Origin of the sequence: Streptomyces abyssalis (genome assembly GCF_001751365.1) — a bacterium.
In the GTDB taxonomy this organism is placed as follows: Bacteria; Actinomycetota; Actinomycetes; order Streptomycetales; family Streptomycetaceae; genus Streptomyces; species Streptomyces abyssalis.
In genome coordinates, this window is sequence record NZ_LJGT01000041.1 from 729 (window position 1) to 57939 (window position 57211).

A 57211-nucleotide genomic window follows, 5' to 3' on the forward strand; every position below is an offset into this window, starting at 1 on the left:
GGGGCTTCCTCATGTGACCGTACAGTTGCCCGTATGGGCAGCTATGACGTGGTCGTCTTCGACAACGACGGCGTGCTGGTGGACAGCGAGCCGATCTCCAACCGCGTACTCGCCGAATATCTGACGGAGTTGGGGCATCCGACGACATTCGAGGAGTCGGTCCGGGACTACATGGGCGCGGCCGTCCACCGCATTCACGACCTGGTGCACCAGCGTTCGGGACGTCGGTTGCCCGATGACTTCGACGAGACTTTCCACGGGCGGGTGTTCACCGCATTCGGCAGCGAGTTGAAGGCCGTCGACGGCGTGCACGAGGTGCTCTCCAAACTGGACGCGGACGGGGTGCCGTACTGCGTGGCCTCGTCCGGCAGCCACGAGCGGATCAGAGTGGCCCTGCGGACGACGGGTCTCTACGAGCGCTTCGGCGAGGGGCGCATCTTCAGCGCGCAGGACGTCGGACGGGGCAAGCCCGCACCGGACCTCTTTCTGTTCGCCGCGGAGAAGATGGGTGTGAGGCCCGAGCGCTGCGCCGTCGTCGAGGACAGTCCGCTCGGAGTGCAGGCCGCTCTCGCCGCAGGCATGGACGTCTACGCGTACACGGCCATGACGCCCCTCGACCGGCTCGGCGGAGCCGGTGCCTGCTTCTCGCGAATGGAAGAGCTGTCGGCCTTGATCGCGTAGCCGGCCGAGTGGCCTCGCCGATCGCCGCCGGTACGGGGCCGGTACGGTGGCGGGATGAGTGGCGGCGCACAGTTGATGTGGGACGAGGCAGTCACCGGCTACGACTTCGGTCCAGGACACCCGATGGATCCGGTGCGGCTGGCGCTGACGATGCGGCTGGTCGAGGCACTGGGGCTCGACGCCCACAAGGATCTGAAGGTGGCCGCGGCGAAGGCGGCCGGGGATTCGACGCTGCGGCTCGTACACAGACAGGACTACATCGACGCGGTGCGCCGGGTCTCCGGCGATCCGGATTCGGCGACGGGTGAGTTCGGGCTCGGCACGCCTGACGATCCCGCCTTCGCCGGCATGCACGAGGCCTCGGCGCTGATCGCCGGGCAGTCGGTGGCGGCTGCGGACGCGGTGTGGCGCGGCGACGTGAAGCACGGGATCAACTTCGCCGGCGGCCTGCACCATGCGATGCACGCGTCGGCGTCTGGATTCTGCATCTACAACGACGCGGCGCTGGCCGTCGCCCGGCTCCTGGAGCAGGGGGCCGAGCGGGTCGCGTACGTCGATGTGGACGTGCACCACGGGGACGGGGTTCAGGACGCGTTCTGGAACGACCCGCGGGTGCTGACGATTTCGCTGCACGAGCACCCGCGGATGCTGTTCCCCGGTACGGGCTGGGCGGAGGAGACCGGCGGCCCGGACGCGGAGGGCACAGCGGTCAACGTGGCCCTGCCCGCCGGCACCGGGGACGAGGGCTGGCTGCGGGCGCTGCACGGTGTGGTGCCCGAACTCCTCGGCGAATTCCGGCCGCAGGCGCTCGTCACCCAGCACGGCGCCGACACCCACTTCGAGGATCCTCTGGCGCACCTGGCCGTGAGCGTGGACGCACAACGTGCCGCGGCCGAAGCGCTCCACGGCTGGGCGCACGAGTACGCGGACGGGCGCTGGGTGGCGCTCGGCGGCGGGGGATATGCGGTGTTCGACGTCGTACCGCGGACGTGGACGCATCTCGTCGCGATCGCCGCGGGCGCGCCCGTGCCGCCCGAAACGGAAGTCCCCGATGCCTGGCGGCAGATGGTGTACGCGCGTACGGGAAGTCCGGTGGCGCCGCAGCGGATGACCGACGGACGCGAACCGGTGTGCCGTGTGTGGTCGGAGACGGGGTACGACCCCGCCGACTCACTGGACCGTGCGGTGCACGCGACCAGGAAAGCCGTCTTCCCGGCGCACGGGCTGATGCCGTAGCCGGCCGGCGCCGCCGTGCCCTGCCCCCTGCGCTCGTACAAGGATTCGTCAGGTGGTCGCGGGCGCTGAGAGACACCGGTGCGGTGCTCAGCCGCGAGCATGGGCGGTGTGCTGAGCGGCGGCGGCAGCGGCAGAACGGAACGGAGCGGCCGGACGGGCGGAGGGCCCGCCGGTGCGGGTGCGCTGCGCGCGCATCTGCTCGCTTCCCGGCTGGCCGGAACGACCGCGACCAGCCGGGAGAAGAGCCTCCGGCGTTACCGGCTCTTCGCGGCCCGCGACCCGCGCGCCCTGATCGGCCTCGAACCCGAACACGACTGGCCCGTACCGGCGTTGCTCGCACTCATGGCTGAAACCTGCGGGGTGTCGGGCGACCCGGCTACCGTCTCGGGCCACGACACCATCGACCCCGAGCGGACGATCGCGGCGCTCGACGCTTTCGCCGGGCGGCTGCGAAGCGCGGCTGAGCGGCGGGTTCCCGTGTTGCTGGGGACGGGTCACCCGGGGCGGCTGCTGGGCTTCTACGCCTCATTGGCCTCAGCTCTCTCGGCGGCGGGGTGCACTCTCCTCACATCAGCAGAGGGGCGACCTGTCGACATAACGACCAGGTTCGGCGTACGCACTCTCGTGCTCGGCTACGCACGCGGGGTTGCACTGATACATGAGCCCGGCGTGCGGCCGGCAGCCGGTGCGCCGGGTGTGCACACGCATTCGCCGCTGCCGCTGCGGACGGTGCTCGCCGCGGCGATGGCGGACGGCGGGCCGCTGCCGGACCTCGTCATCGGAGACCACGGATGGGTCTGCGCAGCAGGTCAGTTGGGTATTGAGGCAATCGGGCCCGCAGATACGGATGATCCGGCGCCGTTCGTGGGTCAGGCGGAGGGGAGGGTGTCGGTCGCGGTGCCCGTCGATGACGCTGCGCGGTCCGACAGCTACCGTCCGCTGGCGCACTATGTACTCAATCGAGCGTGTCTGTCACAGTAGGAGACCGATCGCTACTCCTCTTCCCCACTTGCATCACCCGCCCCTAATCTGGGGAGGAGCGCGCATGCGAGCGGGAGTCGCCGGAAGGGGAAGCCGGTGACCGACATGTGCGGAAGGTTCAGGTGTGACATGGCTGCTGGCAAGGGACCTCTCAACGAGGTCAACTTTCTGACCGTGGCGGAAGTCGCCTCGGTGATGCGAGTGTCCAAGATGACCGTGTACCGGCTGGTGCACAGCGGTCATCTGCCGGCGATCCGGGTGGGCAGGTCCTTCCGGGTCCCAGAGCAAGCCGTCCATGAATACCTCCAGGAATCGTATGTGGGGGTGGAGACGGCCTGACGGCATCGCGCGACGACCCTCGGATTACGAGCCGCGCACGGTGACGGGTAGGCTGAACCTCCATGTAGGTCGTGTGGGCTCGGACGCCCCGCGCCGAGTGAAGACAGTTCTCTCCGTGTCTGCGGGGAAGATTTGTGAGCGAGGGTTGTCGTGGGCTCAGTAATCAAGAAGCGGCGTAAGCGGATGGCCAAGAAGAAGCACCGCAAGCTCCTCAAGCGCACGCGAGTTCAGCGCCGTAACAAGAAGTGAGCGAGCGCCGAGTACGTAAGTGACCGCCGTTCTGCTGCCCGCACCACGTGTGCGGCGTGGCAGGACGGCGGTTTCGTTCGGTACGGACGTTCGCGTTTCGCGGGCGCGTGTGCGGACAGGCGAGAACCGGAATCCGCGGAAACGTAACCTGCGGGACCCGCGGAACCTCGCTTCGTGCGGCACAGTTCGCAAGTGGGCGTCAGGGGAGGGATCTTGGGCAGGGTCGTACTCGTCACCGGCGTGGCCCGGCAGCTCGGTGGCCGTTTCGTGCGCCGTGTCCAGCGAGAACCCGACGTGGACCGGGTGGTCGGCGTCGACGTCGTGGAACCGGAGCACCACTTGGGCGGTGCCGAGTTCGTACCGGCGGACATCCGGCAGCCGGACATCGCCGGGGTGCTGGCCCACCACGGTGTCGACACCGTCGTCCACATGGATGTGCACGGATCGCAGCCGGCGGTGCCGGGGACCGGCAACCGCAGTTCGGTCAAGGAGAACAACGTCATAGGCACGATGCAGCTGCTCGGCGCCTGCCAGAAGGCGCCGAGCGTGCGGCGGCTGGTGGTGAAGTCGACGACCAGCGTCTACGGCGGGGCACCCCGCGATCCGGCGGTCTTCGACGAGTCCACCCCCGCCAAGTCGATGCCCAGCGGCGGCTTCGCCAAGGACGCGGTCGAGGTCGAAGGGTATGTACGGGCCTTCGCCCGGCGCCGCCCCGATGTGTCCGTCACGGTGCTGCGGTTCGCGCACGTGCTCGGGACGTGCGTGGACTCGCCACTCGCGGCCTACTTCGCCCTGCCGGTGCTGCCGACTGTGCTCGGCTACGATCCGCGGCTCCAGTTCGTGCACGAGGACGACGCCGTCGAGGTGCTGCGTCAGGCGGCCCGCGAGCCGCGCCGGGGGACGCTCAGCGCGGGCACGTTCAACATCGCCGGAGACGGCACCCTGCTGCTGTCCCAGTGCGCGCGCCGGCTCGGACGGCCGACGGTGCCGATGCTGCTGCCGGCCATCCGCTGGGGCAGGTCGCTGCTGCAGTCCGTCGGCGCCACGGACTTCTCCCCCGAGCAGGTGCGGCTGCTGACACACGGGCGCGTGGTGCGTACGACACAGATGCGTGAAGTCCTCGGATTCGAACCGCGGTTCACGACGGGCGAGACGCTGGCCGCCTTCGCCCGCAGCCGCGGTAAGGGGCTGCTGCCGCCGGAGACCCTGGCCCGTACGGTCGACAGACTGGCCACGATGGTGATCCCACCGCGCGAGGACGGACGGCAGGACGAGGACCAGGATCAGGACCAGGAGGCCGGGCGCCGTGGCTGATGCGAAAGTCATCCCGTTCGGGTCCCCCGACGACGGACACGAGAGGCGCGGCGCGCACGAGCGGCGCGAGAGGCCCGGGGAGCGCCATCTGCGGGCCGGGCCCGCGGGCGGAGACCACGGTGACGAGCGGGCCCACGGTGGTGACCGTATCGACGGCGACTCCACGCCGGACGGGGAGTGGGAACGCAAGACCGCGCAGGCGCTGGCGTTCCTCAGGAGGCGGGTCACCGGCGAGTACGAGGTCGACGACTTCGGCTACGACCGTGAGCTGACCGACCAGGTGCTGATGTCGCTGCTGCGGCCGCTGTACGAGAAGTACTTCCGGGTCGAGGTGCGGGGCGTCGAGAACATTCCCGACGAGGGCTCGGCACTGATCGTGTCCAACCACTCGGGCACCCTGCCGCTCGACGGCCTGATGATGCAGGTGGCCGTTCACGATCACCATCCGGCCGGCCGGCATCTGCGGCTGCTCGCGGCGGATCTCGTGTTCATGCTGCCGATGGTCAACGCGCTTGCCCGCAAGGCCGGCCACACGCTTGCCTGTTCTGAGGACGCCGAGGCACTGCTGGCACGGGGCGAGGCCGTGGGCGTCATGCCCGAGGGGTTCAAAGGGCTGGGGAAGCCGTTCTCGGACCGCTACAAGCTGCAGCGGTTCGGACGCGGCGGTTTCGTGTCGACCGCGCTGCGGGCGGGGGCACCGATCGTGCCGTGCTCGATCGTCGGCGCCGAGGAGATCTACCCGATGGTGGGCAACGCCAAGACGCTCGCCCGGCTGCTGGGATTCCCGTACTTCCCGGTGACGCCGACGTTCCCATGGCTGGGACCGCTCGGCGCGATACCTCTCCCCACGAAGTGGACCATCCAGTTCGGCGAGCCGATTCCGACGGACGGCTATCCGGCGGGATCCGCCGACGACCCGATGCTGATGTTCAACCTCACGGACCAGATACGGGAGACCATCCAGCACACGCTCTACAAGCTGCTGGTGCGGCGGCGGTCGGTGTTCTTCTAGAGCGCGTTCCCGGTGCGGACCTGGTGCCTCCGCGATGCGGACGGCGGGCGGCGGCCCTCCCGTTCGGGGAGGGCGCCGCCCGCCGTCAGGTGCTCCTGCGGCTCCGGCTACCTGTCGTCCGAGAGCCTCTTCAGCCCGGGCAGCACATCCGGGACGATGGGCGGCAGCGTGACATCCGACTCCGGCTTCGAATGGCCGCTCCCGCCCGAGCCGGGCAGTGACGGATTCCCGTGCGGATCACCGGACGGGTCCAGAAGACCGCCGCCGCCGATGAGTTCGCCGGCGTGGGAATCCGAGTCGGACGGAGAAGGCTCACCGGACCGGTCGTCCTCCCGGCCGTCGGCCTCCGCGGAATCCGAGGAGTGCGAAGGGCGGGGCGACTTGCTGCCCTGCCCGTGGCGGCCCTCTCCGCCACGCTCATGTCCTCGTGGCGATTCCTTGCCCGAGTCGGCGATCAGGCCGGCGATCGGGGTGATGTCGCTGTCCATGGCGTCGAAGACCGAGCTCACTTCTTCGCGTACGTCGAAGAGCTCCGGGGGGAGGTTCCGCTGCAGCTTCGCCCAGCTCTCGCGGTGTTCCGAACGGAAGGAGGACAGCGAACGCATCGGGGCGATGCTGCCGTCCCTCTTGTACGCGGTGCTCAGCAGGTGGTGGCCCTCGCCGGCGTCGTTGCGCATCCCGGCGAGCGCCCTGCGCACCTTGCCGACCGACTCGTGGTCGAGTTCGGCGCCTCCTCGCGTCTGCTCCATCAGACGGCGCGCCTCCTGGAGGCGTGTGGCGGCGCGGGCCAGATGCAGCCGGCCGCGGTCCGTCTCGTCGTCCGCGAAGTCCAGACGCAGGTCCTCCATGCCTCGCTTGAGGCCGTAGAGAGAGTCGCCCGGGAGCGCCTCGCTGCTCGCCGAGGCGACGCCGCCGAGTGCGGAGGCCGCGACTCCGACGCCGAGCCCGCTCGCCGCGATCCCTTTGCCCAGGCGCGAGTTGGGCCGGAGTCTGCTCAACGGCCTGACGGCGGGGGCCCGGTGGGCGCCCTTGGCCTTGGCCCCGCGCCCGTCCCGCTGCGCCGGAACCTGGCGGGCACGGGCCTCCGGCGAGGCGAACTCCGCCTCCATGGCGGCGATCAGCTGCGCCCGCTGCACGATCTTGACGTCGGGCGCCACCGCGGGTCTTGGCACTGAGCGGAGTCTCTCCGCAAGACCGAGCAGCAGCGCGGGTTCGGTGTCCCCTTCTTCCTGGGACGGGCTCTCCGCCGGGGCGGCGGCGGCTGCGCCGGGCCCGCCTCCCGCGGTCGCGCACGGGCTTACGGGGGTGGGCGGAGCGGCGCCGGAGCGCCCGTCCTCCGCCGTCCGGTCGGCCGCCGCGGCCTCGTCGAGCTCGTGCTCATCAAGGGCCTGGGCGAAGGCGGCAGCCCGCTTGCTCGCGGTTGCGGACCCGATCACGGGCGGCACCTCCTCTCGTCAGCACGGTCCACTCCCCACCACGGATGGAAGGCTGTGCGGCAAGACGCTCATGTTCACTCGAAAGTGTGAGCGAACCCTTGCGCGCCACGGTGCGGGGAGACTGCACCCCCACAACGAGCGGCCGGGCACTCGGGTTACGGACTCACGATGATGTGACCGGGTGCATACGCAAAGTCACCCTCTGGCATGGATCAGAGCGGGGCGAAACCGGCGAAAACGCCCCAACGCGCTTGAGAAGAGGGTGACTTCAGCGTGCGTCCTGCGGCAGCAGCCGGGCCAGCGTACGGACGGCCCTGTACTGCAGCGTCTTGATGGCGCCCTCGTTCTTCCCCATGGCGCGGGCGGTCTCGGCGACGGAGAGGCCCTGCAGGAAGCGGAGCGTGACGCACTCCTGCTGCTGGGGATTGAGCCGGCGTACGGCTTCGAGCAGTGCGGCGTTGGAGAGCGACTCCAGGACGGACTCCTCCGGGCTGCGCTCGACCTCGTTGGCGTCGAGCATCTCCCCGGTGGTCACTTCGAGGCGGAAGCGGCTGGACTTGAAGTGGTCGGCCACCAGGTTGCGCGCGATGGTGACCAGCCAGGCGCCGAAGTCACGGCCCTGCCAGGTGAAGGTGCCGATACGCCGGAGTGCCCGCAGGAACGTCTCACTTGTGAGGTCCTCGGCCGTCGCCTTGCTGCCGACGCGGTAGTAGATGTACCGGTACACCGTGTCGCTGTACTGGTCGTAGAGCCGCCCGAACGCATCGGTCTCCCCGGCCTGCGCCCGCTCCACGAGATCCATCATCCGGCGGCTGTCGGTGTCCGACGCGGCGGGGCGGGCACGTCGGGCGGTGGACGTGCCCGAGCTTCCGGATGCCGAACTGCGGGTCCGCCTGCCGACGTTGCCCGAGGCGGTGGGGGTGGCGGCGGGGGCAGGCGCCGCCGCAGCGGCGCCGACTGCGGCGGCGGCGCTGGTCGCGGCGCGGTGCGCCATGGCGTAGCAGGGGCGGGCGGGGACGGGCACGGCTGATGCGAGGGCGGGGGCGTACGCGCGGGGGACAAGAGCGCGCAGTCGGCCGAGTGCCGCAACGACCGTGCTGCGCAGCGTAGCCAGGCCCGAGGCGTCAACCCCGACGTGTGGGTACACGGGACTCCCAGAGGCAGAGCTTCCATCACGTGCAGTACGGGACCGTTCGACCCGGAAGGGACGTGTGGGTACCGATTGCGTCTGAGGAGAATAACGCTTCGTATAGACGACGCTACGCGTAGTTGCTGAAATCGCCGATTCAGTCTGATCTGTTACGCATTGGCGCCGCCTATTGCATCGACTGTGACCGGTTCAACGACCGTTTGCTGGTCACAACTTGTCGTTCGAGTTACGACTTGTGCACGGAGGTCCGAAGCGTCACTGGCGGGGGCGACGGTGCGGCAGGTGGCGGAAACCCGGTGTCCAACTGCCGCGCGGCATGCGTCGTTACGGCGTGTCGAGGCGTGCCGTCCGAGTTGAGGGCCTATCGGCGGCGGCGCTGCAGAGCCACGGCGGCGGCTGCTCCGCCCGCCACGGCGCCGACGCCCGCGGCCGCCGGAATCCCGACCTTCGCGGCCTTCCGGCCGGTGCGGTAGTCGCGCAGGCGCCAGCCCATTTCGCGCGCGTGGTCGCGAAGCCTGCTGTCAGGATTGATCGCATACGGATATCCGACGAGCGAGAGCATCGGGATGTCGTTCGCCGAGTCGCTGTACGCGGCGCACCGCTCCAGCTCCAGGTCCTCCGCGGCGGCGAGCGCCCGTACGGCCTCGGCCTTGGCGGGCCCGTGCAGCGGCTCGCCCACGAGCCTCCCCGTATAGACGCCGTCGACGGATTCCGCGACGGTGCCGAGCGCGCCGGTGAGGCCGAGCCGCTGGGCGATGATCGTGGCCGTCTCCACGGGGGCGGCCGTCACGAGCCAGACCTTCTGGCCCGCGTCGAGATGGGCCTGCGCGAGGGCGCGGGTGCCGGGCCAGATACGGCCGGCCATGTACTCGTCGTAGATCTCTTCGCCGATGGCGGTCAGTTCGGAGACGCGGTGCCCCTGGACGATCGAGAGGGCGCTGGAGCGCACGTCCGCCATGTGCCCGGCGTTCTCGTTGCCCGCCATCCTGAACCAGGCCTGCTGCCAGGCGAAACGGGCGAGTTCGCGCTTCTGGAAGAAGTCGCGCTTGTACAGGCCGCGGCCGAAGTGGAAAAGGGCGGCGCCCTGCATGACCGTGTTGTCGAGGTCGAAGAAGGCGGCGGCGCGGGTGTCGCCCGAGACGGGGAACTCGAAGTCCTCTTCCTCGTACTCGTGCGCCGGCTCGAAGACGCCCTGCTGCAGCTCCTCCGCCTGCCGCTGCTCCAGTTCCTGCTTGCGTGCCGCGTCGGCGGACGCCTCACCCGCGAGCACGCTGCGTGCGGTGGCGGCGCGCCCGCGGGTCGCGATCCAGGACCAGGCGCTGCGGGGAGTGGGACGGGAGGGCATGACAACGAGGATAGCCACTTCGCGACGCATGCCTGTTACGCCCGGATGTCCAACTGTGGGCCGTACGGGACACATTCGGCACCGGACGGTTGCCTGCGGGCGACGGCCGCGGACGCGGTCCGGGCCCGACCCGGATACCCGGGTGAGCGGCGCCGTATCCGGCGGGCCCCGCGCCGGATGTGAAGCCCTGCCGAGGGTGACGTGTGGCGCCGGGGAAGCGGGAGAATGGCCGGCATGAGGACTGTCACCCTGATCGGGAAGCCCGGATGCCATCTGTGCGACATCGCACGGGACGTGATCGTTCGGGTGTGCGCCGAGACCGGAGCTGCCTGGGAGGAGAAGAGCATCAACGAGGACCAGGAGCTGTACCGGAAGTACTGGGAGCAGATCCCGGTTGTACTGGTGGACGGTGCGCAGCACGATTTCTGGCGGGTGGATCCCCAGCGGCTGCGCAAGGCTCTGGAGGGCTGACCGGCCCCGCGGGAAGCCCGGGCGGGGCCTCCCGGAGGCCCGGTCGCCTTGCCGGGTGCGGCAGTTGGGGCGTGCCGGGGAGGCGCCGGTCGCGGCCGGCGTGACGTGAGGAGTGACGTGTGTCGCGGCTGTTGCATGTGGCACCGGTCACGTTGACCGGACAAATCGGACTCCATCTTTGTGCACGCGTTCACAAAGGCATAGCCTTGTGGCGATGGAGCGTTCATGACGCGCGGCTCGCGCGGAAGCGCTCACCGCTTCGCGCAACCGGCAGGAGCACCGTGGCAACTGGCCGAAATCACCGACCGGCGACGACCCGGAGCCGAGGGATCCCCGAGGCCACCGTCGCCCGGCTACCGCTGTATCTGCGGGCCCTGACGGCGCTCTCCGAGCGTTCCGTGCCCACGGTCTCCTCCGAGGAACTGGCCGCTGCCGCAGGGGTGAATTCGGCCAAGCTGCGCAAGGACTTCTCCTACCTCGGCTCCTACGGCACCCGCGGCGTCGGCTACGACGTCGAATACCTCGTCTACCAGATCTCCCGCGAGCTCGGTCTGACGCAGGACTGGCCCGTCGTCATCGTCGGTATCGGCAATCTCGGCGCCGCCCTCGCCAACTACGGCGGGTTCGCGTCCCGCGGATTCCGCGTGGCCGCCCTGATAGACGCCGACCCGTCCCTGACCGGGAAGCCCGTCGCCGGCATCGACGTGCAGCACACGGACCAGCTCGAGCAGATCATCGACGAGTCCGGCGTCTCCATCGGAGTCATCGCGACCCCCGCCGGGTCCGCGCAGCAGGTGTGCGACAGGCTCGTCGCCGCCGGTATCACCTCGATCCTCAACTTCGCCCCGACCGTGCTGTCCGTCCCCGAAGGTGTGGACGTACGGAAGGTGGACCTCTCCATCGAGCTGCAGATCCTCGCCTTCCACGAGCAGCGCAAGGCGGGCGAGGAAGCCCTCGGGGAGGACGAGACCGCGCCCCCGGCGGCCCCGCCCGCCGCCGCGGTCACCAAGCGCACCGAGCCGGGATCTGACGGGGACCGCCCCGCCGTGATGCCCGCATGAGTCTGCTGGTCGTCGGCATGAGCCACCGCAGCGCGCCGGTGAGCGTCCTGGAGCGTGCCGTGCTCGCGCCGCAGGTGCGCGGCAAGCTGCTGCAGGACGCCGTGAGCGCCGAGCCCGCGGCGGAGGCGGCGGTGCTCTCCACCTGCAACCGCATCGAGCTGTACGCGGACGTGGACAAGTTCCACGCCGGTGTGGGCGAACTCTCGACGCTGCTCGCACAGCACAGCGGCGTCGGCCTCGACGAGCTGACCCCGCACTTGTACGTGCACTACGAGGACCGGGCCGTGCACCACCTGTTCTCGGTGGCCTGCGGCCTGGACTCGATGGTCGTCGGCGAGGGGCAGATCCTCGGCCAGATCAAGGACGCGCTCGCGGTCGCCCAGGAGCAGCACACGGCCGGGCGGCTGCTGAACGATCTCTTCCAGCAGGCGCTGCGCACCGGGAAGAGGGCACACAGCGAAACGGCCATCGACAAGGCCGGACAGTCGCTGGTCACCTTCGGTCTTCAGCAGCTCGCGCGCCCCGCGCCCGTGGAGGACTGGGTGCGCGGCAAGCGTGCGCTGGTCATCGGAGCGGGATCGATGTCGTCCCTGGCCGCCACCACGCTCGCGCGGGCAGGCGTCGCCGAACTGGTGATCGCCAACAGGACCCTGGACCGCGCCGAGCGGCTGGCTTCGGGGCTGGCTCCCGGGCTCGCCGCGGGTGCGGCACCCGCGGCCGCGCTGAGCGCCGGGCACGGGCCGCGTGCGCACGCGCTGCCGATCGACGGGCTCGCGGCGGAGCTGCCCCGCGCCGACATCGTCGTCTCCTGCACGGGCGCCACCGGGCTCGTACTCACCGACGAGGCCGTACGCGAGGCGCTTGAGCGCAGGGCCGAAGGAGCCGCCGGGCCCGACGAGGGGATGGCGCTTCTCGACCTGGCCATGCCCAGGGACATCGACGCCGCCGTGCACGGCACGGAGCGGGTCCGCCTCGTCGACATCGAGTCGCTGGCGGAGGTGGCCGCGGACGCGCCGCTCGCCGCGGACGTGGACGCGGTACGGAGCATCGTCAGCGAAGAGGTCTCCGCCTTCGGCGCCGCGCAGCGCGCCGCGACGATCACCCCGACCGTGGTGGCCCTGCGCACGATGGCCGCCGACGTCGTGGCCGCCGAGATGGCCCGGCTGGAGGGCCGCCTCCAGGGCCTCGACGACAAGCAGCGCGCGGAGATCACGCAGACCGTGCGCCGCGTCGTGGAGAAGCTGCTGCACGCTCCGACCGTACGAGTGAAGGAGCTGGCGGGTGAGCCGGGCGGCGCCGGATACGCGGACGCCCTGCGTGAACTCTTCGACCTCGACCCGCAGACGGTCGCCGCCGTCAGCAGCCCGGTGCCCACGGGCGTGCCGGAACCCACCGGGTCCCCGGAGCGCCTCGGCACCGGCCGGGGGAGCGAGCAGACCGATGAAGCAGGTGTCCCGCGCCCGAAGGCGGCCGGGCGCGACGAGGTGAGCACATGAGCAACAACCCAGCAGGCGCCCTCCGGTTGGGCACCCGGCGCAGCAAGCTCGCCATGGCCCAGTCGGGGCTCGTGGCGGAGCAGGTGCGCCGCGTGACCGGCCGGCCGGTGGAGCTGGTCGAGATCACGACGTACGGCGACACCAGCAAGGAACAGCTCGCGCAGATCGGCGGCACCGGCGTATTCGTCACGGCGCTCCGGGACGCCCTGCTGGAAGGCCGGATCGACTTCGCCGTCCACTCGCTGAAGGACCTGCCGACCGCCCAGCCCGACCAGCTGAGGCTGGCCGCCGTGCCCCGCCGGGCCGATCCCCGTGACGCGCTGATCGCCCGCGACGGCCTCCGCTTCGAGGAGCTCGCGGCGAGCGTGCGGACCACCGGCAGGCCCGCCCGCATCGGTACGGGCTCGCCCCGCCGCATGTCGCAGCTCGCGGCGTGGGCACGCAGCCTCGGTACCGAGGTGGACACCGTGCCGATCCGCGGGAATATCGACACGCGCATCGGGTATGTGCGCTCAGGCGAACTCGACGCCGTGGTGCTCGCAGCAGCCGGGATGGAACGCACCGGACGCCTCGACGAGGTAACCGAACTGATCGGTCCCGACGCCGTGCTGCCGGCCCCCGGCCAGGGGGCCCTCGCCGTCGAGTGCGCGTCGGCCGACGCACACCTGGCCACCCAGCTCGCCGAGCTCGACGACCCGCACACGCGGGCCGCCGTGACCGCCGAGCGAACCCTGCTCGCCGCCTTGGAGGCCGGCTGCAGCGCACCTGTGGGAGCGCTCGCCGACCTGCTTGGCGACGGGCAGGTTGTCACCGAAATGCGCCTGCGCGGCGTCGTCGGAACCATCGACGGCGAGACGCTGGTGCAGCTGTCCACCACCGGTCCCGTACCGGCGTCCGCGGAGGGCACAGCGATCCCGGAGAACATGGGACGTGAGCTCGCCGACGAGATGCTCGCCAAGGGCGCGGCCGGTCTGATGGGGGAGCGAGCACTTTGAGCCCCACCACTGCCCACAATTCGACAACTCGGCACCTCTACGGTGCACACGGACACGTCACCTTCCTCGGTGCCGGGCCCGGAGACCCGGGTCTGCTGACGCTGCGCGCCGTCGAGGCGCTGTCGCAGGCCGACGTGCTTGTGGCCGACCCGCAGGTGCACGACGTCGTCCGCAGTCACGCGCGGGCAGGGGTGGACACGCCGCTTCGGGTGGAAGACGGGGCGAGGCAGGACACGAAAGCTGACGGCCCATCAGCGGTCGCGCCCAACGGTGCAGCAGATATTGCCATGGCGGCCGCACGGTCGGGCAAGCGGGTCGTGCGAGCGGTGACGGGCGATCCCGGCCTGGACGCGGACGCGGCGCGCGAGATGCTGGCGTGCGCGGGCGAGGGCATCCCGTTCGAGGTCGTGCCGGGTATCGCGACCGGCGTGGGAGTTCCCGCGTACGCCGGTATTCCGCTGCGCGACGCGGAGGGCACCGACGTCCGCTTCATCGACGCGCGTACAGCCGACGACAGATGCTGGACGGAGGTCGGTGCGAGCGACGCGACCGTCGTCGTCTCCACGTCGCTGGACTCCGTCGTGTCCGTCGCGGGCGAACTCGTAGCGGGCGGCCGCAAGCCCGAGACCCCGCTCACGGTCACGGCCGCGGGCACCACCACACGGCAGCGCACCTGGAGTGCCACGCTCGGCACGATCGGCCAAGTGCTCAAGTCCGCGAAGGTGCTGCCGTCCCCGGAGGGCGGGCAGCCGGTGATAGCCGTGGTCGGGGAGCGCAGCGGCGCCGCGGAACGCCACCGCCTCGCGTGGTTCGAGTCCAAGCCGCTCTTCGGCTGGCAGGTGCTGGTGCCGCGTACGAAGGAGCAGGCCGAGTCGCTCTCCGACCAGCTGCGCAGCTACGGCGCGGTGCCCGCGGAGGTGCCCACCATCGCCGTCGAACCGCCGCGTACGCCGCAGCAGATGGAGCGCGCGGTCAAGGGCCTGGTCACCGGGCGGTACGAGTGGATCGCCTTCACCTCGGTCAACGCCGTGAAGGCGGTGCGCGAGAAGTTCGAGGAGTACGGACTGGACGCGCGCGCCTTCGCGGGCATCAAGGTCGCGGCGGTGGGCGAGCAGACGGGGAAGGCGCTGATCGAGTTCGGCGTGAAGCCCGACCTGATGCCCAGCGGTGAGCAGTCTGCCGCCGGGCTGCTGGACGACTGGCCGCCCTACGACCCGGTATTCGACCCCATCGACCGCGTCTTCCTTCCCCGGGCCGACATCGCCACCGAGACGCTGGTGGCGGGGCTCATCGAGCTGGGCTGGGAGGTCGACGACGTGACCGCGTACCGGACCGTGCGCGCGTCGCCGCCGCCGGCCGAGACGCGGGAGGCGATCAAGGGCGGCGGATTCGACGCGGTGCTGTTCACCTCGTCGTCCACGGTGCGGAATCTCGTCGGCATCGCCGGCAAGCCGCACAACGTCACCGTCATCGCCTGTATCGGCCCGGCCACGGCGAAGACGGCGGAGGAGCACGGGCTGCGGGTCGACGTCATGTCGCCGGAGCCCTCGGTGCACAAGCTCGCCGAGGCGCTGGCGGACTTCGGTGCGGAGCGCCGCGCGGAGGCCGTCGCCGCGGGCGACGTGGTGAAGCGGCCGAGCGAGAAGCGGCCGGCCAGGAGGAGGGCACGGTCGTCGTGAGCGCGCATGGTTCCGGTGGTGTCGGTGCCGGTGGTGTCGGTGCCGGCGGCGTTCCGGGCGGCTTCCCCGCCGTACGGCCGCGCCGGCTCCGTACGACTCCGGCCATGCGCCGGATGGTCGCCGAGCACCGGCTGCACCCTGCCGAGCTGATCCTTCCCGTCTTCGTACGCGACGGCATCAGCGAGCCGGTGCCCGTCTCGTCCATGCCGGGCGTCGTGCAGCACACGCGCGAGACGCTGAAGAAGGCGGCAACCGAGGCCGTACGGGCCGGCGTCGGCGGCATCATGATCTTCGGCGTGCCCCGCGAGGAGGACAAGGACGCGGTCGGCACCGCCGGCACCGACCCCGAGGGCATCCTGCAGGTCGCGCTGCGGGACGTACGTGCCGAGGTCGGCGACGACATCGTGATCATGTCGGACCTGTGCCTGGACGAGACGACGGACCACGGCCACTGCGGCGTCCTGGACGCCCACGGCCGGGTCGACAACGACGCCACGCTGGAGCGGTACGCCGAGATGGCCCGCGTCCAGGCCGAAGCCGGCTCACATGTGCTGGGCCCGAGCGGCATGATGGACGGCCAGGTCGGGCATGTGCGCCGCGCGCTCGACGAGGCGGGTCACCACGACGTGTCCCTCTTCGCCTACACCGCCAAGTACGCCTCGGCCTTCTACGGGCCGTTCCGCGAGGCCGTCGGCTCCTCGCTCAAGGGCGACCGCAACACCTACCAGCAGAACCCGCCGAACGCCCGCGAGGCGCTGCGCGAGCTCTCCCTCGACACCGCAGAGGGCGCCGACATGGTGATGGTCAAGCCGGGGCTGCCGTACCTGGACGTGCTGCGTGACTTCGCCGAGCGGGCCGAAGTCCCCGTCGGTGTCTACCAGATCTCGGGTGAGTACGCGATGGTCGAGGCGGCGGCGCAGAACGGCTGGATCGACCGGGACCGGGCGATCATGGAGACCCTGACGAGCTTCAAGCGCGCAGGCGCGAACCTGATCCTCACCTACTGGGCGACGGAGGCCGCGGGCAAGCTCTGAGGACGGCCCGTCCAGGCGTCGGTGCTGCCGGGCCGGCCTCTGTCGTCGAGGACGACGTGTCAGTCGTGGTCCCTGTCAGGGGAAGACGCCGCTGTAGGCGTTGAGCGCGGGCTGGCCGCCGAGATGGGCGAACAGGACGTTCGAGTCGGCGGGGATGTCCCGTTCCCGTACGAGGTCAATGAGCCCGGCCATCGACTTGCCCTCGTACACCGGGTCGAGGATCACGCCTTCCAGACGGCCCGTCAGCCGGACGGCGTCCAGCGTGGACTGCACCGGGATGCCGTAGACGTCCCCCGCCCACCCTTCCAGCACGGTGATCTCGTCGCCGCGCAGTTCCCGGTCCAGGCCGATGCGGCCCGCGGTGTCACGGGCGATCTTCTCCACCTGCGCCCGGGTCTCGTCGATCTTCGCGGAGGCGTCGACGCCCAGGACGCGGCGGGGACGGTCCTGGCCCGCGAAGCCGGCGATCATGCCCGCATGGGTGCTGCCGGTGACGCTGCACACGACGACCGTGTCGAAGAAGACGCCCAGTTCGCGTTCCTGCCGCCGCACCTCGTGCGCCCACGCGGCGAAGCCCAGACCGCCCAGAGGGTGGTCCGAGGCGCCGGCGGGGATCGCGTACGGCGTGCCTCCCGCGGCCCTCACGTCCTCGAGCGCCTGGTGCCAGCTGTCCTTGAAGCCGATGCCGAATCCGGCGTCCACCAGGCGCACGTCGGCGCCCATGATGCGGGACAGCAGGATGTTGCCGACCTTGTCGGCCACCGGGTCGGGCCAGTCCACCCAGCTCTCCTGGACCAGCACGGCCTTCAGGCCCGCACGGGCGGCAGCGGCGGCCACCTGACGGGTGTGGTTGGACTGGACTCCGCCGATGCTCACCAGGGTGTCGGCGCCCTGGGCGAGGGCGTCCGGAAGCAGGTACTCCAGCTTGCGGGTCTTGTTCCCGCCGAAGGCGAGCCCGCTGTTGCAGTCCTCCCGCTTGGCCCAGATCCGGGCCCCGCCGAGACGGTCGCTGAGCCGGTCCAGCGGATGGACGGGGCTGGGCCCGAACAGCAGGGGATAACGCTCGAACGATTCGAGGGACATGGGGTGGCTCTCCTTCGCGGGACCGGGGGGTGACCGGGGGTGGTCACCAAGGGAGGAGCGGGGGCATGAGCGGGGGCATGGGAGGGGTCATCCGTCGGTGCCGTCGCCGTCGTCGTCCGGCAGGGCGGTGTCGAGCACGGCGGCCAGCGTCTGCCAGTTGGCACGGGCGGCGGCAGCGGCGCCGTCGACGTCGCCGGCCTCGCAGAGCTCGATGATGCGGTTGTGCTGTGCGACCGAACTCCGCCCGCTCAGCGACGAGAAGCGCACCCGTTCCAGGCGCCGCAGCACCGGCGTGAACTGCTCCAGCACGGAGCGCACTGCGGGATTGGCGCACGCGGTGACCGCGACGCCGTGGAAGTCGTCGTCCGCGCGGACCGCGGCGTCGACGTCGCCGCGTCGCAGGGAGTCGGCGAAGCGCGCGTTGGCGTCCCGCATGGCACCGAGTTCGGCCGCGGACAGGTTGGGCAGCGCCTCGCGGACGGCGAGTTCGTGCATGGCGGCCGTCACGGACTGGGCGGCACGTGCGGCACGTACGTCCAGCGGGCTGACCATGGTGTAGCGGCCGGGCTTCGTCCGCACCAGCCCTGCCTGTTCCAGACGGGCCATGGCCTCCCGCACCGGGGTACGGCTGACGCCCAGCCACGCCACCAGCTCCGCGTCGCTCAGCCGTTCACCCGGTGCGAGCGTTCCGTCGACGATCGCGTCGCGGATCGCCCGGTAGGCGTTCTCCCTCAGCAGGGATCTGGAGACGAGTCCCCGGCTCTGTGGAATCGGCATGCAATATATTGCACGTCGCATGATGCCGAACGTCAAGAGTCCGCCGTCATGAAGCCGTGTAGCCGGAGCGCGGCTGCCGCACCGGGCGTCACCCGCACGATTACGGGGACGAGGCCGCCCGCCCGGCGGTCCCGTCCCCGTCCCCGTACAGCGTCGTCAGGAGAGTCTCAGGGGGTTCAGAGGCTCAGGGCTTCCTTCCGATGCCGGCGTAGAAGAAGGCGTCCTCGTCGGTGATGCCGGACTCACCGTCGGGGCGCCAGCGGTGCGTGGTGGTCAGGCCCGGCTCGATGAGTTCCGTGCCCTCGAAGAAGCGCATGATCTCGGACTTGGTGCGTATCTGCGCCGGTGTGCCGCTCTGCCGGTAGACCTCGACCGCCTTCTGCGCGGCGGGGTTGAAGTCCGGGGTGGCGTGCGAGAGCACCAGGAAGCTGCCCGGGGCCAGCCGGTCGACCATCGAATGCACGATCTGCAGCGGGCCGTCCTCGTCCGGGAGGAAGTGCGTGACCGCGAGCATCGACAGCGCCACGGGCTTGTCCAGGTCGACGGTCGAGCGGAGCTCGGCGTCCTCCAGGACGGCGTCGTGCCGCAGGTCCGCGTGTACGTAGGCGGTGCGGCCCTGCGGGCTGCTGAGCGTCAGGGCGTCGGTGTACTCCAGCACGGTCGGGTCGTTGTCCGCGTAGACCACGCGTGCTTCCGGGGCCACCTCCTGGGCGACCTGGTGGAGGTTGGGCTCGGTGGGGATGCCGGTGCCGATGTCGACGAACTGCCGCACCCCGTACTCGGAGGCGAGGGTGCGCGTGGCGCGGTGCATGAAGTCCCGGTTGGCGCGGGCACCCGTCACGATGAAGGGGAAGACCTCCTTCACCTTCTCGGCCGCCTCCTGGTCGACGGGATACCAGTCCTTGCCGCCGAGGTAGTAGTCGTACATCCGGGCCGAGTGGGCCCTGCTGGTGTCTATCTGCGCGGGCCGTTCGCCGGAACCGGTCATCGCTGTGCTTCCTCTTCTGCCGCTGCCTGTACGGGGGCGGGCGGTGCCGGGCAATCACGTTCCGTGCCTGGCCGGTTCGTCAACAGCCCTTTTTCGCAGCCGAGTTGAAAGTATCAGAGCGATGGTTGCGTATTGAAGATCCCTGACCGGCAGACCTGCGGCGCAGAGCCGGGAGGTCTGCCGGCCGGGGTGCCGGTACCCGGGCGGTCAGCCGGTCAGAAGATGCCCTGGCCCGGGGCGAGGATGCCCGCCGGGTCGTATCGCCGGCGGGCCGCCGCCAGGGCAGGCCAGGCGCGCCCGAAGTGGTCCCGCCAGTCCTGCCGCCGGAAGGGGATGGAGCCCACCGGATACTGCTTGCCGCCCGCGTCCCGCACCGTCTCGTAGGCCGCGCGGTTGGCGGCGAGCAGCCGCCGGACGGTCGCGGGGTCGTCCGGCGGGCCGGTGCGCAGCACGGCGAGCAGGTACGGAACCGGGTCGTCCGGCATCCGCAGAAGCGGCGTGCGCAGCAGCTCCCGGCGCATGGGGTAGAGCAGTACGACGCCGCTGCTGCCGACGTCCTCCGGCTTGAGACCGCCGAGGATGCCGGACGCCAGGGACTCCACGGAGGCCGACGGCAGAAGCAGGTTCAGCCAGGGGTGCGGGTCGTCCCAGAGGCCTTGCTCCTTCTGTTCGGCGACGGAGGGGGCGAGCCGGTCCAGGAACGCGTAGTAGTCGAGAGTGTCCGCGGTCATGCCCGCGCTCTCGAAGCGCAGGCCCGCCAGCAGCTCCTCGTCGTCCGGCTCGGGGCCTGCTGGGGGGCCGTAGGCGACGGCCTCCAGCACGTGCACGCGGAAGGCCCCGGTCTCGTCAGGGAGAACCAGCCCCTCGACGTAGTCGAAGCGGCGCTCGGCGATCAGCCGCCGCTGGTCCTCCAGGAACACCTCCAGCTCCGCGTACGGCAGTTGGAAGTGGCGCACCGTCCTCGGCGCGCGTACGAGGCGCAGCGTGGCGCCCACGACGACGGCGCACTGGCCGAGGCCCGCCCGTACCGCGTCGAAGAGATCCGCGTGCCGCGTGGCCGAGCAGCTGACCAACTCGCCCGCGCCTGTGACCACTTGGAGCTCGGTGACGGTGTCCGTCTGGGCGCCGTGCCGGTGGGTCTGGCCGCCGAGACCGCCGACCGAGAGAGTGCCGCCGACGGAGAGTTCGAGATAGTCGGTGAAGACCGGTGGCGTGAGCCCGTGCCGCAGCGTGGACTTGGCGACCGAGCTCCAGCGGGCGCCCGCTCCGACGGTCACCTCACGTTTCCGGACGGGGCCGATGTGCTTCAGCGGGCCGGTCTCGATCACCAGTCCGCCCTCGGTCTGCGCCTGCCCGTACGTCGCGTGCCCCTGGCCGCGCGGCGCCACGGGAATGCGGTGCTTGCGGCAGAAGCGGACCATCACCACGACGTCGTCGACGGACCCGGGTCGCAGAACCGCCGCCGGGCGCCGGTGGACGATGTGCCCGAAGTCCTCGGCGGCGGCGTCGCGCGAGGCGTCGTCGGTGAGCAACTCGCCGTCCAGGGGCGGCACATGGTCGAATCCGCCGTCGGCGGGCCGCCGGGGCGCGGTGCGTTCGGTGGCCCAGGCGCGCGCCGAGGGGTCGAATCCGACGACCGCCGCGGCGGTGGCCAGGCCGTACAGGGCAGCGGTCCGTCTGGACGGTTCCGGGCTTTCCGAGTGCGGTTCCGAGCGCATGGGCGTCCTCCTGATGCGGCGTCAGCGGGTGTCTCCCGGCCGTGGATGCTACTTCGGGGGAGGTGACGGCGCGCCAGGTTCACCGGGACTTACGGCACAAATGGTGCCGTTGCGGGCGCATCAGGCCGTGCGTACGACCGGCTGGATGCGCCCGCCCGGCGGGCCGGGTCAGAGTCGCTCGGGTGTGCGGATGCCGAGCAGGGTCATGCCCTGGCGGAGCGTGCGGGCGGTGAGGTCGCACAGGAAGAGCCGGTTCTGCACCAACTGCGGTGTCTCGGCCTTCAGCACCGGGCAGTTCTCGTAGAACGGGCTGTAGAGCGTGGCCAGTTCGTACAGGTACGCGGCCAGCTTGTGCGGTTCGTAGGTCGCGGCCACCGCTGCGAGCGTGTCGCCGAACTCGTCCAGGTGCAGCGCCAGCGCGCGCTCTGCCGGCTCCAGCTCCACCGTCGGATGCACCTGCGGCTTCTCGTCGCCCGCCTTGCGGAAGATCGACTGGATGCGCGCGTAGGCGTACTGGAGATAGACGCTCGTGTCGCCCTGCAGGGAGACCATCCGGTCCAGGTCGAAGACGTAGTCCCTGGTCATGGAGTTGGACAGGTCCGCGTACTTGACCGCGCCGATGCCGACCTGCGCGGCACGCTCCCGGATCTCGTCCTCCGTGAGGTCCTGCGCCTTCTCCCGTACGACGAGAGCCGCCCGCTGGGTCGCCTCCTCCAGCAGGTCGACCAGCCGCACGGACTCGCCCGCGCGGGTCTTGAACGGCTTGCCGTCCTTGCCGAGGACCGTGCCGAACGCAAGCTGCCGGGCGGCGCCTTCGGGGAGCCAGCCGGCCCGCTGCGCGGTCTCGAAGACCATGCGGAAGTGCAGGGCCTGGCGGGCGTCCACCACATACAGCACGGTGTCGGCCTCGAGGGTGCCGATGCGGTCGCGGATGGCCGCCAGGTCGGTGGCGGCGTAGCCGAAGCCGCCGTTGGACTTCTGCACGATCAGCGGGGTGGGCGTGCCGTCGGGGCCCTTCACGTCGTCGAAGAAGACGCACAGGGCGCCCTCGGAGCGCACGGCCACGCCGGAGGACTCCAGGTCCCGCACGACGGCCTGGAGGCCGTCGTTGTAGGCGCTCTCGCCGACGATGTCCTCGTCCCTGATCTCGACGTCGAGCGTCTCGTAGACACCTTGGAAGTACGTCTTCGACTCGTCGACGATCTTGTGCCAGAGGGTGAGGGACTCCTCGTCGCCCGACTGCAGCAGCACGACCCGGTCGCGGGCACGGGTCTTGAACGCCTCGTCGGACTCGAAGAGCGAATAGGCGGACTTGTACAGCCGGTTGAGGCGGGCCATCGCAGCCTCGCCCTGGTCCTTCGCGTCCGCGGCGTCCGACTCGTGGTCCAACTCGTGCGGATGCTCGACCAGATACTGGATGAGCATGCCGAACTGGGTGCCCCAGTCGCCGATGTGGTGGCGCCGGACCACCTTCTCACCGCGGAATTCGAGGATCTGCGTGACCGCGTCGCCGATGACCGTCGAGCGCAGGTGGCCGACGTGCATCTCCTTCGCCACGTTCGGCTGCGAGTAGTCGATCACCGTGGTGCCGGGCCGCTCGGCGTACGGAACGCCCAGCCGCTCGTCGTCGGAGCGCGCGGCGAGGTTGCGCAGGACGGCCGCGTCCCTCACTCCGATGTTGACGAAGCCGGGGCCCGAGACCTCGACGGAGCCGATCTCCTCGTTGGGCGGCAGGCTCTCCACGACCTGCCCGGCCAGCTCGCGCGGGTTCGCCTTGAGCCGCTTCGCGAGCGCCAGCATGCCGTTGGCCTGGAAGTCCGCCCGGTCGCTGCGCCGCAGCATGGGGTCGATCCACTCTGCGGGGGTGTCCTGCGGAAGAGCGGCCGAGACGGCCTCCGCGAGGCGCATGTGGAGCGTGGCGGCGAGCGAGGGGACCGAGGGCATGAATGCGAGCCGTTCCGTACGTGGGTGGCTGGGTCGGAATCCGAGTATTTCACGCGGGTCCGCCCGCCGTCGCAGCAGTATTCGGTGTGAAACGCGGCCCGGCTCAGTGGGAGAATGGGCCCCGCAGGCTCGGCAGAGCAGAGAGAAGAGAGAGAAGAGAGAAGGAAGTGCCGGAAGTGGCTCAGACCACCACCGAGACCGACTGGGTCTCCCGTATCGCCGATGACGTCGTCGCCGAGGCGGAGCGTCGCGCGCCGGGGAAACCAGTGGTCTGCGCCTCCGGTCTCTCGCCCTCCGGCCCGATCCACCTGGGCAATCTGCGCGAGGTCATGGTTCCGCACCTGGTCGCCGACGAGATCAAGCGGCGCGGTGTCCCCTGCGAGCACATCATCTCCTGGGACGACTACGACCGGTTCCGCAAGGTGCCCGCCGGCGTCGAGGGCGTCGACTCCTCGTGGGACGAGCACATCGGCAGGCCGCTGACCTCCGTGCCCGCGCCTCCCGGCAGCCCGTACGGAAGCTGGGGCGAGCACTTCAAGGCGGCGATGGCGGACTCCCTCGCCGAGCTCGGCGTCGAGTACCGCGGCATCAGCCAGACGGAGATGTACACCTCGGGCGCCTACCGCGAGCAGATCCTTTTCGCGATGCGTGAACGCGAGCGCATCGACGCCGTGCTGGACCGCTACCGGACGCTGGACAAGGCCGCGTCGGCGCCCGGCGGCAAGAAGCAGCAGCAGAAGAAGCAGAAGCAGGGCGAGCCGGACGCCGCAGAGATCGAGGCCGCGGAGGGCTCCGGAGCCGCCGCCGAGGACGACGGCTCGGGCACGGGCGCCGGTGAGTACTACCCGTACAAGCCGTACTGCACGGCCTGCGGCCGGGACACGACGAAGGTGACGGCCTACGACGACGCGACGACCGAGCTGACCTACGTGTGCGGCACTTGCGGACACACCGAGAGGGTGCTGCTGAGCGAGTTCGACCACGGCAAGCTCGTCTGGAAGGTCGACTGGCCGATGCGCTGGGCGTACGAGGGCGTGGTCTTCGAGCCGAGCGGCGTCGACCACCAGTCGCCCGGTTCGTCCTTCGTCGTCGGCGGGCAGCTGGTGAAGGAGATCTTCGGCGCCGAGCAGCCCATCGGGCCGATGTACGCGTTCGTCGGCATCAGCGGCATGGCCAAGATGTCGTCGTCGAAGGGCGGAGTGCCCACCCCGGCCGACGCGCTGGAGATTATGGAGGCTCCGCTGCTGCGCTGGCTCTACGCGCGCCGCCGCCCGAACCAGTCCTTCAAGGTCGCCTTCGACCAGGAGATCCAGCGCACCTACGACGAGTGGGACGCCCTGGAGCGCAAGCTCGCCGCGGGCAGCGCGCAGCCCGCCGACGCCGCCGCGCATCTGCGTGCCTCCTCGACGGCCGCCGGGCCGCTGCCGGCGACGCCGCGTCCGCTGCCGTACCGCACGCTGGCGTCCGTGGCGGACGTGACAGCGGGCAACGACGAGCAGACGCTGCGGATCCTCACCGAGCTGGACCCGGAGCGTCCGGTTCGTTCGCTCGATGAGGTGAGGCCGCGGCTCGACCGCGCGCAGCGCTGGATCACCACGCAGGTCCCGGCGGAGCAGCGCACGCGCGTACGGGACGAGCCGGACACCGCGCTGCTGGAGTCGCTGGACGACGCTCAGCGCGAGTCGCTGCGGCTGCTGCTGGACGGGCTGGACGGCCACTGGTCACTGGAGGGCCTGACCCAGCTCGTGTACGGGGTACCGAAGGTGCAGGCGGGCATCGACCCCGAGGCGAAGCCGACGCCCGAACTGAAGGTGGCCCAGCGCTCGTTCTTCGCGCTGGTCTACAAGCTGCTCGTGGGCAGCGAGACCGGCCCGCGGCTGCCCACGCTGCTGCTGGCGGTGGGGACGGACCGGGTGCGCAAGCTGCTCGGCGCCTGACTCAGGCCGGGCGGCCGGGGGCCCGGCACAGGCTCGCCGCGGGTCCGTGCGGCCGGCCGGGTTGCCGGTCGGCCGTCAGCCCGCGAGGCCCATCTCGGTGTTGTAGCGCTCCCTGAACTCCCGCAGATAGCCACGCAGATAGGCCTCGCCGAGCAGTGTGCCGTCGGCGTTGGTCACGCCGTGGCGCTCGTGCAGATCGCGGGAGAGCTGGCGTGCGTTGGGGAAGCCGCCCTGTGACGCGATGAACTGACGGTAGGCGGAGAAGTAGAACTCCTCGCGCGGCACTCCGTCCGGTATGCCGACCGGCTGTGCGTCGTCGGAGCCGGAGGCCGCCGGAGGGGCGGGATCGCGTTCGGTGGCGTACTGGTAGTCGTCCGCTGCGGCTACGTCGGATCCGGGCTCGATGAACAACTGCTGTTCCTGGGCCCGTTGGGGCGGCAGATAGGCGGGTCCGTTGCCGCCGCCGGGTGCGTTGGAACTGCCGAGCGCGCGGCGGCGGCCCGGGCCGACCGGAACGGTGACCTGGGGACCGGAGGGCTGCGTCTCGGCGGCGTAGGTGTATTCGGGGGCGGTCGCCTGCTGCGGCTGCGCCTCCTGCTGCGGCGGTGGTGCTGCCGCGGCGGGTTCCGGCCGCCGCGTCTCTTCCGGCGCCAACTGGTCGTAGAGGACCTGCTGTTCGGGCTGCGGGCGCTGCTCCGGCCCGGCGCGGTCCGGACGCTCCGCGTACTCCTGCGGCTGCGCGTACTCCTGCGGCTGCGCGTACTCCGGGCGTTCGCGTTCCCCGGGCTCCTCGTACCGCTTCCGCAAGGTGCGTTCCCGCTGCTCCGGTTGCCGGTTCCCGCGCTCGTGCCCCTGCTCGTACTCGTACCCCTGCTCGTACACCTGCTCCTGCTCATCCGCCTCCGGCGCCGCCCCCGCCGTGAGCGCCGCGCGCCGCCGTCCGCCGGCGGGGGCCGCCGTGCCCGTGCCCGTACGCGTCAGGGTCGCCGGTGCCTCGATGCCCGCGGCCGCCAGCCCGGACGGCCCGGTCTCGGCGAGCGGTACGCCGTAACGCGCGAGCTTGAGCGGCATCAGCGACTCCACCGGAGCCTTGCGCCGCCAGCCGCGCCCGTAGTGGGCCTGGAGCCGGGCCTCGTAGACGAGCCGCTCCTGTTCCATGCGGATGACCTCGTCGTAACTGCGCAGCTCCCACAGCTTCATGCGCCGCCACAGCCGGAAGGTGGAGGGGAACGCGAGCAGCCAGCGCGAGATCCGCACGCCCTCCATGTGCTTGTCGGCGGTGATGTCCGCGATCCGTCCGATCGCGTGCCGCGCGGCCTCGACCGAGACGACGAAGAGGACGGGGATCACCGCGTGCATGCCGACGCCGAGTGCGTCCGGCCAGGCGGCGGCGCCGTTGAAGGCGATGGTTGCCGCGGTGAGCAGCCACGCCGTCTGGCGCAGCAGCGGGAACGGTATGCGGATCCAGGTGAGCAGCAGGTCCAGCGCGAGCAGTACGACGATGCCCGCGTCGATGCCGATGGGGAAGAACGGGGCGAAGGCGCCGAAGCCCTTCCGTGCGGCGAGATCGCGCACGGCGGCGAAGGATCCGGCGAACCCGATGGCGGCGATCGTCACGGCACCGACGACCACCACCGCGACCAATATGCGGTGTGTACGAGTCAGTTGTACGGCCTGCACTGGAGTTGTCCCCCACCCTTGGAAACCTGCGCGGCGCACCAGACTGGCACATGCGTCAAGTCCCCGCCGCACGGGTGTGCGGCGGGGCCGGCGCCGGGAGGGGCACCGAGCGTCACTTGAGGGAAGCGACCGCTTCCTTGGCCGCCTTGTCGGCGTTCTTCTTCAACTCGTCCGCACCGGGGGTCTTGCCGCTCTCGAAACCGGCGCCGGCGTAGTCCACCGTCACGACGACGTTCGCGGTCTGTACGACGAGACGGTGCTCGCGGAAGTTCTCGGACTTGTCGCCGTCCTTCTTCTCCACCTCGTAGCTGAGGGCGGTCGCCTTGTCGCCGATGCCGCTGACCGGAGAGGACTTCAGGCCCTTGTTGGACTTCTCCGCCTGCAGGGCGTCGGCCTGCTGCTTGAGGAACGCGCCGGCCAGTTTGTCGCCGGAGCCGCGCGAGGAGTCGGACTCGAAGCGCTTGAGGGAGACGGTCAGCTGCCGGTAGTCGAACTTGTCCAGGCCGCTCCACAGGCAGCTGCCGGAGTCCTGGGTGTTGCCCGACCCGATCCGCTTGCCCGAGGCGTTCTCCGTCTTCGGCGTCAGCTCCTTGACGGTGTCCTTGGAGAGCGTCTTGCAGGCGTCCGGGAGCTCCTTGAACTTGACCGGAGCCGCGCTCGGCGCGCTGTCGCCCTGCTCGGACGAGGCCGAACCGCCGTTCTCGCCACCGGAGTCGGAGGAGCAGCCCGCCACGAGCAGTGCGGGAAGGGCGACTGCCGCGCAGGCGAGCGTCCGGGCGAGACGCGGTGATCGTCGCTGTGGGGTTCGCTGTGCGTTACGGGGCATGATTCCTTCGCTTCCAGTCTGTCTGCGTCAGTTGTCATCGAAGCCGGCAGCGAGCTCTGCGGCCACGCTACGGGCCTTCTCCTGCAACTCGGCGCTGTCCGGGGTACGCCGCTTGTCGGTGAGCCACTGGTCGTACTTGACGGTGGCGATCACGTTCCCGCTTCGGAACACGACCGTGATGTCGCGGTGGACTCCCGAGTCGCCGGTGTCCAGTTGGTCGTCGATGTAGGCGCCGTCCCCGAGGCCGTCGAGCTTACGAGGGGAGAGATCCTCGTCCTGGGGCTGAGACGACTCGGCGGCATCTCCGGGTTCGCCTGGAGCCTGGGAGCCGTTGTCGGATTCATCACTCCCGCCGTCGCCCCCGCTCCCGTTGTCCGCGCTCTCGCTCTCGTCGCCGCTCTTGCCGTCGCCGCTGCCGTCGCCGTCGCCCTCGGCGGAGTCGTCGGCGCTGCTGTCCTCGCCGCCGCCTTCGGCGTCCTCGGGCGGTGGGCTGCTCTCGTCGTCGGTCGGGATCTCGGCCTGGCCCGCGCGCTCGTCGTACAGCAGTTGCGCCTGCTCGTCGTCGCTCACGGCCGGGTCGTAGGACACGACGCGTTCCAGGTCGACGGTGAGGTGGCGGCTGGCGAGGCTGGTGGCGCTCTTCCAGCGGCAGCCCACGCGCCGGTCGGTGTCGTAGGTGACGGTGGCCTCGCCCTCGTACGGTGAGGCCTTCTCGTCGTCCGTGCCCTTGCCCGAAGCGCTGCTCGCGGCCGTGTCCTCGGCCGCCTCGGCTCCGGGGAGCAGCTTCTTCAGCGTCTCCACGCCGACGGCTCCGCACGGCTCCGGGAGCGTGCTGTATCTGCCGGGCTCGGCCGGGGGCGCGGCGGAGGAGGAGGTGCCGGGCTTGGTGTCCTCGCCGTCACCCTCGTCGGACGACCCGGTGCAGGCGGTGAGGCCTCCGGAGAGCATGACGGCCAGCGCGACGCCGGTCACATACGTCCTTGCCCTCCGCTGCACTGTCCTGCCTCCTGCTCGGCTCTGCTGCCGTCCGGTCGAAGCGTCCCGCCACCGTGACGGGGCCACGGAAGACAATGTCTACCGCACGCACGGCGGGGCCGTCCGTCCCCGTGGCGTTTATGTTGCGCGAAGTCCCGCTTTTCCGTTTCGCGCACTTGGTGCGTCTTCTTGCGTTCTGTCCGTGAGCGGGCGGAGTGAGATGCCCTACACGGAACCCGGGGCGCTCGTCGCGGCGGCGGGGAGCCTCAGCGTTCGCGGTGGACCTTGGTGTTGGACGCCTGCGCACGCGGACGTACGACCAGCAGGTCGACGTTGACGTGCGGCGGGCGGGTCACGGTCCAGGCGATCGTGTCGGCGACGTCCTCCGCGGTCAGCGGCTCGGCGACGCCTTCGTAGACCTTGGCGGCCCGGGCGGCGTCACCGCGGAAGCGGGTGAGGGCGAACTCGTCGGTCTTCACCATGCCGGGTGCGATCTCGATGACGCGTACGGGCTCCCCGCACAGCTCCAGGCGCAGGGTCTCGGCCAGCACGTGGGCGCCGTGCTTGGCGGCGACGTAGCCGCCCCCGCCCTCGTACGTGGCGTGCGCCGCGGTGGAGGAGACGACCACGACCGTTCCTCCGCCGGACGTGGGGGCACCGCCCGGGCCGTCGGGCCCGGGGGGAGCCTGGGCCAGCGCCGGCAGCAGGGCCTGGGTGAGGTGGAGTACGCCGAGGACGTTGACCTCGTACATCTTGCGCCAGTCCGCCGGGTCGGCGGTGGCGACAGGGTCCGTACCGAGGGCGCCGCCCGCGTTGTTGACGAGGACGTCGCAGCGGTCCAAGCCCGCCGCGAAGGCGTCGACGGCCGCGCGGTCGGTGACGTCGAGCGGGAGGGCCACCGCTTCGTGGCCCGCGTCGGTCAACTCGGCCGCCAGAGCGTCGATCCGGTCCTGACGCCTGGCGGTGAGCACGACCCGGTAGCCGGCTGCGGCCAGTTGGCGTGCGGTGGCGGCGCCGATGCCACTGCTGGCGCCGCTGATGACGGCAGTGCGGTTGCTCATGGCCAAAGGCTACGTCGTGCCGCCGCACGCCGGCCGAGGAGCCGTCTGCTGCTGGGGGAGCCGGGTGCGGTCGTCTCAGTGGCCGCGCGGTGCGTACATGATCACCGCGACTCCGGCGAGGCAGATCAACGCGCCCGTCACGTCCCAGCGGTCGGGCCGGAACCCGTCGACCGCCATGCCCCACGCGAGAGAACCGGCGACGAAGACGCCTCCGTACGCGGCGAGGATGCGCCCGAAGTGGGCGTCCGGCTGGAGCGTGGCCACGAAGCCGTAGATCCCCAGGGCGATCACGCCGGCCCCGATCCAGGCCCAGCCGCGGTGTTCGCGCACGCCCTGCCAGACGAGCCATGCCCCGCCGATCTCCATGAGCGCCGCGAAGAGGAACAGGGCGACGGAGCGGGCGATGAGCATGACCGCAGGCTACGCGAGGGCGGGCGGGAGTCAGCCGGCCGTTCGGAGCCCTCCCCGGCATCGCCGGCGCCCCTTCCCGCAATGCCGGGGAGTCCCGCTATGCCGCGGAGTCCCGCTCCGCCACGGCCCGCACCGCCGGCGAACCGGTCCACTGCGTCAGCGCCTGGCGCAGCCCCTGCGGGTCCGGCCTGTCGCTCGCCCAGGCGATGTGGCCGTCAGGCCGGATCAGCAAGGTCCGCTTGCCGACGGCCGCCGAACGCACATGGACCGTACGGTCGTCGGCCTCCGTGCTCGTGTCCGGAGGCGGCGCGCCGAGCGGTGAGACGAGGACGAACGCGCCCCCGCGCAGCGCCTCGTAGAGCCGCCCCGAGGCGAGCGGCAGATCCGGCACCCGCTTTCCGGCGAGCGGGTGGGAGCCGCGGGGTGAGGGGTAGGAGATCCCGATGCCGGAGACCATGCGCACGCCGCGACTCGTCAACGGGCGTACGCGGCTGAGGACTTCGGCACCCACGGAGCGCAGCGCACGCCCGGCGGGGGAGTGCGCGAGCGCGAGCCGGATGATGGCGCCGCTCATCCGCAGAACGAGAGTGCCCACCGGGTGCCGTTCGCTGTCGTACGTCTCCAGCAGGGTCGCCGGGGAGTGGCCGCGGAGCACCGCCGAGAGCTTCCAGGTGAGGTTGGCCGCGTCCTGCAGCCCGGTGTTCATGCCCATGCCGCCGGCCGGCGAGTGGACGTGGGCTGCGTCTCCGGCGAGGAAGACACGGCCCACCTGGTAGCGCGGCGCCTGCCGTTCGTCGCTGTGGAAACGGGACATCCAGCGGGGGTCGTGCATTCCGTGGTCGGAGCCCAGCGCCCGCACCGCGAGCTCCCTGACCTCCTCCAGATCCGGCACCTCCCCGTACGGGAGCTGCCGGTGGCGGTTCCAGCCCGCGACCCGGTAGTAGCCGTCGCCGAAGCCCGCGATGAGGGCGAAGGCGTCCTTCGTCGCGTTGACGAGGAAGGGGGTGGCGGGAGGATCGGTCAGCCGTACGTCGGCGAGCACGATGGAGCGGACGACGGACTTGCCGGGGAAGGGCAGGCCGAGCAGTTCGCGGACGGTGCTGTGCACGCCGTCGCTGCCGATGACGTACGGGGCGCGCAGCGTCCGGAGCTCTTCCGCCGGGGCTCCCGGCGCGCCCGCCGCCGTGACGTCGGCCTCGACGCCGGAGCCGTCCTGACGCAGCTCCACGACCTCCGTGCCGTACAGGAACGTCACTCCGGCCTTTCGGGCACGCCGCTCAAGCAGCCGCTCCACCTCGAACTGCCCTGTGACCAGCACGAACGGAAACCGGCTCGGCAGCTGCGAAGGATCGAGCACCGCGCGCCCGAAGAGGCCGAGCGACTGCATCCGCGCGCCTGTGCCGACCAGTTCGTCCGCCAGGCCCCGGGTGTCCATCTGTTCCAGGGTGCGGGCGTGCACGACGAGCGCGCGGGAGAGGTTGCTGACGGTCTCGTCGCGCCGCTCGACCAGAGTGACCGCGTGCCCGGCCTCGGCGAGATCCCCTGCGGCCATCAGACCGGTGGGCCCGGCGCCCACGACGAGCACGTCGGGGGCGTGGCCCGCCTCAGGTGCCTTCCCGGTCCCGCTGCTTGCCATGGAGTCCTCCCCGTGGTGTGCGGATGCGACGTGCCTGGCGCGGGTCAACGCCCGTTGGCACCACGGTAGGAGGGGCCGTCGCAGACGTCAACACATGTTGGCCCACAAGTGTTGACGTGGGTACGGGTCGTACGGACCGGAACGGGGAACGACGCTCCGGCGTCCGGAACAAGGCGTGCGGCCACGGCGGTTGGCCGGCCGGAAACCGGCTCGGGTGAGCCAGGGCACGGGGCAAGGGGCAAGGGGCAATGCGGCCCAGGCCAAGGGGGAATGCGGCGTCAGGCCGCCCGGTGCGTCGGCCCGAGCATCGCCCGTGGCGCCGCACGGCGCGCCCCGTTCAGGCGTCCAGCCGCGCGCAGAACAGGTCCACCAGCCGCGCGAGGAAGGCCCGGCCCTCTTCGCCGGGCTCCATGGAGATCGTCCCGCCGCCCCAGTCCACCGTGCCGACCATGTCCTGGTACTCGGAGTGCAGGTGGTGCAGGATCCCGCTGACGCGGGCCCTGCGCAGGTCGAGGAGCTTGCACACGGGCTGTACGTACGGCTGCCAGCGGGTCGTGACCGCCCGCAGCAGCAACTCGCCCAGCTCGGCACCCTGTCCGTTGATGTCCAGCCGCGCGCGGAGCGGCAACGCCAGCGCGTCCCCGAGCAGTTCGGCCTGGCGGTCGGTCAGCTGCCACTGGCCGCCGCGCTCCATCTCCTCGTACTCGGACGGGTGGAGGCCCAGCCGCAGGGCCATGTCGAACGCGGAGACCCCGCGGGCGAGGCGGTGCTGGTGGACGCTGCTGAGCGACCCCATCAAGTCGCCGACGGAGCACCACAGCACACCCGCCAGCGCGGTCAACTCCCGCTCCCCGGGGCTCTGGTCGCCCGACTCCCAGCTGAGCACGGTCAGCGGGGTGACCTGGACCCCGTAGGCGCTGAGCATCGTGGCCGCGACGTCCTCGGCCCGCATCCCGAGGGCCTGGCGCGTGCTGCGCGCGGCCTCCCGGTTGAACGCGGGCCTGCGAGGATCGGATGACGTGTACTGGGACAAGCGGTCCACTTCTTCGGTCGGCTTCCTCACGGCGCAGCTCCGGCCAGAAGGTCAAAGGATGTCAAAGGTCCTAGCCCAGCGTCCAGGCCAGGATGCCGGACTGTGCATAGATCAACACGCAGAGAACAAACAGGAGTCCGAGGCTCCACTTGAGCGTCGCGCGCAGCAGCTCCGACTCCTGTCCCGCGCAGCCGACCGCCGTGGCCGCGATGGTGAGGTTCTGAGGGCTGATCATCTTTCCGACGACGCCGCCGGAGGTGTTGCCCGCGACCAGCAGCGTCGGATCGAGCCCGGCTCCCTTGGCGGCGGCGAACTGCAGGCTGGCGAAGAGGGCGTTGGACGAGGTGTCGGAACCCGTCACCGCGGTCCCGAACCAGCCGAGCACCGGCGAGAGCAGCGCGAGCGCGCTCCCGCTCCCGGCTATCCAGGTGCCGATCGTGATGGTCTGCCCCGACAGGTTCATCGCGTACGCGAGCGCGAGCACGGACGCGACGGTGAGCAGCGCGGTGCGCAGCTTGACCAGGGTCGCCCCGAACTCCCGTAGCGCCACCTGCGGTTCGATACGGAGGACCAGCGCCGTGAGCAGGCCGGAGAGCAGCAGGAGAGTGCCCGGCGACGAAAGCCAGGCGAGGTTGTAGACGGTGGAGTCGACCTCGTTGCCGTTGACCGTGAGCAGCATCCCGTCGAGCCCGGGCCACGGGACGGCGATGTCCGTGTCGCCGAGGAACTCCTTGACGGGCGTCCACAGCTGGGCCACGGAGAACACCGAGATGACGATGATGTACGGGGCGAAGGCCGTGGCCAGCCGCTTGCCGTCGGTCTCCGGCCGTACGGAAGGCGCTCCGTGGGCCCCCCGACCTGAGTGGGCCCCGCCTCCGCCGCCGCGGGCAGCCCGCGTCACGGGCATCGTGTGTCCGCCCGGACCGCCGCCGTGGTGCTGCTGCCGGCTGCCGTGGACACCCCCGCCGTTGCCGGGACTTCCCTGGCCGCCGGGGCCTGCGGCACCGGATCCGCCGCCGTCGCGGAGCAGTTCGGCCTTCGCCTGCTCGGTGCCGCGCGGCTGCCAGAACCGCAGGAAGACGACCGCCGCCACGAGACTGGCGAGCGAGGTGATGATGTCGGTCAGTTCGACCGAGATGAAGTTCGAGCTGACGAACTGGACGACTGCGAAGGTCACGCCGCACACGATCGCGACCGGCCAGATCTGGCGCAGCCCCCGTACCCCGTCCACCAGCAGCGTCAGCAGCAGCGGCACCACGAGCGCGAGCACCGGCACCTGGCGGCCGACGTACTCGCCGATCTCGGTGTACGGGATCTTGGTCAGCTCGCCCGCGGTGATGACGGGGATGCCCATGGCGCCGAAGGCGACGGGCACCGTGTTGGCCACGAGCACCGTGACCGCGGCGCGGAACGGCGGGAAGCCCAGCGCGATGAGCATGATCCCGGTGATCGCCACGGGCGCGCCGAACCCGGCGAGCGCCTCCAGCAGGGCGCCGAAGCAGAAGGCGAGCACCACCGCGAGGACGCGCGGATCGTCGCTGATCAGCCGCAGGGACTGGCGAAGATCCTCGAACGTCCCGCTCACGACCGTCAGTTGGTACAGCCAGATCGCCGTGACGAGGATCCAGCCGATGGGGAAGAGGCCGAAGACCGCGCCCTCGCTCGCGGTGAGGACAGCCAGCTTGAACGGCATCCCGTACACGGTGACGGCGATGGCGACGGCGACCGCGAGGGCGCTGAGACCTGCCCAGTGGGCTCTGACGCGAGCCGCTCCGAGCAGGAGGAACAGAGTGAGCAGCGGCACGGTGGCCACGAGGGCCGACAGCGCGAGGCCACCGGAGAGCGGAGAGAGCGCGGGCTGATACAAGGGGATCCCCGTACAGATTTGGTCAGACCATGCGATGAAGCTGCCACACACTATGAAGAGCTCAACTCGCTGTCCAGAGAACGCACATGACTTTTGGTCGGACCAAACCACGGGCGGTTGGGTTACGCTCGCCGCGACCGCGCCGTCCCGGTTGCGCTCGGGGGCGGGTGGATCTGCGTCGCGGATATGGGAGGGGTTTCATGACGGGGCAGGACGACTGGGAACCCGTAGCCCGTTCACGCACGTACGAGCTGGTGCTCACCAGGATCGAGCAGCTCATCCTCGACGGACGGCTCAGGGTGGGCGACCGGCTGCCGCCCGAGCGGGAGTTGAGCGAGATGCTCGGCGTGAGCAGGGCGGCGATCCGGGAGGCGCTGCGCGTGCTGGAGGCCCAGGGGGCGCTGCGTCCGCGGGTCGGCACGGGGCCCGACTCGGGGAACGTGATCGCGGCCATGCCCGACGCCGGGCTCACCCAGTTCCTGAGGCTGCACATCGCGCTGGCGCACTTCCCCCTCGACGACGTCGTCGAGGCGCGTGCCGTGCTGGAGCGGTCCAGCGCGAGGCTCGCCGCCGAGCGCGCCAAGGAAGAGGACCTCGCCCGGATGCGCGAACAGCTCGACCGCATGGACGCCGTCGGGCTGCCGCGCGAGGTGTTCAACGACTGCGACACCGACTTCCACGTGGCGATCGCGGAGGCCGCCGGCAACCGTCTGGTCGCCGATCTGACCGTCTCCGTGCGCAACGCGGTCCGCCAGACCCTGCTGACGGTCTTCCACCGGGTCGAGGACTGGGAGGCAGTCGCCGCGCGGCTGCGCGCGGAGCACCGGGCGATCTACGACGCCGTCGCGGCCGGGGAGGCCGAGCGCGCCGGTGAGGCGGTGGAGGCGCACATCCGCTCCGTGCACCGGGACATCGTCATCCCGTCCCTGTCGCCCGTCCCCTGAGAGACCCTGCCCTCGGCGTGCAGGACGGCCGGGAGCGGCCTGGCGTGTCAACGAGTGTTGGCCTACATTCGTTGACATGGAGGACGAAGCGAAGCCCGGGCCCGCACGGGAGGCGGACGCCGGGGCGGCGGCGCACCTCGCGGTCTCCGCGCAGGTCGCTACGGACGGCAGGCCGCCCCGCCGCTCCGATTCGACACGGGCGGCGATCCTTCGCGCGGCGCGCGAGCGCTTCGCCTCGGACGGATACGAGCGGGCGACGATCCGCGCCGTGGCGCGCGACGCGGCCATCGACCCGTCGATGGTCATGCGCTACTTCGGCAACAAGGAGGGCCTGTTCGCCGCTGCCTCCGAGATCGACCTCCGGCTGCCGGAGCTGACCGTCGTCCCCGCCGACGAGGCCGGCACCCGTCTCGTACGCCACTTCCTGGAGCGCTGGGAGGGGGACGAGACGCTGAACGCCCTGGTGCGCGTGGGCGTAACCAACCCCGCGGGAGCCGAGCGGGTCCATTCCGTCTTCCGCGACCAGGTCGCCCCCGTGGTGGCCTCGGTGTGCCCCGATCCGCAACAGGTGCCGGTGCGGGCCGCGTTGGTGGCCTCGCAGATCCTGGGTATGGCCGTGAGCCGTTACGTGCTGAGGCTGCCGCCCGCGGCGGCGCTGACGCACGAGGAGATCGTGAACTGGCTCGGACCGACGGTCCAGCGGTATCTCACGGCTGAGGGGCCGTAGCACCCGGAGCATCCCGGAGTGCTCAGGGCCTCAGGGCCACACCAGGCAGTACGGCTGGTGGCCCGCCATGTGCAGGCGGTCGGAGAAGTCCTGCCATTCATGGAGAAGTTGGTACACGTTGAACGCGTCCTGGGGGCCGGCACGGTCCGGGACCGTCGACCAGATGAACGCCGCGGCCCCGACCGACTCCTCGCCGATGCCCCGCAGCGGGTCCACGACCGTCATCGGCAGCTTCACCACGGCGTAGTCCGGGTGCAGCACGACGAGTTCGAGCGGCGGCACCCGGTGAAGAGGTATGCCCTCGATGCCGGTGAGCACCATCGCGGCCATCGTCTCGGGCTTGATCTTGGTGAACATGCCGTGACCCAGCTCGTCGCCGCCGAGCTCCTCCGGGCGCATGGACACAGGGACCCGGGCAGCGGTCGCGCCGTCCGGGGCGCCGAAATACTTGTAGGTCACCCCCACTCGGCCGCCACCCTTGCTGCTCCCAGAGTCTCTGTCCACCGCGTCTCTGCGGTGACGTCCCCTCGCGCGCTCCGGACCGAGGTCCCCGGTACCCTCTCCCAGTCCACCACCGCGCTGCATGTCACCACCCGACCACTCGCGGCCGCCGCCGCGCAACCCGATCACCGTGTCAGAGACCTCCCCGTCCTGCGGAACGTGAAACGCCCCGCAGGGCCTGGGTAATCCCCGCTTCACCGGGCCGGTACCTCACCGGCTCGCTGCCCTTCGCATACCCACGGACGGGACGACGACGCAGTGCCATGAGAATGCTCTGACACCATGGCCCTCGTGACTTACTCGTACGAGGCCCCAGTATCGCAGTCGCTCTTCGACCGTGCCGCCGCCGTGACGCCGGGAGGCGTGAACTCTCCGGTCCGTGCGTTCCAAGCCGTGGGCGGTACGCCCCGTTTCATGGCCTCCGGTGCCGGTCCGTACCTGATGGACGCCGACGGACGTGAGTACGTCGACCTCGTCTGCTCATGGGGACCGATGATTCTGGGCCATTCCCACCCCGAGGTGCTGGCCGCCGTCCAGGAGGCGGTGAGCCGCGGTACGTCCTTCGGCACGCCCGGCGAGGACGAAGTGGCCCTGGCGGAAGAGATCGTGGACCGTGTCGGGCCCGTCGAGCAGGTGCGGCTCGTCTCCTCCGGCACCGAGGCCACGATGTCCGCGATCCGGCTGGCGCGCGGCTTCACGGGCCGTGCGAAGGTCGTGAAGTTCGCGGGCTGCTACCACGGGCATGTCGACGCGTTGCTCGCCTCGGCCGGTTCGGGCGTCGCGACCTTCGGGCTGCCCGACACCCCGGGCGTGACGGGCGCGCAGGCGGCCGAGACGATCGTGCTGCCGTACAACGATCTCGACGCCGTGCGGGAAGCGTTCGCCGCGCAGCCGGACGAGATCGCATGCGTCATCACCGAGGCGTCGCCCGGCAACATGGGCATCGTGCCGCCGGAGCCCGGCTTCAACGAGCAGCTCAAGGAGATCTGCCGGGCGCACGGCGCGCTGTTCGTCTCCGACGAGGTGATGACGGGCTTCCGCGTCAGCAAGCAGGGCTGGTACGGGATCGACCAAGTCGTCCCCGATCTGATGACGTTCGGCAAGGTCATGGGAGGCGGCTTCCCCGCCGCTGCCTTCGGTGGACGGCGCGACGTCATGGAGCACCTGGCTCCCGCCGGCCCCGTCTACCAGGCCGGCACCCTCTCCGGGAATCCGGTCGCCACGGCCGCCGGCCTCGCGCAGCTCCGGCTGCTGGACGACGGGGCGTACGCCGCCGTCGACGCGGCGTCCGAGCAGCTGCGCGGTGCCGTGACCGAAGCGCTGACCAAGGCGGGCGTCGCGCACCGGCTGCAGGTCGCGGGCAACATGTTCTCCGTGTTCTTCACCGACGCGCCGGTCACCGACTACGCGGGCGCCAGGGCACAGGAGGCGTTCCGCTTCAAGGCCCTCTTCCACTCCATGCTGGAGCAGGGCGTCTATCTGCCGCCGTCCGCCTTCGAGTCGTGGTTCGTCTCGACCGCACATGACGACGGCGCGCTGGAGCGCGTCGTCGCCGCACTGCCCGACGCCGCCCGTGCGGCCGCCGAGGCGACGGCATGAGCGCCGAGGACCGTACGGGCACGGGCCACGGCCGGGGAAGACCCGGCGGCCCGGAACTGGAACTCCCAGGGTCCCGCGGCGGCTCCGGTGAGGCCGTGACCGTCGTGCACGTGATCCGCCACGGCGAGGTCGAGAACCCGGGGGGCGTCCTCTACGGACGTCTGCCCGGCTACCACCTCTCCGAGCTGGGGCGCCGGATGGCCGACCGCGTCGCCGAGCATCTCGCCGACCGCGACGTCAGATACGTCGTCGCCTCGCCGCTGGAGCGCGCGCAGGAGACGGCCGCGCCCATCGCCAAGGCGCACGGTCTGGACGTCGCCAGTGACGACGGCCTGATCGAGGCCGACAACGTCTTCCAGGGCAGGACGGTCGGCGTCGGGGACGGCGCGCTGCGCAAGCCCGCGAACTGGCGCCATCTCTTCAACCCGTTCCGTCCGTCGTGGGGCGAGTCGTACGTGCACCAGGTGCAGCGGATGCGCACCGCGCTCGACACGGCGCGCGACGCCGCACGCGGCCACGAAGCCGTATGCGTCTCGCACCAGTTGCCGATCTGGACGCTGCGCAGCTTCGTGGAACGGCGCCGGCTGTGGCACGACCCGCGCCGCCGGCAGTGCACTCTCGGCTCGCTCACGACCTTCACCTTCAACGGGGACAAGATCGTCTCCGTCGGCTACACGGAGCCCGCCCGCGACCTCGTCCCCGCGCACCTGCGCGCCGGAGCGAGGGCCTCCAGGGGCGGCGGAGGACGCGGGGCCTGAGGGCGGCCGGAGCCTCCGTGAGCGTCACCCCGGGCGGGCCGCCGCAGCTGCGGACGGCCGGTACGCAACGGCACAAGGGGGGCGTGGAAGATCGGCCCGGAGCCCATGCGAAACTTTTCACATGAGTCAGACCCGTGCCCTCCGGTACCGCCCCGCACTGCTGATCGCCGCGCTCGCGGCGGGCGCGTCGGTGCTTGCCGGGTGCTCGGGCGACGAGACCGGTTCGTCGTCCGGGGACGCCAAGTTCGTCCAGGGCACCGGGAAGATCACCAAGGTGAAGAGCGGCGAGCGGCAGAAGGCTCCGGACATCTCGGGCAAGGGTGTCGACGGGAAGCCGCTGGATCTCTCCGACTACAAGGGCAAGGTCGTCGTCCTCAACGTCTGGGGCTCCTGGTGCGCGCCGTGCCGCGCGGAGGCCCCGAACCTCGCCAAGGTCGCCGACGAGACCGAGGGCAAGGGCGTGCAGTTCGTCGGGATCAACACCCGCGATCTCGACCGCGCCAACGCCAAGGCCTTCGAGCGGAACTACGACGTCGGCTACCCGAGCTTCTACGACCCGAGCGGAAAGCTCATCCTCCGCTTCCCCAAGGGCACTCTGTCCCCGCAGGCCATTCCGTCCACGCTCATCCTCGACCGTGAGGGGAAGATCGCCGTACGGGCCCTGAAGGAGCTCAGCGAGAAGGAACTGCGCTCGGCGCTCGACCCGTTGACGGCGGAGAAGTGACCCCGGCATGAGCGTGCTCGCCACTGCCGCGGCCTCCGCCGCCGGGACGGCCCTCGCGGCGGGTCCCGGGGAGGTGAACCACACGGTTCTCAGCGGCGCCCTGCTGCTGGCCCTGCCCGTGGCGGTGCTCGGCGGTCTGGTCTCCTTCTTCTCCCCGTGCGTACTGCCGCTCGTGCCGGGCTATCTGAGCTACGTCACCGGCGTCAGCGGCACGGACCTCGCGCAGGCCAGGCGCGGCCGGATGTTGCTGGGCGCAGCGCTGTTCGTGCTCGGCTTCACCGCCGTCTTCGTCTCCGGCGGCGCCCTGTTCGGCGGTTTCGGCGCGACGCTGCAGGAGCACCGGTCGGTCATCTCGAAGGTGCTCGGGGCGCTGACGATCCTGCTGGGGCTGGCGTTCATGGGCGCGCTGGGCCCGCTGTCGCGTCTCACCTCGCGCGAGCTGCGCATACAGCGGCGGCCGTCGGTCGGGCTCGCGGGCGCGCCCATGCTCGGCGTGCTGTTCGGCATCGGCTGGACCCCTTGCATCGGTCCGACGCTCGCGGCCGTGCAGACGCTCGCCTTCAGCGAGGCCAGCGCGGGGCGCGGCGCGCTGCTGACGGTTGCGTACTGCCTGGGTCTCGGCCTCCCGTTCGTCGTCGCGGCCGTCGCCTTCCGGCGCACACTCGGCGCCTTCGGCTGGGTGAAGCGGCACTATGCGTGGGTGATGCGGACGGGCGGCGTGATGCTGGTCGCGGTCGGCATCCTGCTCGTCACCGGGGTCTGGGACCGGATCGTCTACGACCTTCAAGTCTGGTCGTCCGACTACACCGTGGGAATCTGAGATGCGTACGACCGACACCGGCACGGAGACCGGCAAGACCGGCGGCGGCGCCCGGCCGGCCGACGGCACGGCCCCGGACGGAACCCCCGACGGAACCCCCGAGGGGACCCCCGAGGGCGCTCCCGAAGGGACGGCCGAGGAGACGCGGCTGGCGCGGGAGGCCGAGTCCCAGCTCTCCTCGCTCTCCACCGCACCCGGCGAGGAACGGCTCAACGTCCCCTCCATCGGCGTCGTCGGCTGGGCCCGCTGGTTCTGGCGGCAGCTCACGTCGATGCGGGTCGCGCTGATCCTGCTCTTCCTGCTCTCCCTCGCGGCGATCCCCGGTTCGGTGATCCCGCAGAGCAACGTCGACAGCATCAGGGTCGAGGAGTTCCGCAAGAAGCACGACGTGCTCTCGCCCGTCTACGACAAGTTGCAGCTCTTCGACGTCTACACGTCGGTGTGGTTCTCGGCGATCTACATCCTGCTCTTCGTCTCCCTCGCCGGCTGCATCGTGCCGCGCACCTGGCAGTTCGTGGGCCAGCTGCGCAGCAGGCCGCCCCGCGCCCCGCGCCGCCTGGACCGGATGCCCGCCTACACGACGTGGCGCACCGAAGCCGCTCCCGGGGACGTGCTGGACGGTGCCCGCGGACTGCTGCGCGGACGGCGCTTCCGCGTGGACTCCGAGGGCGACTCGGTGGCCTCGGAGAAGGGCTATCTGCGCGAGGCGGGCAACCTCGTCTTCCACATCGCGCTGATCGTGCTGCTGCTTGCCTTCGCCGCCGGGCAGTTGTGGAAGTCCGAGGGCGGCAAGCTGGTCGTCAAGGGCCACGGCTTCTCCAACACCCTCACCCAGTACGACGACTTCAAGTCCGGCTCCCTCTTCGATCCGGACGAGCTCGACGCGTTCGGCTTCACGCTGGAGGACTTCCACGCCACGTACGAGGAGTCCGGCCCGGAGAAGGGGACGGCACGCGAGTTCCGCGCCGGCATCTCGTACTGGCAGGGCGCCGACGGCACGGAGAAGCGGGACTCGATCAGGGTCAACCACCCGCTGGAGATCGGTGACTCCAAGGTCTTCCTGAACGGCAACGGCTACGCGCCGGTCGTCACCGTGACGGACGGCGAGGGCAACACGGCCCACCGCGGCCCCGTCCCGTTCCTCCCGCAGGACGGCAATCTCACCTCGTCCGGCGTCGTCAACGTCACCGACTACCGGGATGCGAAGGGCCGCAAGGACCAACTCGGCTTCCAGGGCTTCTTCGTACCGACCTTCGGCGGCTCGGGGGCGGGCACGATGTTCTCGCAGTCGCCGTCCCTGAAGTACCCGGTGCTCTTCCTCACCGCGTACCACGGCGACCTCGGCCTCGAATACGGCGAGCCGAAGAGCGTCTACCAGCTGGACACCAGCCGGATGAAGCAGTTCAAGAAGCCGGACGGCTCTCCTCTGGCGAAGAAGATCCTGCCGGGGGAGACGCTGAAGCTGCCGGACGGCAGAGGCGAGCTGAAGTTCGAAGGCGTGCGGCCGTGGGCGCAGTTCCAGGTCGTGCACGAAGTCGGCAACGGCTGGGCACTCGGCGGCGCGATCGCCGCGATCGGCGGCCTCGCCGGTTCGCTGTTCATCCAGCGGCGGCGGGTGTGGGTGCGCGCCGTCGCGGGAGCGGACGGCCGCACGGTCGTGGAGATGGCCGGACTGGGTCGCAGCGAGTCGGCCCGGCTCCCCGAGGAGCTGGGCGACCTGGCGTACGCCATGCAGTCGGAGGCCCCGCCCGTGCATGACGAGGGCGAGGACGAGCCCGAGTACAGGTCCGAGCACGAGCACGGTAACGACGACGAGCACGGGAACGACGACAAGGACGAGGACAGCGCCGGAACCTCGCCGCGAGGAGAACGCAAGTGAACATCGCCGCCGCCGGAACGAACGAGAGTCTCGCCGAGATCAGCAACTACCTGATCTATTCGGCCATGGCCGTCTACGCCTTCGCCTTCGTCGCGCACATCGCCGAATGGGTCTTCGGCAGCCGCAGCAAGGTGGCCCGAACCGCTGCCGCGCTCAGCCCGGGCAAGGAGCGGGGCGCCGGAGCCGTCCCGGCCGAGGACGCGTCCGCGGAGGCCGCCTCCGCCGGGGCCGCCTCCGCCCGTACGGACAAGAGCGCCGCCGCCAAGTCCGCCGCGGGCGGCACGACGTCGGTGCTGGAGCGTCCGCGTCCCAAGGTCGTCGTCCGCTCCTCCGCGGGCCGCCGCGGCGAACTGCCCGACGGCCCCGGCGCGGCCGCCGGCGACGAACAGGGCGATCTGTACGGCCGGATCGCGGTCTCGCTCACGACCCTCGCGTTCCTGCTGCACGCCTCCGGCGTTCTCGCCCGCTCGCTGTCGGTGCAGCGCGCCCCCTGGGGCAACATGTACGAGTTCTCGACCGCCTTCTCGATGGTCGCCGTCGCTGCCTATCTCGGTTTCCTCGCCGCGAAGAAGAACGTCCGCTGGATCGGTCTGCCCCTGGTGACGACCGTGCTGCTGGACCTCGGCCTCGCCGTGACGGTCCTGTACACCGAGAGCGACCAGCTCGTCCCCGCGCTGCAGTCGTACTGGCTGTGGATCCACGTCTCGCTGGCCATCGTCTGCGGCGCGCTCTTCTACCTGGGATTCGTCTCGACGGCGCTCTACCTCTTCCGCGACCGGTACGAGACCAAGCTGCTGGCCGGCGGAACACCCGGGGGCTTCGCCACGTCGGTGCTGGAGCGGCTGCCTTCTTCCGCCTCGCTCGACAAGTTCGCCTACCGGATCAACGCCGCGGTCTTCCCCTTCTGGACCTTCACCATCGTCGCGGGAGCCATCTGGGCAGGCGACGCCTGGGGACGCTACTGGGGCTGGGACCCCAAGGAGGTCTGGTCGTTCATCACGTGGGTCGCCTACGCCTGCTATCTCCACGCGCGGGCCACCGCGGGCTGGAAGGGACGCAAGGCCGCCTACCTGGCGCTGATCGCCTTCGCGTGCTTCCTGTTCAACTACTACGGCGTCAACATGATCTTCAACGGCAAGCACTCGTACGCCGGCGTCTAGGAAGCCGCGGGACCCGCCCGGCCCCGCAGCTGACCCTTCGGCTAGCCCTTCGGCGGCGTCTCGTCCGCGCCGCCGCCCGCACCGTCGTCACGCCGCCTCGACTCCTCCTCGCGGCGGCGCAGTTCGGCCTCCTGCGGTTCGGCTCCGGGGCGCGGTTCCGGCGGGCCGGGCTTCGCCTCGTCGATGCCGGGGCCGGGGCCGGTGGCCGTACCGCCGTCGGCGGTGGTCGTGCCGCCCTTGCCGGGCTGGTCGTCGTCCGGCTCCTCGTCGTCGCCCGGGCCGCGGGACTTCGCGTCGTTGATGGACTTGAGGAATTCCGGGTTGTCGTCCGGCGCGACCCAGCGCCGCTCGTCGGGACGCGTGGCACCGTACGGGGCGTTCTTACGGGGCCGTCCGACCGCGAACCAGGCGATGGGGCCCAGCAGCACCTGCCCGAAGAGCAGGATGATGATCACCCACACCACCTTCGGCAGCTTCCGTACTTCCTGCTCAGGTGTGTTGAGGCAGTCGATGAAGGCGTAGATCCACACCGCCAGGACGAGAATGAACGGCAGATACCTGAGCATGCGGGACGCCCCCTAGGCGAGCTGACTCGGCACGGCGGGCCGGAAGTGCGGTTGGTGCGGTGTCGTCGTTGCGTACGTAGCAAGCGTAACGGTGTCCGGAAGGCCCCGGGGGCGGCCCGTGAAGCGCGCGGACCCATGCCGGATACTGGGTCGCATGGCTTACGACGATCTCCGCTCGCTGCTGCGGGCGCTGGAGCGCGACCGGGACCTGAAGCGGATCAAGGCGGAGGTGGATCCGTACCTCGAGATCGGGGAGATCGTCGACCGGGTGCAGAAGTCAGGTGGCCCGGCGCTGCTGTTCGAGAACGTGAAGGGCTCCTCCCTCCCGCTGGCCATGAACGTCTTCGGCACGGACCGCCGCCTGCTGAAGGCCCTCGGCCTGGAGTCGTACGACGAGATCAGCGAGAAGATCGGCGGGCTCCTCAAGCCCGAACTGCCGCAGGGATTCGTCGGGATGCGGGAGGCCTTCGGCAAGCTCGGCGCGATGGCCCACGTGCCGCCGAAGAAGGTGAAGGACGCGCCCGTACAGGAAGTGGTGCTGCGCGGCGACGACGTCGACCTGGAGGCGCTGCCCGCGCTGTTCACCTGGCCCGAGGACGGCGGCTCCTTCTTCAACCTCGGTCTGACGCACACCAAGCACCCCGAGACGGGCGTGCGCAACCTCGGCCTCTACCGCCTCCAGCGGCACGACCGGCGCACCATCGGGATGCACTGGCAGATCCACAAGGACAGCCGGAACCACTACCAGGTGGCCGCGCGGCGCGGGGAGAGCCTGCCCGTCGCGATCGCCTTCGGCTGCCCGCCCGCTGTGACGTACGCCTCGACGGCTCCGCTGCCGGGCGACATCGACGAGTACCTCTTCGCGGGATTCACGCAGGGCAAGCGGGTCGAGATGACCGACTGCAAGACCGTGCCGCTCCAGGTGCCCGCCAACGCCGAAGTCGTGCTGGAGGGCCGGCTGGAGCCCGGCAAGACGCTGCCGGAGGGCCCGTTCGGCGACCACACCGGCTTCTACACCCCGCAGGAGGACTTCCCCGCGCTGACGATCGACTGCGTGACGATGCGCAAACGGCCCGTCTTCCAGTCGATCGTGGTGGGCCGGCCGCCGACGGAGGACGGCCCGCTGGGACGGGCCACCGAGCGCTTTTTCCTGCCGCTGCTGAAGATCATCGTGCCGGACATCGTGGACTACCACCTGCCCGAGGCCGGCGGCTTCCACAACTGCATGATCGTCTCGATCGACAAGAAGTACCCGAAGCACGCCCAGAAGGTCATGCACGCGATCTGGGGCGCGCACATGCTCTCGCTGGAGAAGCTGATCGTCGTGGTCGACGCCGAGTGCGACGTACGCAACATGCACGAGGTGGCGTGGCGGGCCCTGGGCAACGTCGACTACTCCCGTGACCTCACGGTCGTCGAAGGGCCGGTCGACCACCTCGACCACGCCTCGTACCAGCAGTTCTGGGGCGGAAAGGCGGGCGTCGACGCCACCACGAAGCTGCCGGAGGAGGGCTACACGCGAGACGGCGGCTGGCCGCACGCGATCGAGTCCGACCCCGAGGTCGCGCGGCTCGTCACGGAACGCTGGAAGGAGTACGGCCTGTGAGCGGCGACGCCGCGGCCACCGGCGAGGCGCGGGCCGACGTGCCCCGGCCACGAGGCGGCGTACGGGCGTTCCTCCGACTGGTGATGATCGAACACTCCGTGTTCGCGCTGCCGTTCGCCTACATCGCCGCGCTCACGGCGATGTTCGAGGTGAGCGGCGAGGTGCGGTGGCGGGAACTGCTGCTCGTCACCGTCGCGATGGTCGGGATGCGCACCTTCGCCATGGCCGCGAACCGGATCATCGACCGCGAGATCGACGCCCGCAATCCCCGCACCGCCGGGCGCGAACTCGTCACCGGTGCGCTCTCCGTACGTTCGGCGTGGGCGGGGGCGCTGGTCGCGGTCGCCGTCTTCCTCGGGGCGTGCGCCCTGCTCAACCCGCTCTGTCTCGCGCTCGCCCCGGTCGCCGTGGTGCCGATGGTGGTCTACCCGTACGGGAAGCGCTTCACGGACTTCCCGCACGCCATCCTCGGCATCGCGCAGGCCATCGGTCCCATCGGGGCCTGGATCGCGGTGACCGGCAGCTGGTCGTGGGAGGCGGTGGTGCTGGGGCTGGCGGTCGGCGTGTGGATCGGCGGCTTCGACCTGATCTTCGGCTGCCAGGACGTCGCGGCCGACCGCGCGCACGGGGTGCGCTCCGTGCCCGCGAGGTTCGGCATCGCGGCGGCGCTGTACGGGGCACGCGGCAGCCACGTCGTCACGGTGGCGCTGCTGGCGTGGTTCGGCCTGCTCACCGGGGCGGGGGCCTTCTTCTGGCTGGGGCTGCTGATCGTGGCCGCCGCCTTCGTCTACGAGCACTCGATCGTGAAGCCCGGCGATCTGTCCCGGCTCAACCGGGCCTTCTTCACGGTCAACGGTTTCATCGGCATCGCGCTCTTCGTCTGCGCGCTGCTGGACCTGGCGGTGCGGGGGCTGAGCGTGTCCGGCTCCTGACCGGGGCGGGCCCGGCCCCGGGGCCGGGCCGGCGGCAAGGCTCAGTCAGTGCCAGGCAGGCTTGCCGCCTCCCGCCGTACGGGCGGTCGAGGTCATGAACGCGGCCATGACGCCGCCGATCAGTCCGAAGAGGTGGCCCTGCCAGGAGATGCCGCTCTCCGTCGGCAGCACGCCCCAGAGGATCGAGCCGTAGAACACCGCGACGACTCCGCCGAGCGCCACATCCGTGATGCGCTTGTCCACGAAGCCGCGCACGAGCAGATAGCCGAAGAGCCCGAAGATCAGCCCGGAAGCGCCCGCCGTGTTGCTGCCGTCCGGTGCGACGATCCATACGCCCAGGCCGCTGACCAGGATGATGGTGAGCGCGACGGCCAGGAAGCGCCCGGTGCCGCGCAGCGCCGCGAGAAAGCCGAGGACGAGCAGCGGCAGCGTGTTCGCGATGAGGTGGCCGAAGCCGAAGTGCATGAACGCCGCGGGGATCACGTCGACCAGCTCGTCCTGCTTGCGGGGGACGATGCCGAAGGTGTCGAGCGAGTTGTTCGTCGCCTGGTCGAAGAACTCCAGCACCCACAGCAGCGCCGTCCAGAGCAGGATCAGCTTGGCGGCGGGCCAGGCGCTCGCGCGCCGCGGTGACCTGTCGCTGTTCGTGCTGTTGGTGCCGGAGCCTGATCCGTACGCCATCGAGTCTCCCCCTGAGAGTCGGTGAGCGGAGCCGATGCCTGTGACCTTGAGAACGTGGCAGAAGGCACGCGGAGTTCCGCACTCCAGGATCTCAAGGATGGCGTCAGAACTTCTCCGTGCCCAGGGCGCCGTACATCCAGGCGGCCATCAGGTCCTGCGGCTGGATCTTCTCGGTGCCGGAGGGCGCGGTGACGGCGACGGCGTCGCCCCCGCTGAATTCCAGGCGCAGCGGCAGCCGGGCGTCGCCCCGCGTGAACTGGCCGAGGTCGAGGGTGAGCGACGTGAGCTGCCCGCGCCGGATCGACAGGTCGGCCGCGATGTCCCCGTCGGGCACCCGGTCGGGGTCGACCTCCGCGCCGAGCGGCCGCAGTGCGGCGACCAGGTCCTTCGCCGCCTCCTTGCCGGGCAGCGTCATCCGTACGCGCTCCGCGCCGCCGCGCTCGTCCCTCGCGTCGAACTCGGCGTGCTCGCGTAGCAGGTCCTGTACCTCGCTGAGGAACTCGCGCTGCGGCTGACCTTCGAGGGCCGAACCGATGGTGACGGCGTCCCGGATCTCCCGGCTCAGCTCCGCCGGGAGGGCAGGTTCAGCGGGATCCGCGGCCTTCCCGCCGCCGTCTCCGCCCTTCTTGCCGCCCTTGTTCTTCTTCTCCTCTTTGTCCTCTTCCTTCTGCCGCTCCGCCAGGGTCTCGGCCGCACGCGCGAAGTCGTCGAAGGCGTCCGGGTCGGCCCGCACCCACTCGCCCTTGAGGACGTCGCTGGCCGGCCTCAGCGTGGCCGGGAGGTCGTCGGCGAGTTCGACGATCTCCGACGCCTTCTTGCGGGCGTCCTGCGAACCCTCGGCCTGCTTGACCAGCGACCGCAGGCTGACGCGCAGATACAGCTTGTCGTCGACCGACTTGACCGCCGCGACGTCCTTGCCGCCGAAGTTCAGCGCGGCCGCCACATTCGCGGCCTCCGACGCCGGCATCTCCTTCAGCGGCGTCTCCTCCTCCTCGTCACCAGTGCCGGCCGACACGGTCAGCTCGGCACCCGCGAGGCGGCGCGCGTCCTGCTTCGAGGCCCGGTGCTTCTTCCCGCCTCCCCGCGCCTGCGTGAGGAACTCACGGGCCTGGCCGGGTGAGGCGTCCACGGAGGCGATGACGGTGGAGGCGGACTGGTCGCCGAGCTTCACGACGGCGTTGCGCACCTTCATGCCGGTCGTGAGGCGCTCCGCCGAACTGCACGCGGCCACGGAGCCGGCGACCAGGGCCGCACAGCTCAGGAAGGCGACGGCGCGGACCGGCGCACGGGACCCCGACCGGGACCGCGCGGGCCGCGGACGGAAGAACTGTCCCGAAGGCGGACGGAAGAGCTGCATGCCCCCGACTCAATCGCACAACGCCCCCGCGACGCCAGTCGGTGTACCGAGCCGGGCGGTCTCACGCCCCGTCGCTCTGCTCGCCGGCGGCCCGTCCCCCCAACTCGCCCTCCCAGCGCCGGTACAGCTTGTGCGGCACGCCTGCCGCGTCCAGCGCACGGCCCGCTACGAAGTCGACGAGATGCTGCGCGGTACTGCCGCCCGCATAGAAGGCCGGCGAAGCGGGCAGCACCACCGCGCCCGCGTCGTCCAGCGTCACGAGGTGCCTGAGCGTCTGCCCGTGCAGCGGGGTCTCCCGTACGGCCACGACGAGCGGCCGCCGTTCCTTGAGCGTCACGGATGCGGCCCGCTGCAGCAGATCCTTCGACAGGCCGAGCGCGACACCGGCCACGCACGCGGTGCTCGCCGGTACGACGATCATCCCCTGTGCCGGATACGAGCCGGAGGACGGCCCCGCGGCGAGGTCCCCGGCGGACCAGTGGCGTACGGCCGAGACGTCCGGGTCGAACGCGTCCGCCGTGCCGTCGGCGCCGAAGGAGAGCCAGCGGCGCAGATCGTCCTGTGCGTGTGCGTCGCGGAAGGGATGCCCCGTCTCGTCGAGGATCGTCAGCCGGGCGGCACGGCTCACGACGAGGTCCACGGGCTCCCCGGCGTGCAGCAGCGCACGCAGCACGGAGGCGGCGTACGGGGTGCCCGAAGCGCCGGAGACGCCTACGATCCACGGCCTTCGGGGCGGGCTGGTTCCGGTCCTGGCGGTCACGTCACCGAGCCTACGCGTGCCTCCGGCGGCGCCTTCACGGGCGAGGGAAAGGGCCTTGAGGAGCTTTGAGGAGCCTTGAGGAGAGGTGTCTGAGGGTGAGCTGTCCCCATGCCTTAGATTCGTTACCGGAGATTTCGCGGAGCCCAAGGTTCCCCTGCCGTGCGCGGGGCGACCCCGACAGCCGGCAACGGAGGCACCAGAACCCATGGACGCGGTGGACAGGCAGCTCATTCAGGCGCTGCGGGAGAACGGCAGGGCCTCCTACGCCGAGTTGGGCCGGCTCGTGGGCCTCTCCGGGCCGAGCGTCACCGACCGCATCAACCGCCTGGAGACCGCCGGGGTGATCACCGGCTACCGCGCGACGGTCGACGCGCCCTCGCTGGGCCTGGGCGTCACGGCCCTCATCGGCATCCAGCTCACCGACGCCACCGACCACGAGGACGTGGCGGCGCGGCTGCGCGAGCTGAGCGAGGTCGAGGACTGCTGGTTCATCGCCGGCGACGACTCGTTCATGCTCAAGGCCCGCGCCTCGGACGTGGACGCGCTGGAGACGCTCATCCGCCGGCTGTCGGGCACCAAGGGCGTCTCCCGTACGCGTACGACGGTCGTGCTCTCCACCAAGTGGGAGAACCGGGTCACCGAACTCCCGCAGGAGGCGTGACGCATATCGGGGGCGGACGCGCGCGCCACGTACCCGGGCGCCGCGGCCACGCCCCGTGCCCCCGCCGGACGGCCGGTCCCTCGGTCACCGGGAGCGGGGAGTACGCTCAAAAAGGCGCTTCGAAGCAGAAATCCTAGGAGGGCGACGCATGGACTCTGGGCTCAAGCGCGAGCTGGAGGAGAAGGTCCGCGCAGGTGAACGGCTGACGCGCGAGGACGGCATCGCCCTGTACGACTGCGACGACCTCGCATGGCTCGGCGGCCTCGCCCACGAGGTGCGAACGCGCAAGAACGGCGACGTCGTTCACTTCAACATCAACCGCCACCTCAACATGACGAACGTGTGCACCGCCTCCTGCGCGTACTGCTCCTTCCAGCGCAAGCCCGGCGAGAAGGACGCGTACACGATGCGCATCGAGGAGGCCGTGAAGCTCGCCAAGGCGATGGAGGGCGAGAACCTCACGGAGCTGCACATCGTCAACGGCCTCCACCCGACGCTGCCTTGGCGCTACTACCCGAGGTCGCTCAGCGCGCTGAAGGAGGCGCTGCCCGACACGGTCTCGCTGAAGGCCTTCACCGCCACCGAGATCCAGCACTTCGAGAAGATCTCCGGGATGGACGCGAGCGAGATCCTCGACGTCCTCATCGAGTCCGGCCTGGAGTCGCTGACGGGCGGCGGCGCCGAGATCTTCGACTGGGAGGTCAGGCAGCACATCGTCGACCACGACACCCACTGGGAGGACTGGTCGCGCATCCACCGCCTCGCCCACCAGAAGGGCCTCAAGACCCCGAGCACGATGCTGTACGGGCACATCGAGGAGCGCCGTCACCGTGTCGACCACGTGCTGCGGCTGCGTGAACTGCAGGACGAGACGGGCGGGTTCAAGGTCTTCATCCCGCTGCGCTACCAGCACGACTTCGTCGACATGCAGGACGGCAAGGTCCGCAACCGCCTCCAGGCGCGCACCACGATGGCCTCGGGCGCGGAGGCGCTGAAGACCTTCGCGGTCTCGCGGCTGCTCTTCGACAACGTGCCGCACGTGAAGGTCTTCTGGGTCATGCACGGCGTCCAGACCGCCCAGCTCGCGCTGCAGCACGGCGCGGACGACATGGACGGCTCCGTCGTCGAGTACAAGATCACGCACGACGCGGACAACTACGGCACCCCCGACAAGCTCACCCGCGAGGACCTGCTCGACCTCATCCGCGACGCCGGCTTCCAGCCCGTCGAGCGCAACACCCGCTACGAGGTCATCCGCGAGTACGACGGGCCGGACCCGGAGCGCCGCGAGTCGCCGCAGCCCATGCGCATCTGACTCCCGCGCCCGGGTACCCGCGGGCGCATGGCCGCCCGCACCCGCCCCGAGGACGCCTACACCGCCGAGCCCTTCCTGCCCACCGGGGCGGGCAGGGGCAAGGCGGGTCTGCGCGCGCTGCGTGAAGCGGCCGCGCACTGCCGGGGCTGTCCCCTTCACCGGGACGCCACGCGGACCGTCTTCGGCGAGGGCGACCCGGGCGCGCGGGTGCTGCTCCTCGGCGAGCAGCCGGGTGACCAGGAGGACAGGCGGGGTCAGCCCTTCGTCGGGCCCGCGGGCCGGGTCCTCGACGGGGCCCTTCAGGAGGCGGGCATCGACCCGGCGCAGTCGTACGTGACCAACGCGGTCAAGCACTTCAAGTTCGGGTACGCCTCGGGCGGGCGCGGCAAGCGGCGCATCCACAAGCCGCCGAACCTCCGTGAGCTGAGAGCATGCGGCCCCTGGCTCGCCGCCGAGCTTGCCCTGATCGCACCGGAGGTGATCGTGGTGCTCGGCGCGACCGCCGGGAAGGCGCTGTTCGGCTCCTCGTTCCGTGTGACCCAGGAGCGCGGCGCCCTGATCGAGCAGGACGTGCACGGCCGGAACGAACGTGTCGTGGCGACGGTCCATCCGTCCGCCGTGCTGCGCGCCGACGACCAGGACCGGGAGGCCGTACGTGAGGGCCTCGTCTCCGATCTGCTGGTGGCCGCCGGCGCGCTGCGTGCTTCCTGACCGCGGGCTCAGCGCCGCGCGGCCGCCTTCCCGGGGCCCGGCTTCGTCAACTGGGCGTCGATGCGGTGCTGTTCGACGGTACGGGCGCGGGCGGCGTGCGGCACCGTCGCCAGCCGCGGCTCCGCCAGCCGCCGCTGCACGCCCTGTACGACGCGGTGCGCGGCGAACGTGGCCCCGTACACGAAGCGCATCGACGGGCCGAACGAGGGCGTGGCCAGCAGCCCGGCGAAGAAGAGCCCGGGGTGCGAGGACTCGAACCGGGCGTTGAGCTCGGGTGCGTCGCTGGTGCCGACCCGGTGCAGGATGCTGCGTACCGACTCGTCCAGCATCGGGAGCCGGGCCAGCCGCGGGGTGAAGCCGGTCGCGGCGACGACGTGGTCGGTCTCGACGGTGCGTACGACGCCGTCGGTGGACTCCAGCTGCAGCCGCACCTGCTCACCCACCTGCTCCGCCGCGCTGAGACGGCTGCTGAGCAGCACCGGCACGGCGAACTCGAAGCGGTCGCGCAGCCACCAGGCACCGGCCGGGCCGAGGGCCGTGCGCGCGATGTGGGTGCGCAGCCCCGCGGGCAGCTTCCGCACCGCCCACGGGAGTTCGGAGTAGACCCAGCTCGGCCAGCCGGTGCCGAGACCGCAGTGCGGGTCGCGCAGCGCCTTGAGCAGAGAGCGCTGGAGGGGCTTGGGCGGCGAGTTCCAGTTGATGCGGTCGGCGCGGGCGACGACCCGTACGTGTGCGCCCTCCTCGGCGAGCAGCGCAGCGGTCTCCAGCGCGGCCTGGCCGGCCCCGACCACCGTCACGTCCTTGTTCCTGAAGCGGCTCAGCTCGCGGTGGTGGCTGCTGTGCGAGACGAGCCCGGCGGGCAGCTTCCGCAGCGGGCCGGGCTTGTGCACGAAGGGCATGACGCCGACGGCGACGGCCACCGTGCGGGTCACGAGCACTTCGCCCTCGGCCGTCTCGACGCGGAAGCCGCGTGCGCACGGGACGACGGAGGTCACCGTCTGCTCGTCCGCCTCCGGCGCGGCACGCCGGCCGAACCACTGGCCGTAGTCGGTGAACGTGCCGATCGGCAGCGGCCGTCCGTGCTCCACGGTGATGCCGCGCGCGGAGCAGTAGGCGGCCAGGGTGTGCGTGCCGGCCGGGTCGGAGAGATTGGAGGACCACGGCTCGGACTTGAGGTACATGCCCTTGGGCATGTGGTCCCGCCACGAGGCCATGGGACGTCCCAGTACGCGCAGGTTGAGTCCGGCGGCCGCGGCGTGCGAGGCGATGGAGAGGCCGTAGGGGCCTGCGCCCACCACTACGAGGTCGTACATGCGTTTCCTTCTCTCTGATCTTTCACTGATCGCTCATCACGGGTGGTGCGGGAATGCGGTGCGGACCGCAGCTCCGGCGCGGAGGCCGGCAGTGCTGCCCTTGCGGGTCTGACACGCAGCCAGGTCTTGGATGCGCCGCGGACGAACCAGGCGCCGGTCATGGCGAAGAACGGCCGGGGGTCGTCGGCCGCGAACCAGGCACGCTCGACGGTCCGGGCGCCGCGCGCCCGCCGCCCCGTGCCCACACCAGGGCCACGGGCGTGCACCCGCTCCCGGCGCCGCCCGCCTGCGCCGGAAGGCCCTGTGAACAGCGCCGACAGCAGGGCGTAGTTCTCGGCGACGAAGACCCGCCCCGGACCGCCGCTCTGCGCGGGCACCGGACGCCCTGTCAGATGCAGATGCTGCGCGCGTACGACGTCCAGCCCGGCGTCGTCCGTGAACAGCCGGAACTGCGCGCCGGGCCGCGGGTTGAAGTCGAGCAGGTGGTACGTGCCGGTGGCGGGGTCGAGCCGGAAGTCGAGGTCGAGGATGCCGCGGTAGCCGACATGCGCCGCGAGCCGTGCGGCCGCCTTCTCCACCTCACGGTTGGCGGCCCATGTGCCGACCGCCGTCAGGCCCGTACGCGGGGGCCAGGAGCGGTCCTTGCGTCCAGAGCCGCCCACGAGGAAGCCTCCGTCGCCTGCTGCGTAACCGTGGAAGAACCAGTCAGTTCCGCGGCCGCCGGCCAGCCGCTTCTGCAGCAGCAGCCGGTTGCCGGTGCCGGTGCCGCGCTCGTACAACTCGCCGGCGTCGGCGGCGGTCCGTAGGAGCGTGGTGCTGCGCAGGCCCTTCGGCAGCAGCCACGGCCTGCTCCATTTCGCGACCACCGGCGGCCCCAGCAGCGACGCCTCACGTGCCGCCTCGGCGGCACTTCCCGGCGTCACCGTGACGGGATGCCCGATGCCGGTGGCCCTGCACAGACCGGCGAGTTCGGCCTTGTCCGCGACGCGGGCCGGCAGGCCGGGTGCGGCGTCCGGGAGGAGGAAGCGGCCCCGCAGACGCTCGGAGAGCGCTGCCACGGCGATCGCGCCGCGGTCGTCCAGTGCGATGAGTACGGCCGGTCTGCCGATGGCCTCCGACACGCGGCACAGAGCACGTCCGAGATCCGCGTCCGAAACCGGCTCCGGCGGCAGCGGATGCACCCGGTGCACGAACCGGGAGCGGTCCACCGGCCCCGATGCCGCTTGCGCCACGTGCACTTCGATCCCCGTACGTCCGAGAGACCTGATGGCTCCCAGCGATCCGTGGTGGAACGGATTGGGATCGAGACGGAGCAAAAGGACGGGGACTTCCGTGTCGAACGACGGCATGGGCATGTCCTTGCGTGATGAATGGGACGAACAGGGAGAAAATATCTCCATTGGGCTATCAGACCGCACCGTGCCGTCCTGGCGGGTGAGGTCTGAAATGCGTGTTTCGCGGCCGGGGAGGTCGCCGGCTGATCAGGAGGAGCAATGCGGAGCCCCAACCGCCGTGGCTGCAAAGGAGTCTTCGGCGTCGTCGCGACCGCAGGCCTGCTGGCCTCCTGTAGCGTCCTGCCGGTGAATCTGCCCGGTTTCGAGAGGGAATCGTTCATCCCGAGCGTCGCTTCGAGCGACGAGGGCCGTGCCGGAACAGCTGACGCCGAGTCACCTTCCGCCCGCTCCGCCGCGGGCCGGGCCATGGCCCCGCTGGCACCGCTCGGCGCCTTCCTCCGCTCGGATTCGGACGGCGTACGGCGGATCTCGCAGCTGCAGGAGTGGCTGGGCGGCACGGATCTGAAGGTGGGTCACACATATCTGCCCGGTGACCTGTGGTCGAACATCGAGGGCAGGCCCGAGTTCCTCGAACCCTGGACGAACTGGCGGCAGGCCCGCCAGGACCGGCTCTTCGTGCTCAACGTGCCGATGCTGGAGCGCAACGAGGACCGCCTGCCGGACGACGAGGTGCGCGAACTGCTGCGCGACGGCGCGGCAGGACGGTTCGACGCCCACTACCGCACCCTCGCCGAACGCCTGGTGCGGCAGAAGGCGCCGGACACGGTGATCGTGCTCGGCTGGGAGATGAACGGCCTGACGTACTCGCACCGCTGCGGACCCGACCCGGAGGCGTGGAAGCGGTACTGGCGGAGCATCGTCACCACCATGCGCTCGGTGCCGGGGCAGAACTTCCGCTTCGACTTCGCACCGAGCCGCGGTCGGGACGTCCTGCCCTGGACGGAGTGCTATCCGGGGGACGACGTCGTCGACATCATCGGAATGGACACCTACGACCAGCCGGCGGGCATGCCCTTCGAGGAGCAGGTGAACGAGCCGTACGGCCTCCAGGCGCAGGTCGACTTCGCCCGGGAGCACGGCAAGGCGATCTCGTATCCGGAGTGGGGTCTCTTCCGCAACGGCGACAACCCGGAGTACGTCCGCCGGATGCTCGACTGGTTCGCCGAGCACAAGCCGCTGTACCAGACGCTCACGGACTACTGCCCGCACGGCGTGTGGCAGTGCCCCGACAACCCGGCCTCCTCGGAGACCTTCCGCGCCGCGCTCTTCGCCCGCCCCGACGGCAGGCCGGGTCCGTCACCGGGCCCCAGCGGCGGGGACCCGTCCGCGTCCACGCCGCCCGCTTCCCCGCCCGCTCCGGCGCCTTCACCTTCGGGCCCGGCGGTGCCCGTGCCGACGGAGCCGGGCTCGCGGATTCCCTGGTACGAGAACTGCTTCCTCGACGGCGACTACTGCGTGCGGTTCGACGAGGGGCTGCCCGAGTGGTGGACGTCCCGGCACAAGTTCGACGACGACTGAACCGGGCGGCGGCGCAACGAGAAGGGCGCCCCCGAGGGGGCGCCCGGACGGGGGCGGAGAAGCCGGGACCTACGTCCGCGTGCTCTCCGCCCCCGATGCTGTGTCCGCACCCGTGGGCGGCCCCGCGGGTGCGCTCCGGCCGGTGCGCCGCAGCAGCCCGGCGGCCCGGACGCGGCGCACGGCCTGTGCCGCCGACTGCCGTCCGGCGATCTGCGCCAGATGCAGCCCCATCGCCGGGACCATCTCCCGACGCGCCATCACAAGCCGCTGGTTGGCGACGGATTCGGCCTGCCATCTGAGCTTGTGCGGCTCCGCCCCGCGCAGCAGGTTGAGCGTCCCGCAACCCCTGGCGTGCGCCTGGGCCGCGGCGTGCCGCAGCAGCATCGTGGTGATGTCCAGCCGCTGCGAACGGAGCCTCGGGTGTGCTCCGTAGAGATAGCCGCAGACCATGTCCCCGCTGATGAAGGTGATGTCCGAGGCGACGGTCTCGTCGTCGACCCGGTACTCGGTGAGCGTCGCGTGACCGCTCTCCGCGAGCCGCTCGACCGTACGTTCCAGATGCGCGCGGAAGCGGGGGCGCAGGTGCTCCGACGTCACGCCGCGGCCCTCCCACTGCATCTCGTGGAGCCGCAGCAGCGTACGAACGCCGGAGCCCGCCTCCGACGGCAGGACCTCGTGCTCCTTGATCCCCATCTTGTCGATCTTGCGGAGCTTCTGTCTGGTGCGCTTGGCGCTGGCCGCGGGCAGCCGTTGCAGCAGAACCTCCATGGGAACGCCGGGGAGTTCGAGGCAGGCGGAGTCCTGCAGCGCCCGGCGGGGGCCAGGCCAGGCGTCGTACACCTGCTCGGCCGCGGCGCCGGGCCGCACCTCGCGCAGATCGACGAGCGCCCCGCGCGAGGCCCGGTGCAGAGCTGCCGCGAGGAGCGGGGCCGCACCGGGAAAGTCGCCGTCCAGCAGAACGTCGCAGAA

52 protein-coding genes (1 of these 52 running past the window's edge) are annotated in these 57211 nt (G+C 70.9%); 28 read left to right on the top strand and 24 right to left on the bottom strand.

Annotation, left to right across the window (positions count from 1 at the left end; genetic code table 11):
• Positions 1–33 precede the first annotated feature (33 nt).
• The 7 genes from AN215_RS20825 (at position 34) to AN215_RS20850 (ending at position 5812) form a co-directional block, all read left to right on the top strand.
• The gene (locus AN215_RS20825) at positions 34–681 is read left to right on the top strand and encodes an HAD family hydrolase (RefSeq protein ID WP_070008787.1); all 648 of its coding nucleotides are present in this window, start codon (positions 34–36) and stop codon (positions 679–681) included.
• 54 nt (positions 682–735) lie between these two features.
• Complete coding sequence (locus AN215_RS20830) at positions 736–1917, top strand: acetoin utilization protein AcuC (RefSeq protein ID WP_070008788.1); 1182 nt, start codon at positions 736–738, stop codon at positions 1915–1917.
• Positions 1918–2016: 99 nt separating this feature from the next.
• A complete protein-coding gene (locus AN215_RS20835) occupies positions 2017–2898 on the top strand; it encodes a phosphatase (protein ID WP_079123287.1) in 882 nt (293 codons plus the stop codon).
• Between the two features lie 129 nt (positions 2899–3027).
• Entirely contained in the window at positions 3028–3237 is a 210-nt protein-coding gene (locus AN215_RS20840) for a helix-turn-helix domain-containing protein (protein ID WP_158677109.1), read from the top strand.
• A 150-nt stretch (positions 3238–3387) separates the two neighbouring features.
• Complete coding sequence (locus tag AN215_RS28805) at positions 3388–3486, top strand: 30S ribosomal protein bS22 (RefSeq protein WP_003948845.1); 99 nt, start codon at positions 3388–3390, stop codon at positions 3484–3486.
• A 213-nt stretch (positions 3487–3699) separates the two neighbouring features.
• Positions 3700–4800, top strand: a complete 1101-nt coding sequence (locus AN215_RS20845) for an NAD-dependent epimerase/dehydratase family protein (RefSeq protein WP_070008950.1) — start codon at positions 3700–3702, stop codon at positions 4798–4800.
• A complete protein-coding gene (locus AN215_RS20850; protein ID WP_070008789.1) occupies positions 4793–5812 on the top strand; it encodes a lysophospholipid acyltransferase family protein in 1020 nt (339 codons plus the stop codon). Before AN215_RS20845 ends, AN215_RS20850 begins: the two co-directional genes overlap by 8 nt.
• A gap of 107 nt (positions 5813–5919) precedes the next feature.
• On the opposite strand, the gene AN215_RS20855 is transcribed toward AN215_RS20850, so the two are convergent.
• The 3 genes from AN215_RS20855 to AN215_RS20865 all read right to left on the bottom strand — a co-directional run bounded on the left by AN215_RS20855 (position 5920) and on the right by AN215_RS20865 (position 9743).
• Positions 5920–7248: a DUF5667 domain-containing protein gene (locus AN215_RS20855; RefSeq protein WP_070008790.1), complete on the bottom strand. Its 1329-nt coding sequence runs from the start codon at positions 7246–7248 to the stop codon at positions 5920–5922.
• Positions 7249–7516: 268 nt separating this feature from the next.
• Positions 7517–8395: an ECF subfamily RNA polymerase sigma factor, BldN family gene (locus AN215_RS20860; protein ID WP_079123288.1), complete on the bottom strand. Its 879-nt coding sequence runs from the start codon at positions 8393–8395 to the stop codon at positions 7517–7519.
• A gap of 364 nt (positions 8396–8759) precedes the next feature.
• Positions 8760–9743 carry an HAD family hydrolase gene (locus tag AN215_RS20865; RefSeq protein ID WP_070008791.1) on the bottom strand — a complete coding sequence of 328 codons (984 nt, stop codon included), beginning with the start codon at positions 9741–9743 and terminating at the stop codon, positions 8760–8762.
• Between the two features lie 234 nt (positions 9744–9977).
• Between AN215_RS20865 and AN215_RS20870 the strand changes: the two genes are divergently transcribed.
• From AN215_RS20870 to hemB, 6 genes are all read left to right on the top strand, one after another.
• Complete coding sequence (locus AN215_RS20870; protein ID WP_070008952.1) at positions 9978–10214, top strand: glutaredoxin family protein; 237 nt, start codon at positions 9978–9980, stop codon at positions 10212–10214.
• Positions 10215–10495: 281 nt separating this feature from the next.
• Entirely contained in the window at positions 10496–11275 is a 780-nt protein-coding gene (locus AN215_RS20875) for a redox-sensing transcriptional repressor Rex (RefSeq protein ID WP_070008792.1), read from the top strand.
• A complete protein-coding gene (locus AN215_RS20880; RefSeq protein WP_079123289.1) occupies positions 11272–12771 on the top strand; it encodes a glutamyl-tRNA reductase in 1500 nt (499 codons plus the stop codon). The genes AN215_RS20875 and AN215_RS20880 overlap by 4 nt, the downstream gene beginning before the upstream one ends.
• Positions 12768–13766 carry a hydroxymethylbilane synthase gene (gene hemC / locus AN215_RS20885; protein WP_070008793.1) on the top strand — a complete coding sequence of 333 codons (999 nt, stop codon included), beginning with the start codon at positions 12768–12770 and terminating at the stop codon, positions 13764–13766. The genes AN215_RS20880 and hemC overlap by 4 nt, the downstream gene beginning before the upstream one ends.
• Positions 13763–15445 carry a bifunctional uroporphyrinogen-III C-methyltransferase/uroporphyrinogen-III synthase gene (locus AN215_RS20890; RefSeq protein WP_070008794.1) on the top strand — a complete coding sequence of 561 codons (1683 nt, stop codon included), beginning with the start codon at positions 13763–13765 and terminating at the stop codon, positions 15443–15445. The genes hemC and AN215_RS20890 overlap by 4 nt, the downstream gene beginning before the upstream one ends.
• A complete protein-coding gene (gene hemB / locus AN215_RS20895; protein ID WP_070008795.1) occupies positions 15442–16479 on the top strand; it encodes a porphobilinogen synthase in 1038 nt (345 codons plus the stop codon). Before AN215_RS20890 ends, hemB begins: the two co-directional genes overlap by 4 nt.
• A 75-nt stretch (positions 16480–16554) precedes the next feature.
• On the opposite strand, the gene AN215_RS20900 is transcribed toward hemB, so the two are convergent.
• The 5 genes from AN215_RS20900 to argS form a co-directional block, all read right to left on the bottom strand.
• The gene (locus AN215_RS20900; RefSeq protein ID WP_070008796.1) at positions 16555–17562 is read right to left on the bottom strand and encodes a 1-aminocyclopropane-1-carboxylate deaminase; all 1008 of its coding nucleotides are present in this window, start codon (positions 17560–17562) and stop codon (positions 16555–16557) included.
• A gap of 87 nt (positions 17563–17649) precedes the next feature.
• Positions 17650–18339, bottom strand: a complete 690-nt coding sequence (locus AN215_RS20905) for a GntR family transcriptional regulator (protein ID WP_070008797.1) — start codon at positions 18337–18339, stop codon at positions 17650–17652.
• 184 nt (positions 18340–18523) lie between these two features.
• Positions 18524–19327, bottom strand: a complete 804-nt coding sequence (locus AN215_RS20910) for an SAM-dependent methyltransferase (protein WP_070008798.1) — start codon at positions 19325–19327, stop codon at positions 18524–18526.
• A gap of 215 nt (positions 19328–19542) precedes the next feature.
• A complete protein-coding gene (locus AN215_RS20915; RefSeq protein WP_070008799.1) occupies positions 19543–21045 on the bottom strand; it encodes an FAD-binding protein in 1503 nt (500 codons plus the stop codon).
• A 168-nt stretch (positions 21046–21213) separates the two neighbouring features.
• Positions 21214–22989: an arginine--tRNA ligase gene (gene argS, locus AN215_RS20920; RefSeq protein WP_070008800.1), complete on the bottom strand. Its 1776-nt coding sequence runs from the start codon at positions 22987–22989 to the stop codon at positions 21214–21216.
• A 176-nt stretch (positions 22990–23165) separates the two neighbouring features.
• Here argS and lysS point away from each other — a divergent pair, with 176 nt between their 5' ends.
• Positions 23166–24926 carry a lysine--tRNA ligase gene (lysS, locus tag AN215_RS20925; protein WP_070008801.1) on the top strand — a complete coding sequence of 587 codons (1761 nt, stop codon included), beginning with the start codon at positions 23166–23168 and terminating at the stop codon, positions 24924–24926.
• Positions 24927–25001: 75 nt separating this feature from the next.
• Here the strand turns inward: lysS and AN215_RS20930 are convergent, their stop codons facing one another.
• The 8 genes from AN215_RS20930 to AN215_RS20965 form a co-directional block, all read right to left on the bottom strand.
• Positions 25002–26591 carry a DUF2637 domain-containing protein gene (locus AN215_RS20930; protein WP_079123479.1) on the bottom strand — a complete coding sequence of 530 codons (1590 nt, stop codon included), beginning with the start codon at positions 26589–26591 and terminating at the stop codon, positions 25002–25004.
• Between the two features lie 127 nt (positions 26592–26718).
• Positions 26719–27432 (bottom strand): DUF3558 family protein, encoded by a 714-nt coding sequence (locus AN215_RS20935; RefSeq protein WP_070008803.1) that lies wholly within the window; start codon positions 27430–27432, stop codon positions 26719–26721.
• A gap of 27 nt (positions 27433–27459) precedes the next feature.
• Positions 27460–28404 (bottom strand): hypothetical protein, encoded by a 945-nt coding sequence (locus AN215_RS20940; protein ID WP_079123290.1) that lies wholly within the window; start codon positions 28402–28404, stop codon positions 27460–27462.
• Between the two features lie 269 nt (positions 28405–28673).
• Entirely contained in the window at positions 28674–29468 is a 795-nt protein-coding gene (locus tag AN215_RS20945) for an SDR family NAD(P)-dependent oxidoreductase (protein ID WP_070008805.1), read from the bottom strand.
• 75 nt (positions 29469–29543) lie between these two features.
• Positions 29544–29879: a YnfA family protein gene (locus tag AN215_RS20950; RefSeq protein WP_070008806.1), complete on the bottom strand. Its 336-nt coding sequence runs from the start codon at positions 29877–29879 to the stop codon at positions 29544–29546.
• Positions 29880–29976: 97 nt separating this feature from the next.
• Positions 29977–31515, bottom strand: a complete 1539-nt coding sequence (locus tag AN215_RS20955) for an FAD-dependent oxidoreductase (protein WP_070008807.1) — start codon at positions 31513–31515, stop codon at positions 29977–29979.
• 337 nt (positions 31516–31852) lie between these two features.
• Complete coding sequence (locus AN215_RS20960) at positions 31853–32578, bottom strand: helix-turn-helix domain-containing protein (RefSeq protein WP_141743601.1); 726 nt, start codon at positions 32576–32578, stop codon at positions 31853–31855.
• 40 nt (positions 32579–32618) lie between these two features.
• Entirely contained in the window at positions 32619–34415 is a 1797-nt protein-coding gene (locus tag AN215_RS20965) for an L-lactate permease (RefSeq protein WP_070008808.1), read from the bottom strand.
• A 200-nt stretch (positions 34416–34615) separates the two neighbouring features.
• Between AN215_RS20965 and AN215_RS20970 the strand changes: the two genes are divergently transcribed.
• A complete protein-coding gene (locus tag AN215_RS20970) occupies positions 34616–35359 on the top strand; it encodes a FadR/GntR family transcriptional regulator (protein ID WP_070008809.1) in 744 nt (247 codons plus the stop codon).
• Between the two features lie 76 nt (positions 35360–35435).
• Positions 35436–36086, top strand: coding sequence for a TetR/AcrR family transcriptional regulator (locus tag AN215_RS20975; RefSeq protein WP_079123292.1), 651 nt, complete (start codon positions 35436–35438; stop codon positions 36084–36086).
• Between the two features lie 30 nt (positions 36087–36116).
• Here AN215_RS20975 and AN215_RS20980 read toward each other — a convergent pair whose 3' ends face one another.
• Complete coding sequence (locus AN215_RS20980) at positions 36117–36671, bottom strand: hypothetical protein (protein WP_079123480.1); 555 nt, start codon at positions 36669–36671, stop codon at positions 36117–36119.
• A 198-nt stretch (positions 36672–36869) separates the two neighbouring features.
• On the opposite strand from AN215_RS20980, the gene hemL reads away from it, so the two are divergent.
• The 6 genes from hemL to ccsB all read left to right on the top strand — a co-directional run bounded on the left by hemL (position 36870) and on the right by ccsB (position 43527).
• Entirely contained in the window at positions 36870–38186 is a 1317-nt protein-coding gene (hemL, locus tag AN215_RS20985) for a glutamate-1-semialdehyde 2,1-aminomutase (RefSeq protein WP_171904252.1), read from the top strand.
• Positions 38183–38944: a histidine phosphatase family protein gene (locus AN215_RS20990; protein ID WP_079123293.1), complete on the top strand. Its 762-nt coding sequence runs from the start codon at positions 38183–38185 to the stop codon at positions 38942–38944. Before hemL ends, AN215_RS20990 begins: the two co-directional genes overlap by 4 nt.
• 121 nt (positions 38945–39065) lie before the next feature.
• On the top strand, positions 39066–39668 hold the full coding sequence (locus tag AN215_RS20995) for a TlpA family protein disulfide reductase (protein ID WP_070008810.1): 603 nt from the start codon (positions 39066–39068) through the stop codon (positions 39666–39668).
• A 7-nt stretch (positions 39669–39675) separates the two neighbouring features.
• Positions 39676–40488 carry a cytochrome c biogenesis CcdA family protein gene (locus AN215_RS21000; protein WP_070008811.1) on the top strand — a complete coding sequence of 271 codons (813 nt, stop codon included), beginning with the start codon at positions 39676–39678 and terminating at the stop codon, positions 40486–40488.
• A 1-nt stretch (position 40489) separates the two neighbouring features.
• Positions 40490–42367: a cytochrome c biogenesis protein ResB gene (gene resB, locus AN215_RS21005; RefSeq protein ID WP_079123294.1), complete on the top strand. Its 1878-nt coding sequence runs from the start codon at positions 40490–40492 to the stop codon at positions 42365–42367.
• Positions 42364–43527: a c-type cytochrome biogenesis protein CcsB gene (gene ccsB / locus AN215_RS21010; protein ID WP_070008812.1), complete on the top strand. Its 1164-nt coding sequence runs from the start codon at positions 42364–42366 to the stop codon at positions 43525–43527. Before resB ends, ccsB begins: the two co-directional genes overlap by 4 nt.
• A 41-nt stretch (positions 43528–43568) precedes the next feature.
• Here the strand turns inward: ccsB and AN215_RS30480 are convergent, their stop codons facing one another.
• Positions 43569–44093 carry a PLD nuclease N-terminal domain-containing protein gene (locus tag AN215_RS30480; protein ID WP_079123295.1) on the bottom strand — a complete coding sequence of 175 codons (525 nt, stop codon included), beginning with the start codon at positions 44091–44093 and terminating at the stop codon, positions 43569–43571.
• Positions 44094–44247: 154 nt separating this feature from the next.
• On the opposite strand from AN215_RS30480, the gene AN215_RS21020 reads away from it, so the two are divergent.
• Both AN215_RS21020 and mqnP read left to right on the top strand, forming a co-directional pair.
• Positions 44248–45699 (top strand): menaquinone biosynthesis decarboxylase, encoded by a 1452-nt coding sequence (locus tag AN215_RS21020; protein WP_070008813.1) that lies wholly within the window; start codon positions 44248–44250, stop codon positions 45697–45699.
• The gene (mqnP, locus tag AN215_RS21025) at positions 45696–46631 is read left to right on the top strand and encodes a menaquinone biosynthesis prenyltransferase MqnP (RefSeq protein ID WP_070008814.1); all 936 of its coding nucleotides are present in this window, start codon (positions 45696–45698) and stop codon (positions 46629–46631) included. Before AN215_RS21020 ends, mqnP begins: the two co-directional genes overlap by 4 nt.
• Before the next feature lie 45 nt (positions 46632–46676).
• Here mqnP and AN215_RS21030 read toward each other — a convergent pair whose 3' ends face one another.
• From AN215_RS21030 to AN215_RS21040, 3 genes are all read right to left on the bottom strand, one after another.
• On the bottom strand, positions 46677–47312 hold the full coding sequence (locus AN215_RS21030) for a rhomboid family intramembrane serine protease (protein ID WP_079123296.1): 636 nt from the start codon (positions 47310–47312) through the stop codon (positions 46677–46679).
• Between the two features lie 103 nt (positions 47313–47415).
• Positions 47416–48669, bottom strand: coding sequence for a hypothetical protein (locus AN215_RS21035; RefSeq protein WP_245694622.1), 1254 nt, complete (start codon positions 48667–48669; stop codon positions 47416–47418).
• Between the two features lie 61 nt (positions 48670–48730).
• Complete coding sequence (locus AN215_RS21040) at positions 48731–49429, bottom strand: UbiX family flavin prenyltransferase (RefSeq protein ID WP_070008815.1); 699 nt, start codon at positions 49427–49429, stop codon at positions 48731–48733.
• A 205-nt stretch (positions 49430–49634) separates the two neighbouring features.
• On the opposite strand from AN215_RS21040, the gene AN215_RS21045 reads away from it, so the two are divergent.
• From AN215_RS21045 to AN215_RS21055, 3 genes are all read left to right on the top strand, one after another.
• Positions 49635–50090, top strand: a complete 456-nt coding sequence (locus AN215_RS21045; RefSeq protein WP_070008816.1) for an Lrp/AsnC family transcriptional regulator — start codon at positions 49635–49637, stop codon at positions 50088–50090.
• A gap of 148 nt (positions 50091–50238) precedes the next feature.
• Positions 50239–51405, top strand: a complete 1167-nt coding sequence (mqnE, locus tag AN215_RS21050) for an aminofutalosine synthase MqnE (RefSeq protein WP_070008817.1) — start codon at positions 50239–50241, stop codon at positions 51403–51405.
• Positions 51406–51432: 27 nt separating this feature from the next.
• Positions 51433–52116 (top strand): UdgX family uracil-DNA binding protein, encoded by a 684-nt coding sequence (locus tag AN215_RS21055; protein WP_070008818.1) that lies wholly within the window; start codon positions 51433–51435, stop codon positions 52114–52116.
• An 8-nt stretch (positions 52117–52124) separates the two neighbouring features.
• Here AN215_RS21055 and AN215_RS21060 read toward each other — a convergent pair whose 3' ends face one another.
• Complete coding sequence (locus tag AN215_RS21060; protein ID WP_070008819.1) at positions 52125–53429, bottom strand: NAD(P)-binding domain-containing protein; 1305 nt, start codon at positions 53427–53429, stop codon at positions 52125–52127.
• Positions 53414–54778 (bottom strand): carboxylate--amine ligase, encoded by a 1365-nt coding sequence (locus tag AN215_RS21065; protein ID WP_070008820.1) that lies wholly within the window; start codon positions 54776–54778, stop codon positions 53414–53416. The genes AN215_RS21060 and AN215_RS21065 overlap by 16 nt, the downstream gene beginning before the upstream one ends.
• Before the next feature lie 144 nt (positions 54779–54922).
• Here AN215_RS21065 and AN215_RS21070 point away from each other — a divergent pair, with 144 nt between their 5' ends.
• Complete coding sequence (locus tag AN215_RS21070) at positions 54923–56242, top strand: glycoside hydrolase family 26 protein (RefSeq protein WP_107374441.1); 1320 nt, start codon at positions 54923–54925, stop codon at positions 56240–56242.
• A 69-nt stretch (positions 56243–56311) separates the two neighbouring features.
• On the opposite strand, the gene AN215_RS21075 is transcribed toward AN215_RS21070, so the two are convergent.
• A protein-coding gene (locus AN215_RS21075) for a GNAT family N-acetyltransferase (protein ID WP_070008821.1) crosses the window boundary here: on the bottom strand, positions 56312–57211 show its 3' portion. The gene runs 264 nt beyond the window's last position; 900 of the gene's 1164 nt are visible here — the last part of the coding sequence; its start codon lies beyond the right edge, outside the window — the gene reads right to left on this strand; it ends in the stop codon at positions 56312–56314.

What these genes read in the sequence shown, in the direction of transcription:
- AN215_RS21020 (WP_070008813.1), top strand. Translation starts at nt 44,248, where the DNA reads ATGGCTTACGACGATCTCCGCTCGCTGCTGCGGGCGCTGGAGCGCGAC.
- AN215_RS20905 (WP_070008797.1), bottom strand. Translation starts at nt 18,339, where the DNA reads ATGCCGATTCCACAGAGCCGGGGACTCGTCTCCAGATCCCTGCTGAGG.
- AN215_RS21045 (WP_070008816.1), top strand. Translation starts at nt 49,635, where the DNA reads ATGGACGCGGTGGACAGGCAGCTCATTCAGGCGCTGCGGGAGAACGGC.
- AN215_RS20935 (WP_070008803.1), bottom strand. Translation starts at nt 27,432, where the DNA reads ATGCCCCGTAACGCACAGCGAACCCCACAGCGACGATCACCGCGTCTC.
- AN215_RS20900 (WP_070008796.1), bottom strand. Translation starts at nt 17,562, where the DNA reads ATGTCCCTCGAATCGTTCGAGCGTTATCCCCTGCTGTTCGGGCCCAGC.
- AN215_RS20835 (WP_079123287.1), top strand. Translation starts at nt 2,017, where the DNA reads ATGGGCGGTGTGCTGAGCGGCGGCGGCAGCGGCAGAACGGAACGGAGC.
- AN215_RS20840 (WP_158677109.1), top strand. Translation starts at nt 3,028, where the DNA reads ATGGCTGCTGGCAAGGGACCTCTCAACGAGGTCAACTTTCTGACCGTG.
- AN215_RS20830 (WP_070008788.1), top strand. Translation starts at nt 736, where the DNA reads ATGAGTGGCGGCGCACAGTTGATGTGGGACGAGGCAGTCACCGGCTAC.
- AN215_RS20870 (WP_070008952.1), top strand. Translation starts at nt 9,978, where the DNA reads ATGAGGACTGTCACCCTGATCGGGAAGCCCGGATGCCATCTGTGCGAC.
- AN215_RS21055 (WP_070008818.1), top strand. Translation starts at nt 51,433, where the DNA reads ATGGCCGCCCGCACCCGCCCCGAGGACGCCTACACCGCCGAGCCCTTC.
- AN215_RS21070 (WP_107374441.1), top strand. Translation starts at nt 54,923, where the DNA reads ATGCGGAGCCCCAACCGCCGTGGCTGCAAAGGAGTCTTCGGCGTCGTC.
- AN215_RS20910 (WP_070008798.1), bottom strand. Translation starts at nt 19,327, where the DNA reads ATGACCGGTTCCGGCGAACGGCCCGCGCAGATAGACACCAGCAGGGCC.
- AN215_RS20980 (WP_079123480.1), bottom strand. Translation starts at nt 36,671, where the DNA reads ATGCAGCGCGGTGGTGGACTGGGAGAGGGTACCGGGGACCTCGGTCCG.
- hemC (WP_070008793.1), top strand. Translation starts at nt 12,768, where the DNA reads ATGAGCAACAACCCAGCAGGCGCCCTCCGGTTGGGCACCCGGCGCAGC.
- AN215_RS20975 (WP_079123292.1), top strand. Translation starts at nt 35,436, where the DNA reads ATGGAGGACGAAGCGAAGCCCGGGCCCGCACGGGAGGCGGACGCCGGG.
- AN215_RS21060 (WP_070008819.1), bottom strand. Translation starts at nt 53,429, where the DNA reads ATGTACGACCTCGTAGTGGTGGGCGCAGGCCCCTACGGCCTCTCCATC.
- AN215_RS30480 (WP_079123295.1), bottom strand. Translation starts at nt 44,093, where the DNA reads ATGCTCAGGTATCTGCCGTTCATTCTCGTCCTGGCGGTGTGGATCTAC.
- argS (WP_070008800.1), bottom strand. Translation starts at nt 22,989, where the DNA reads ATGCCCTCGGTCCCCTCGCTCGCCGCCACGCTCCACATGCGCCTCGCG.
- AN215_RS20970 (WP_070008809.1), top strand. Translation starts at nt 34,616, where the DNA reads ATGACGGGGCAGGACGACTGGGAACCCGTAGCCCGTTCACGCACGTAC.
- resB (WP_079123294.1), top strand. Translation starts at nt 40,490, where the DNA reads ATGCGTACGACCGACACCGGCACGGAGACCGGCAAGACCGGCGGCGGC.
- mqnE (WP_070008817.1), top strand. Translation starts at nt 50,239, where the DNA reads ATGGACTCTGGGCTCAAGCGCGAGCTGGAGGAGAAGGTCCGCGCAGGT.
- AN215_RS20990 (WP_079123293.1), top strand. Translation starts at nt 38,183, where the DNA reads ATGAGCGCCGAGGACCGTACGGGCACGGGCCACGGCCGGGGAAGACCC.
- AN215_RS21035 (WP_245694622.1), bottom strand. Translation starts at nt 48,669, where the DNA reads ATGCAGCTCTTCCGTCCGCCTTCGGGACAGTTCTTCCGTCCGCGGCCC.
- AN215_RS20995 (WP_070008810.1), top strand. Translation starts at nt 39,066, where the DNA reads ATGAGTCAGACCCGTGCCCTCCGGTACCGCCCCGCACTGCTGATCGCC.
- AN215_RS20880 (WP_079123289.1), top strand. Translation starts at nt 11,272, where the DNA reads ATGAGTCTGCTGGTCGTCGGCATGAGCCACCGCAGCGCGCCGGTGAGC.
- AN215_RS20945 (WP_070008805.1), bottom strand. Translation starts at nt 29,468, where the DNA reads ATGAGCAACCGCACTGCCGTCATCAGCGGCGCCAGCAGTGGCATCGGC.
- AN215_RS20915 (WP_070008799.1), bottom strand. Translation starts at nt 21,045, where the DNA reads ATGCGCTCGGAACCGCACTCGGAAAGCCCGGAACCGTCCAGACGGACC.
- AN215_RS20955 (WP_070008807.1), bottom strand. Translation starts at nt 31,515, where the DNA reads ATGGCAAGCAGCGGGACCGGGAAGGCACCTGAGGCGGGCCACGCCCCC.
- hemL (WP_171904252.1), top strand. Translation starts at nt 36,870, where the DNA reads ATGGCCCTCGTGACTTACTCGTACGAGGCCCCAGTATCGCAGTCGCTC.
- AN215_RS20950 (WP_070008806.1), bottom strand. Translation starts at nt 29,879, where the DNA reads ATGCTCATCGCCCGCTCCGTCGCCCTGTTCCTCTTCGCGGCGCTCATG.
- AN215_RS21030 (WP_079123296.1), bottom strand. Translation starts at nt 47,312, where the DNA reads ATGGCGTACGGATCAGGCTCCGGCACCAACAGCACGAACAGCGACAGG.
- AN215_RS20825 (WP_070008787.1), top strand. Translation starts at nt 34, where the DNA reads ATGGGCAGCTATGACGTGGTCGTCTTCGACAACGACGGCGTGCTGGTG.
- AN215_RS20865 (WP_070008791.1), bottom strand. Translation starts at nt 9,743, where the DNA reads ATGCCCTCCCGTCCCACTCCCCGCAGCGCCTGGTCCTGGATCGCGACC.
- AN215_RS21065 (WP_070008820.1), bottom strand. Translation starts at nt 54,778, where the DNA reads ATGCCGTCGTTCGACACGGAAGTCCCCGTCCTTTTGCTCCGTCTCGAT.
- AN215_RS21000 (WP_070008811.1), top strand. Translation starts at nt 39,676, where the DNA reads ATGAGCGTGCTCGCCACTGCCGCGGCCTCCGCCGCCGGGACGGCCCTC.